This window comes from Stenotrophomonas sp. Steno-Z1 (assembly GCF_056393175.1).
Map to the genome: position 1 here is coordinate 168551 of NZ_JBWJPB010000006.1, position 49580 is coordinate 218130.

Below are 49580 nucleotides of genomic sequence, written 5' to 3' on the forward strand. Positions count from 1 at the left end.
ATTGCTTGCGACGTGGCCCGACCGGGCCACGCCTTGCCACGTTCCGCTTACCAGCCGAAGCCGGCACCCACGCCCACCGAGCTGTCATCGCTGCTGAAGGCACCGCCGATGGTCACCGTGGCGCGCTCGCTGAGCGCACGCTGGTAGCCCAGCGACAGCGCCGACTCGCCGCCCTGGTAGCCCACGCCCACGCCGACCCGGTTCTGGGTGCGGACGCCGGCGGCGCTGGTGGCCATGTTGAGCATGGCCGCGCTCATCGCCCCCTGGCGGTCGATGCGGCGATCCTGGTGGCGCAGGCGCTGGTCGATTTCGCCCTTGTAGATATCGAAGCTGTCGGCCATCGCGCCGAAGCGCTGGTCGGTGTAGCTGTTGGCCGTGGCGATACCGCCGTCCAGCTGGCCCTTGTTGACCGCATCGGTGGCCAAGGTACCGGCAGCCACGTTGGCCACCTGGCGTTCGGCACCGACACTGCCCACCGACACCGTATCGGCCCGATCAGCGACCGAGCCCTGGCCGAGCGCGACCGAGTTGGCGGCCGTCGCGGTGGCGCCCTGGCCGATCGCCGTGGCCGACGCGCCGGTGGCGACCGCGCCATCGCCCATCACCACCGCATTGACCGCGGTCGGTGCAGCGGCCGCTGGTGCGCTGACCACCTGTGCCGCACCGGCACTGGCGGCGGTCGGCGTACCCTGCACGCTGGCCGTTGCCACCGCCTCATCCACACGGGCCACCGAGGCGCTGGCCAGGCTGGCGGTGGACGGTGCGGCCGCGCGGGCGCGGGCGGTGCTGCTGCCGGCCACGCGCTGGTCGAGGTCGCTGACCTTGCGATCCAGCGCACCCAGCGCATCGCCGACGTTGTTGTACGTCGTGCCCTGGATCACGTAGTTGGGCGCCACGAACACGCCCTGCATGCCGACGCTGGCACCGCCGCCGAGGAAACTGGCGGCATCGGACAGCGACTGGAACAGCTGGCCACCGTTGATCGCCTGGCGACTGCCCGAGGCGATCGCGCCGCTGCCCACGTTGTCCAGCACCGTGCCCTGCACGCCGGACAAGGTGACCTTGTCGCGGCTGGCGTCGTCGTAGCCGAGCGCATTGGCGGTGACGTTCTCGACCGAGCCGATCCGCTCGTCGATGTCGCCCACGCGGGTTTCCACCGCGCCGACCCGCTGGTTGGTGGTGTTGAGCTGGCCACCGGTGACCGCGTCGGTGCTGCCGGCAGCAATGCGGCCTGCGCCCACGTTGACGATGCGGCGCGTGGCCGGACCATCGGTGCCGTTGCCGCCACCCACCGAGACCACGTTCGCTTCCACCGCACGCGAGCCTGCGCCGAGCGCCACCGCGCCGGCGCCGGACACGCCGGCGCCCGCACCGATGGCAATGCTGCCGGCACCATTGCTGGCGAAGGCGCCGTTGCCGATCGCCACGCCATTGACCGCGTTGGTCGAGGCCGAGCGGCCCAGCACCGTGCTGTTGTCACCGCGCGCCGACGCATCGGCACCCACTGCGGTGGCACCGGTCGCCGAGGCCACCGCCGCGGTGCCCAGCGCACTGCTGCGGGTGCCGCTGGCGGTCGCCGCCGAGCCGGCGGCGAGCGCATCGCTGCCGCTGGCCGTGGCCACGCCGCTGCCGCTGGCCTGGAAGTGCTTGCCGACCGCATCGGCAGTGGCCGCCACGCTATCCAGCTGCGCCTTGTTCACCGCATCGTTGGCGTTGACCGCCGCGCCGACGTTGGTGATGCGGCGCGTGGCCGGACCGGTGGTGCCATTGCCGCCACCCACCGAGACCACGTTGGCCTCGCTGGTGCGCGCACCGGCGCCCAGGGCGACGCTGCCGGCGCCGCTGGCCGAGGAGCTCTTGCCCACCGCGGTGGCGTTGATGCCGCTGTAGGCATAGCTGTCCTGGCCGATGGCGGTGGAGCCGGCCGAGGTCGCCCACGCCAACTGGCCGACCGCAGTGGTCTGCGCAGCGGTGGCCCAGGCGTTGGAGCCGGCGGCGACGCTGTTGGCGCCGCTGGCCTGGGAGGCATAACCGATCGCGTTGGCATAGGCACCGGAGGCGGTGCTGCCCCAGCCCAGTGCGGAGGCGTAGTCACCGCTGGCCTCGGCACCGTAACCGAGCGCGGTGGTGCGCACGCCGCTGGCGGCACTGAAGGTGCCGATAGCCGTGCTGTAGTCGCTGCCGGCTTCGGCGCTGTAGCCGAAGGCCGACGACTGCAGGCCGGCCGCGGTCGAACCGGCGCCGCTGGCCGTGCTGAACACCCCCACCGCCTGCGCACCCGCGCCGAGCGCGGTGGCGCCGATCCCGCTGGCGCTGGTGGCCTTGTCGAGCACCACGTTGCCGTTGGCATCTTCGTAGTACAGCGCACCACCGATGGCGGTGGCCGAGTCGGCGGTGGCCGATGCGTTGAAGCCGGACGCCGAGGCGTTGCGGCCGGAGGCCAGCGCGCCGCTGCCATAGGCCGATGCACCGGTGCCGAAGGCATTGGCCGCTTCACCGGCGGCGGTGGCATAGGCACCGTCGACGTAGCTGCCGACGTCATCGCCGTTGCCGCTGCCGGAGGCCTTGAAGTGGCGGTTGGTCTGCTCGGCCACCTCGGCGACGGCATCGAGCTGGTTGAGGTTGACCGCATCGGTGCCTTCGGTACCGGCAGCGACGTTGGTGATCTGCCGCTGTGCGGTGGCCGTGCCGACCGAGACGGTATTGTCGCGGTCGGCGCTGGAACCCGCGCCCAGGGCAACGCTGTTGACGCCCTCGGCCGAGGCATTTGCACCCAGCGCCGTGGCGCTGGCCGCATCGGCCCAGGAGTTCCAGCCGATCGCGGTGGCGTAGTCGTCGGTGGCCCAGGCACCGGCGCCGAACGCCGCTGCACCGGTGCCGCTGGCACGCGCCGGAATCAGGCCGAAGAAGGTCGACCCACCGATGGCGACGCTTTCATCGCCGGTGGCTTCGCTGGATTCGCCCAGCGCGACCGCGCTGGCACCGGAGGCCGTCGCCGAGGTGCCGACCGCAGTGGCCAGCGTGTTGGAGGCGATGGCGCCGTAACCCAAGGCATTGGACAGGCGGCCACTGGCCTCGCTGTAGCTGCCGAACGCGGAGGCGCCGGCATCGGAGGCGCTGCTGCGGAAGCCGGTGGCGGTGGCCTGCTGGCCGCTGGCCGCCGACTCAACGCCCGTTGCGGTGGCATAGGCGCCGCTGGCGATGGCACCGCCACCGACCGCGCTGGCCCCGATCTCGCTCGCGCTGGCATTGCTGCCCAGCGCCACGCTGTTCTCGCCACTGGCCTGCGCATTGCTGCCCAGCGCGGCGGCACCCTCGGCACTGGCCAGGGCATCGGTGCCCACGGCCGTGGCGCGGGTGGCCAGTGCATTGGCACCGGCACCCAACGCGGTGGCACCGTCGCCGATCGCGTTGGCCGCTTCGCCCGCGGCGAGTGCGTCATCGCCTTCCACGTATGCGCCGGCATCGCTGTTGTCGTTGCCGCTGGCCTGGAAATACTTGCTGGTCGCCTCGCCTGCGGCCGCCACGGCGTTGAGCTGGTCGAGGTTGACCGCATCGGTGCCTTCGGTGCCGGCGGCGACGTTGGTGATCTGGCGCTCCGCCCCGGCACTGCCCACCGACACGCTGTCGTCGCGGTCGGCGATGGCATCGGCACCGAGGGCAACGCTGTTCTCGCCACTGGAGGTGGCCGCGTTGCCGAGCGCAGTGCTGTTCAAGCCCGGCGACCACGCCCCGCCACCGACGGCGGTGGAGTAATTGCCCGAGGCTTCGGTGGCCAGCAGGCCGAACAGCGAGCCGCCGACGGCGACGCTGTTGGTGCCCGTGGCCAGGCTGCCCTGGCCGGTGGCGGTGCTGTACGCACCGGACGCCTCTGCATCGCCACCCACGGCTACGCTGTTGGAGCCGGTGGCCTGGGCGAAGCTGCCCAGCGCGGTGGCGTTGAAGGCGCTGGCGACGGCCAGTCCACCGATCGCGGTGGTGTAACCGGCAGTGGCTTCGGCACCGAAACCATAGCCGGCCGACAAGGTACCGCTGACCACGCTTTCAGCGCCCACGGCGGTGGCCCCCTGGCCGCTGGCGGTGCTGTAGTACCCCAGCGCGACCGACTCCTCGCCGGCCGCTTCGGACAACGCGCCGCCGGCCAGGCTGCCCGCGCCGGAGGCGATGCTGGCCGCACCGGTCGCGGTGCTCTGCTCGCCGGTAGCCTCGCTTTCGGCACCGGTCGCGGTGGCGTATTCGCCACTGGCCTGTGCGTTGGCGCCGACCGCGATCGCGTTGGCGCCGCTGGCCAGCGCGTTGAAGCCCAGCGCACTGGCGTTGTCGGCCAATGCGAACGCGCCGCTGCCCAGCGCGGTGGCACCGCTGCCGGCAGCGAAGCTGGCCGAGCCCACCGCCGTGGCGTAATCGCCGTCGGTGGCGGCGTTGGAGCCGGCGGCCACGCTTTCCTCACCACCGGCCACGGCCACGCCGTCGCCGCTGGCCTGGAACTGCGCGGTCGCGTCGCTGAGCTGGTCCAGGTTCACCGCGTCGGTGCCTTCGGTACCGGCGGCGACCTGGGTGATCTGGCGCTGGCGGGTGTCGCTGCCCACCGACACGGTGTAGGCACGGTCGGCAACCGATCCGGCGCCGAGGGCGACCGCGTTGGATGCACTGGCATTGCTGCCCGCACCGATGCCGATCGCGCTCTCGCCGCCGGCCACCACGTTGGTGCCGATGGCGATGGTGTTGATGCTGTTGCCCAGCGCCTGGAAGCCGACCGCGACGCTGTTGTCGCCGTAGCCGAACGCACCGCGACCGAGCGCGGTGGCGCTGCTGCCACGGGCCCAGCTGTTGTAGCCGATGGAGGTGGAGCCGGTCCCGCTGGCCCATGCCGACTGGCCGACCGCGGTGCCGTTGGCGGCGGTGGCCCATGCACTGCCGCCGTAGGCGGTGGCACCGTCTTCGGTGGCCCATGCGTAGGCACCGGTGGCGGTGGTTTCCTCACCGCTGGCGAAGGCATTGTCGCCCTGGGCGACGCTGTAGTCGCCGGTGGCGCGCGCCTTGTAGCCAGCGGCCAGGCTGTTGTTGCCGGTGGCCTGTGCGCCGCTGCCGAACGCGTTGCTGGTGGTGCCCGTGGCGAGTGCGCCGGCGCCCACGGCGACGGCATCCTGCGCGGCAGTAGTGCCTACGGTGACGGCGTTGCCGTCGGCATCCACCAGCGGCTGGTTGAATTCGTCATAGGCCTGGCCGAGACCGCCGATGGCGACGCTGCCATTGCCGTTGGCACTGACATTGCGCCCGACCGCCACGCTGTCATCGCCGAGCGCATTGGCCCCGTTGCCGAGCGCGGCCGCGCCGGCTCCCAGCGCGTTGCTCGCTTCACCGGCAGCCACCGCGCCATCGCCTTCGGCGAAGGCGCCCACGTCGCTGTCCTCGGAGGCATTGGCCTTGAAGCGGTTGGCGGTGACGTTGGCCACCTGGGCCACGCCGTCGAGCTGCGCCTTGTTGACCGCGTCGGTGGCCTCGGTACCGGCGGCCACATGGGTGATCTGGCGTTCGTTGCCGACATCGCCGACCGACACCGTGTTGGCGCGGGTGGCGGTGGAATTGGCGCCGAGTGCAACGCTGTTCGCGCCGCGTGCCGTGGCATAGAAGCCGACCGCGGTGCTGAGTTCGCCGCTGGCCCAGGTTTCCGCGCCCAGCGCGGTGGCCCCCTCACCCGGCGCGTAGGCGAAGTAGCCCACGGCGGTGGCTTCGGTGCCCGACGCCTCGGTCAGGGTGCCGTTGGCGGTGGCGTAGTCGCCACTGGCGATGGCGCCGGCGCCCACGGCGGTCGCCGCTTCACCACTGGCCTGGGTCTGCACGAAGAAGCCCAGGCCCGGCAGCAGGTCGGCCGGACCACCGATGGCGGTGCTGCTGTTGCCGGTGGCCACGCTCTGTGTGCCGACCGCGGTGGAATAGTCGCCAATGGCGTTGGACACCGCGCCGAAGGCGGACGCCTGCGCGCCGCCGGCGTACGCGCCGACACCGTAGGAGGACGAAGCGAAGCCCGCTGCTTCCGCGCTCGCCCCCACGGCGGTACCGCCGACGCCGGCACTGGTGGCACCGGTATCCACCGGCACGCCACCGTTGGTGATCAGCGGGTTGCCATCGGCATCCACCGCCGCGCCACCGACGGCCACGCTGCCCGGCCCGTTGGCCTGCGCGTTGTTGCCGAAGGCGGCGCTGTTCTGCCCACTGGCCACGGCGTTGAAGCCGACCGCGGTGGCGTTCTGTGCCACGGCCGTGGCGCCACTGCCCAGCGCGGTGGCCCCATTGCCAAGCGCGTTGGACGCTTCACCGATGGCAGTGGCGTTGTCGCCGTCGGCATAGGCGCCGACATCGCTCTCGCCAGTGCCGGTGGCCTGGAAATACTTACTGGTCGTGGCCGCCACCGCGCCCACGGCATCCAGCTGGGATTTGTTCACCGCGTCGTTGGCTTCGCTGCCATCGGCCACGTTGGTGATCTGGCGGCGCAGGCCGGTTTCGCCGTTGCCCACCGAGACCGTGTCGATGCGATCGGCGTAGGAGCCGGCGCCGAGCGCCACGCTGCCGACGGCCACGGCCGCGGAATTGGAACCGAGCGCGGCGCTGAAATCGGCCACGGCTACGCTGAACGCGCCGACCGCCACCGAGGCTTCGCCGCCGCTGCCTGCGCCGCGGCCCAGCGACGTGCTGCCCGCACCGATGGCCAGCGCACCGCCACCGATCGCGGTGGCACCGTCGGCGCTGGCTTCGGCCAGGCCGCCGATCGCGGTCGCTGCGCCGTTTTCGCTGGCGGCCACCGCCGACGCGCCAAGGGCCACATCGCCCAGCCCGAACGCCACCGCACTCTGCCCGACGGCCGTGCTGGCATCGCCGAGCGCCAGCGCGTTCTGGCCGAACGCACTAGCGCCCAGGCCCGCGGCCACCGCGCTGCTGCCCACCGCCGTGGTGGCATTGGCCAGCGCCTGGCTGCCCTGGCCGACGGCCGTGGCGGCATCGCCGTCGGCAGTGGCACCGGCGCCGGCGGCAAGGGCGCCGTCACCGTCGATCTTCGCCGCGTCGCTGTTGTTGCCCGCGCCATCGGCCTTGAAATAGCGGGTCGCGCCTTCGGCTGCGACCGCAACCTTGTCCAGCTGCGCCTTGTTCACCGCATCGGTGGCCGCGGTACCGGCCGCCACGTTGGTGACCTGGCGTTCCTTGCCGGCATCCCCCACCGACACCGAGTTGGCACGATTGGCCTTGGAGCCGGCACCGAGCGCCACGCTGTTGCTGGCCGAGGCGGTGCTGTTGCTGCCGATCGCCACCGCGTTGCTGCCCGAGGCCGTGGCGTTGCCGTCGACCACGCAGCTGTCGATCACGCCGCTGTTGAGCACCACGCAATTGGCATTGCCGCCCACTTCCACCGATTGCGCGTGCGCGGCCGGCGCGATCGCTGCCGTGCCCAGCCCCAGTGTCAACGCGATGGCGGCCGACAGCAGCGACGCGCCGCGTGTGTCGGTGGATCGTCGCTGGTCGATGACCACGCCGGCGGACTGGCTGCTGGCCAATTCCGAGGCGACGACCATCTGCCCCAGTGCTTTGTTCCAGACCTTGCGATAAATCCGATTCATCGATGCGACTCCTGAGTGGGCTGGTTTAGGCAAAGCGACGCCAACGCCGGACCACGTGGTCCAACGTCCCCTGGGGGCGTTTTCTCGCTTGATTTACTGCGTTGTGCCGAATGGCTTGTTACAGACGTACAGCGGACGCGCCATCCCTGCGGTTACTGTGGAACTGAACACTTTCCAAATGAGCAATCAGTGTTAACGCACCGTGCCAACAACGTCAAGACTTTGACTTCGAAAAACTCCTGACCGCCAAGCGCGTCACAAAACCGGCGGAAAACAGGCTTATTTCGTTAGCTTCATGTGAGCAATGGTCATAACGCTATTTCACATTGAAACGCGCTGTAACTCATTGCTGTCGATCACTTTCCACCGAACGCAAAAAAAAACCGCCGGCAGAACCGGCGGTTTCTTCACGCGATTTTCATCGCATCGACATCGGCAGCGTGCGCCGTATCAGCCGCACCATACTCTTGCGTTGCGGAACATCCGCAGCCACGGCGAATCGCCCTGCCAGTCACTCGGACGCCAGCTCAGGTTGAGCGCGCGCGGCGTGCGTTCGGGGTGCGGCATCATGATGGTGACCCGGCCGTCGGTGCTGGTCAGGCCGGTGATGCCGTCGGGCGAGCCGTTCGGATTGAGCGGGTACTGCGTCGCCACGTTGCCGTCGCCGTCAACGTAGCGCAGCGACACGCGTGCCGCGGCCTGGTCGACCGCCGTGGCAAACACGGCCTGGCCTTCGCCATGCGCCACCGCGACCGGCAGGCGCGAGCCGGCCATGCCGCGCAGCAGGATCGACGGCGACTCCACCACTTCCAGCAACGCCGTGCGCGCCTCGAACTGCTCGCTGCGGTTGCGGCGGAACTGCGGCCAGTGCTCGGCACCGGGGATGATGTCCTTGAGCTGGCTCATCATCTGGCAGCCGTTGCACACGCCCAGCGCGAAGCTGTCCCCGCGCGCGAAGAACGCCGCGAAGGCATCGCGCAGCGCGCTGCGCTCCAGCACCGAGGTCGCCCAGCCACGGCCGGCACCCAGCACGTCGCCGTAGCTGAAACCACCGCAGGCGGCCAGGCCGGTGAAATCGGACAGGGCCACGCGGCCGTCGATCAGGTCGCTCATGTGCACATCGAACGCATCGAAGCCGGCACGTTCGAAGATGTTGGCCATCTCGATCTGGCCGTTGACGCCCTGCTCGCGCAGCACCGCCACGCGCGGACGCGCGCCGGTGTTGATGAAGGGCATCGCCACGTCTTCGTTGAGATCGAAGGTCAGCTTGGGCTTCAGGCCCGGCGCGTTGAAGCTGCGTGCGACCGCACGCTCCTGGTCGGCGCTGTCCGGGTTGTCGCGCAGCTTCTGCATGGCGTGGGTGACCGACCACCAGGCATCGAACAGCGCTTCCCAGCGCCACTCGACCAGGCTCTCGCCCTGCAGCGACACCCGCACCACCGGCGCGGTGGTCGGGCGGGCGATGCGCTGGGCGCACTCGGTCAGCGCGTGGCGCTCGACCAGGTCGGCGAAGGCCGCGCGGTCTTCCTTGGCGATCTGCACCACCGCGCCCAGTTCTTCATTGAACAGACTGCGGAACGGATCATCGCCCCAGGCATCCAGCGTGATGTCCAGGCCCAGCCGCGAGGCGAAGGCCATTTCGCACAGCGCGGCGAACGCGCCGCCGTCGCTGCGGTCGTGGTACGCCAGCAGCAGGCCGGCCTGGCGCGCATCGCGGATCAGCTCGAAGAACGCGCGCAGCCGCTGCGCATCGTCCAGGTCCGGCACCGCGCCGGCGAATGCCGGCAGTGCGCTGTGGTCGGCATGCACCTGCGCCAGGATGGAGCCACCCAGGCGCTGCTTGCCGGCCCCCAGGCCGATCAACCACAGCTCGCTGTCGGTGTCGCGATCCAGCAGCGGGGTGAGCTGGCCGCTGGCATCGGCGACCGGAGCAAAGGCGGAGATCACCAGCGACACCGGTGACACCGACTTGTGCGCCTGGCCGTCGGCCTGCCACTGCGCCTGCATCGACAGCGAGTCCTTGCCCACCGGAATGCTCAGGTCCAGCTGCGGGCACAGTTCCATGCCCACCGCGCGCACCGCGTCGTACAGCAGCGCGTCTTCGCCGTCGTGGCCGGCTGCCGCCATCCAGTTGGCCGACAGCTTCACCGTCTCCAGCGCATCCACCGGGGCGGCGCACAGGTTGGTGATCGCTTCACCCACGGCCATGCGCGCCGAGGCGGCCGCGTCGAGCAGGGCCAGCGGCGTGCGCTCGCCGATCGCCATCGCTTCACCGGCCAGCGTATCGAACCCGGCCAGGGTGATGGCGACGTTGGCCAGCGGCAACTGCCACGGGCCGATCATCTGTTCGCGTGCGGTCAAGCCGCCGACGCTGCGATCGCCGATGGTGACCAGGAAGTTCTTGGAGGCCACCGACGGGTGTGCCAGCACGCGCAGGCCGGCTTCATGCAGGTCCAGCCCGGCGGTCTTCAACGCCGGCCAGCGCGGGGCGGCCGGGTGCGCGGTATCGCGATGCATCTTCGGCGCCTTGCCGAACAGCACGTCCATCGGCAGGTCGATCGGCGCATCGGCCGGGATGGTGTCCACGGTGGCGCCGTAGGCCACCACCAGCCGCTCTTCGGCGGTGGCGACACCGACCGCGGCGAACGGGCAGCGCTCGCGCGCGCACAGGGCGGCGAACTCGGCCAGGCGCGCCTGCGGCACGCCGAGCACGTAGCGCTCCTGCGATTCGTTGCACCACAACTGCATCGGCGACAGCGACGGGTCATCGCTGGGCACCTTGCCCAGGTCGATCACACCGCCCACGCCGGAGTCGTGCAGCAGCTCGGGAATCGCGTTGGACAGGCCACCGGCACCCACGTCGTGGAACCAGCGGATCGGGTTGTCCAGGCCGAGCGCGACGCAGCGGTCGATCACTTCCTGGCAGCGCCGCTCCATTTCCGGGTTGTCGCGCTGCACGCTGGCGAAATCGAGGTCTTCGGCGCTTTCACCGGAGGCCACCGAACTGGCGGCGCCGCCGCCCAGGCCGATCAGCATCGCCGGCCCACCCAGCACGATCACCGCATCGCCGGGCTGCAGGCGCAGCTTCTCGACCTGGTTCTGGTCGATGGCGCCGAGGCCACCGGCCAGCATGATCGGCTTGTCGTAGGCGCGGGTCAGGCCCTGCCCTTCCGGCAGTTCGAAGCTGCGGAAGTAGCCAAGCAGGTTCGGGCGGCCGAACTCGTTGTTGAACGCAGCGCCGCCGAGCGGGCCGTCCAGCATGATGTCCAGCGCCGGGGCCATGCGCGGGTTCAGCGCGCGCGGCGCCTCCCACGGCTGCGGCAGGGTCGGGATGCGCAGGTGCGAGACCGAGAAGCCGGTCAGGCCGGCCTTGGGCTTGCCGCCGCGGCCGGTCGCGCCTTCATCGCGGATCTCACCGCCCGCACCGGTGGCCGCGCCCGGGAACGGGGCGATCGCGGTCGGGTGGTTGTGCGTTTCCACCTTGATGCAGAACGCCGAATCGACCACCGCCTCGCTGCGGTACTGGCCGCTGGCCGGGTCCGGGCGATAGCGCGCGGCCGGGAAGCCGGCGACCACCGCCGCGTTGTCGCTGTACGCGCTCAACGTGTGCTGCGGGGTCTGTTGGTGGGTGTTCTTGATCATCCGGAACAGCGAATGCGACTGGTCGGCGCCGTCGATGGTCCAGCTGGCATTGAAGATCTTGTGCCGGCAGTGCTCGGAGTTGGCCTGCGCGAACATCATCAGTTCCACGTCCGACGGCTGCCGGCCCAGTTCGCCGAAGCGCTGGCGCAGGTAGTCGATCTCGTCCTGGGCCATGGCCAGGCCGAGGCGGCGGTTGGCCGCTTCCAGGTCGTCCAGGGCGATGCGTTCCAGCTCGCCGCGCGCCGGCGCGCTGAACAGCGCCTGGGCCTGGTCGGCCTGGGCCAGCACGGACTGGGTCATCGGGTCGTGCAGCGCGCGGCTGACCGCGTCCTGCGTGGCCGCATCGGCCGGCCAGCCGGCCAGGTCGATGCGCAGGCCACGTTCCACCCGGCGGATCGGCTGCCCGGCACCGCGGACCAGCTCGGTGGCCTTGCTCGACCAGGGCGACAGCGTGCCCAACCGCGGGACCACGAACCGGGACACGGCCCCGTCCTCACGCCCGGCCAGGTCCGGCTGGGCCTCCAGGATCCGGCTCAGGATCGCCGGGTCCGGGGCCGCATCGCCCTCGGTCTGGATGAAGTAGACATGCCAGGCACCGGTGATGCGCAGATCGGCGGCCAGGGACTGCAGGCGGGATTCAAGACGTTCGCGGCGGAACGGCGAAAGGGCGGATGCGCCCTCGAGGACCATCATGTCCGGGGAACCGTGGTTGGGAACGGGGCCCACCATTGTACCCAAGTCCGCTCCCGGGGCTGCTTCGGCGGGTAGGCGGCCGGCCCGGTCTTCACGGCCGAACCTTGCGCTGGCTCACGGATTGATCCGGGAATGCATGACAACGTTATCACCACCTGGCCCACGGCCAGGTCCTTGTCCGCCCCCTGCTGTTGCCGGCCTCTCCCCGGCGCCCGGACCTGCTGCACGCGGGCCGCCCCACCCGGCGGCCCGCGCCCATCACTAGATCGGAGTAAGACCATGCCTGACCCGATGATGCGCAGTGCGGTGACATCGATATCCCTCCATGCGGCGGGCCGCCGCAAACGCTGGTTGCTGGCCCTGGCCCTGGCCACGGCGGCCACCACGCCCACCCTCGCGCTGGCCGCCAACTGTACCGGCGCGCCGGAATGGAACCCGGCGGTGATCTACCTCTCCGGCACCACCCTGCAGAAGGGCGGCGTGCTGTACCGGGCCAACCAGGACATCTGGAACGCCCCGCCCGACCACCCGGCCGGTGCGCCGTACTACACCAACCTCGGCGCCTGCGATGGCAGCGGCAGCAACCAGCCGCCCAGCGTCAGCCTGACCTCGCCCAGTGCCGGGGCCAGCTTCAGCGCCGGCAGCAGCATCACCGTCAGTGCCAACGCCAGCGACAGCGATGGCACCGTGAGCAAGGTGGAGTTCTTCCGCGGCGGCACCTCGCTGGGCATCGACACCAGCGCGCCGTACAGCGTGACGTGGACCAACGCGAGCGCCGGCAGCCACACCTTCAAGGCGGTGGCCACCGACAACAACAACGCGGTGACCTCCTCGGCCACGGTCAGCGTGACCGTCGCCGCGGCCAGCAACGACACCACCCCACCCAGCGTCCCCGGCGGGCTGGCTGCGCCGTCGAAGACCGCCACCACGGTCAACCTGGCCTGGAGTGCGGCCACCGACAACAGCGGCGGCAGCGGCGTGGCCGGCTACGACGTGTACCGCAACGGCAGCCTGGTCGGCTCGCCCAGCGCCACCCAGTACACCGATGGCGGCCTCACCGCCAGCACCGCCTACACCTACACCGTGCGCGCGCGCGACAACGCCGGCAACGCCTCGGCACAGAGCGGCGCGATCAGCGTGACCACCTCGGCCGGCGGCGGCGGTGGCGGTGCCAAGCGGGTGATCGGCTACTTCACCCAGTGGGGCATCTACGGGCGCAACTACCGGGTCAAGAACATCGACACCAGTGGCTCGGCCGCACGCCTGACCCACATCAACTACGCCTTCGGCAACGTGCGCAACAACCGCTGCGAAGTGGGCGTCACCCAGGCCTCGGACCCGAACACGGGCGTGGGCGGGGATGCCTTCGCCGATTACACCAAGGCCTTCGGTGCCGGCGAGAGCGTGAGCGGTGGAGCCGATACCTGGGACCAGCCGCTGCGTGGCAACTGGAACCAGCTCAAGCAGCTCAAGGCCAAGCACCCGAACGTGAAGGTGCTGATCTCGCTGGGCGGCTGGACCTGGTCGCGCGGCTTCTCCAGCGCGGCACAGCCGGCCAACCGCCAGGCCTTCGTGGCCTCGTGCATCGATGCCTACATCAAGGGCAACCTGCCGGTCACCGACGGCGCCGGTGGCGTGGGCGCGGCGGCGGGCGTGTTCGACGGCATCGACATCGACTGGGAATACCCGGTGGCCTGCGGGCTGAGCTGCGGCACCCCGGCCGACAACGCCAACTACACCGCGCTGCTGGCCGAGTTCCGCCGCCAGCTCGATGCGGTGCGTCCGGGGTTGTTGCTGACGGTGGCGGTGGGCGCGGGCATCGACAAGGTGCGGGTGACCGACCCGGCCGCGTACCACCCGTACCTGGACTTCATCAACGTGATGACCTACGACTTCCACGGTGCGTGGGACCCGCAGACCAACCATCACTCGGCGCTGTTCGACTCCCCGGCCGATCCGTCCACCGGTGACCAGAAGCTCTACAACAGCAACGATGCGATGGAGGCCTTCCTCAGCCGCGGTGTGCCGGCGTCCAAGTTGAACCTCGGCATCGGCTACTACGGGCGTGGCTGGACGGGCGTGGCCAGTGGCAACAACGGCCTGTACAAGAGCGCCAGCGGCGCGGCGCCGGGCACTTACGAGGCCGGCATCGAAGACTGGAAGGTGCTCAAGAACCTGGCCTGGCCGGGCTATACCGACACCGTCGCCAAGGCCACGTGGATCTCCAACGGCACCACCTTCTGGAGCTTCGACACCCCGGCGATGGTCACCGAGAAGATGGGCTACGTGAAGGCCCAGGGGCTGGGCGGCGCGTTCTTCTGGGAGTTCAGCGGCGATGATGCGCAGGGCACGCTGACCAAGGCGGTCAGCGACGGCCTGAACTGACCGGGCGCCGGCCCCTGACCGGGCCTACCCCGTAACGACAACGCCCCGGCCATGCCGGGGCGTTGTTGATTTCAGCGGCTGCCGCCGGCGGAGATCCGCTCCAGCGCGGCCTTCATCTGCGCCGGCGGGACGTAGCCACCGAGCTGGGTGCCATCGGCGGCGAAGATCGCCGGGGTGCCGTTGACGCCGATCTGCTGGCCCAGCGTGTACTGCATGGCCACCGGGTTGGTGCAGTTCTTCGGCGCGACCGGCTTGCCGGTCTTGGCCGCGGTCAACGCCTGCTTGCGGTCGTCGGCACACCACACCGAGATCATGTCGGTGTAGTCCTGACTGCCCAGGCCCATGCGCGGGAAGGCGAGGTATTCCACGCTGATCCCGTTGCGGTTGAGCTCGGCGATGTCCTGGTGCAGCTTGCGGCAGTAGCCGCACTCGATATCGGTGAACACGCTGACCGTGTACTTGGCATTGGGCGCGGCGAATACGATGCGCTCGCTTCGCGGCACCTTTGCCAGCAGCTTCTGGCGGTAGGACAGCAGGCCCGCACTGCTCACCGGCGCCTTGTTCTGGATGTCGTAGGGCTGGGACTGCATCAGGTAGCGCCCGTCATCGGACACGTACAGCACCTGGCCGCCAACCAGCACTTCGCGGAAGCCGGGGAACGGCGCTGCACCGATGAAGTCCGGCTGGAACTTCGGGTCCAGGGTCAGCAGCGCGCTGCGCACGCGCTGGTCGGCAGTGCCGCCGGCCGAGGCGGCCGTGCTGGCCGGGGCCGCGGCGCCCTTGCTGGCGGCCGGAGCGGAGGGCTGCTGCGCACAGGCAGTCAGGCTGAGCGCGCCGAGGAGCGCGGCAAAGGCAACACGGAGCATCGAGCGATCCGGGGGAAAGAAGGTAGCGCTGATTCTCGCACAGCCACCCGGCGCCGCAGCTGGACCGCGACGGAACAGTGACGTGCAGCGGCTCCCGCCACCGCACTCAGCCCCGTGGGTGGTGCTTGGCGTGCAGCTTCTGCAGGTGTTCACGCGCCACCAGGGTGTAGATCTGGGTGGTGGACAGCGAACTGTGCCCCAGCAGCATCTGCAGCGCGCGCAGGTCCGCGCCGCGGTTGAGCAGATGGGTGGCGAAGCTGTGGCGCAGCCCATGCGGACTGATCCGCACCGGGTCGATCCCGGCCAGCACCGCGTACTTCTTGACCAGTCCCCAGAACTGCTGGCGGCTGAGCGGCTCCAGCGAGGGGGCCAGGAACATCGGCACCGCGCCATCGGCGGCCACCGGCACCGCCCGCTTGCCGGCCAGCAACGGCCGCGACTCGGCCAGGTAGCGTTCCAGCCAGTGCTGCGACTCCTCGCCCAGCGGCACCAGCCGCTCCTTGCTGCCCTTGCCGGTCACCCGCAGCACGCCCTGGCGCAGGTTGACCGCGTTGGCGGGCAACTGCACCAGTTCGCTGACCCGCAAGCCGGCCGCGTACATCAGCTCCAGCATCGCCCGGTCGCGCAGGCCCAGGGGCGTCTCCACGTCCGGTGCGCCCAGCAGCGCGTCGATCTGGCTCTCGGCCAGGGCCTTGGGCAGCAGGCGGGGCAACTGCGGCGGATCCAGCAGGGCGCTGGGGTCCTCGTTGCGCTGACCGCGGCGCACCGCATCGGCGAAGAACGCGCGCAGCGCCGACAACAGCCGTGCGTTGCTGCGCGGCGACCAGCCATGCTGCGCCCGCCAGGCCAGGTAGTCGAACAACCCCGCGCGGTCGATTGCCCCCAGCCCGCCGCCCGCCCCATCGCGCCAGCGCGCTACCCCTTCCAGATCGCGCCGATAGCTGTCCAGGCTGGCCCGCGCCAGGCCATGCTCGGCCCAGATCGCATCGAGGAAACGCTGGATCAGGATGTTGTCGTCATCGCGCAACGGCGGAAGCTGCTGGACCAACTGGCGGCGCAGCGCGGGAGTGGAGGCATCGGACATGCCGCCAGCATACGGAGCGACGCCGGCCGCGGCCATCGAAGCCGCGCCGATGCACAGGTATGCTCGGCCGATGGCCACCACCCCCGCTCCCGCCGCGCGCACCGACCGCCCCGCCAGCCAGCTGCTGTGGCGCCTGCTGGCCCTGCTCTACGACCTGTTCCCGGCACTGGCGCTGTGGATGCTGGTCGGCACCCTGTTCACCGTGGCCTATACGCTGTCCGGCCATGCCGAACGCGAGAACATCCCGGCCTTCAGCGCCCTGCAATGGCTGCTCTGGCTGTGCTGCTGGATCGTCACCGGCGTGTACGCCACGCTCAGCTGGCGCCGCGGCGGCCAGACCCTGGGCATGCGCCCGTGGCGGCTGCAGGTGGTCAACCCCGATGGCAGCGCCCCGACCCGCCGGCAGCTGTGGCTGCGGTATGCGGTGGGCACGCTCTCGGTCCTGCTCGGGGGCCTCGGCCTGTGGTGGGCACTAATCGACCGCCACCGGCTGGCGTGGCATGACCGTGCCAGCGGCACCCGGGTCCGGCGCCTGCCCAAGCGCTGATCGCGCCGCCGGGATCAGCCCGGCCTCATCCGGACTTGCGTCGGAACAGCATCCCCGACACCGCCAGCATCACGATCGGTGGCAGCGCGTAGGCAATGCGGTAATCGAACTTCAGCGCGCCGGCCATGCGCCCGAAGAACAACTGCAGCAGCCAGAAGCCCAGTGCGAACAGGATGCCCAGGAACAGGCGCTTGCCCATGCCGCCGCTGCGCAGCGAGCCGAAGGCGAACGGCACCGCCGCCAGGCACAGCGCCAGCACGTTGACCGGGTAGAACCAGCGGCTCCAGTAAATGTCCTCGTAATCGCGCGCATCCAGCCCGTTGCGCTTGCGGTACTCGATGCTGGTGCGCAGGTCCATCGCGGTCAGGTTGCGCGGCTTGGAAATGCCGCTGGCCAGCGCCGCCGCATCCAGCCGTGAATTCCACGGCTCGGACTCGACCGTTTCACGCGTGGCCGAACGCTCGCCAAAGGTATCCCGGCGCACTTTCTTCAGCACCCAGCCATCACTGCCATGCTCGGCCGACCCGGCATAGGTCAACGAGGCAAGCCGGCCATCGTCGCCGATCTTGTACAGGCGCACGTCGCGCAGCACCAGCTTGGTCCCGCCACCGGGCAACAGCTGCTCATCGCCCGCGCCCGCATTGAGGAACGTATCGCCCTCGCGCGCCCAGACGCCCGAGTAACGCGCCACGGCCATGCTGTTGCCCCACTTGGCGCTCATCTTGATGTCGTCGGCACGGCTCTGCGCCCATGGCGCCAGCGTCTCGCCGCTGAACACCATCACCGCCGTCAGCAACGACAGCGCGATCGCCACCGATGCGCTCAGACGCTTGCGCGACAGGCCCAGCGCGCGCAGCGCGGTCAACTCGGAGGTCGCCGCCAGCTGGCCCAGGCCCATCAGCGAGCCGATCACAGCCGCCGTCGGGAAGAAGGTGTAGGCCCGGCGCGGCACCGTGTACAGCACCCAGGCCGCCGCATGGCCCAGCGTATAGCTGCCCTTGCCCACGTCCTTGAACTCGCCGGAGAAGGCCATCACCACGTCCAGGCCCACCAGCACCGCCCAAGTCAGCAGCACGGTGCTGAACACCGCCCGGCCCAGGTAAAAGTCAAACCGCATCGGGCGAAGCTTCATGCGGTCCTCCGCGGGCGCGACAGCTTGCCATCACGCAGGTACATCCAGATCGCCAGCGCCAGCAGTGGCAGGCTCAGCCACCACAGTCCGACGCTGCCGGACAATTTGCCATCGGCGATCCAGCGCGTGCCGATGAACATCAGGTTCATGCCCACCATGTAGGCCAGGAAGGCCAGCATCATGCGGCCGTAGCGCTGTTGCCGCGGCGAGCTGCGCGCCAGCGGCAGGGTCATCAGCGCGAAGGCCAACGCGATCAGCGGCGGGGTGATCCGCGAATGCAGCTGCGCCTGCGCGGCCGGACGTTCATCGCCGAACAGCCGGCTGGTCGGCAGCAGCTCCGGGTCGTCCTTCTCGCGGGTATCGGCACCGTCGGGCATGGCCACGTCGTTGCGCGCGAAGGTCATCAGGCGGTAGTCCAGCGCGCCGGCGGCCGGCCCTTCCACCTGGTGGCCATCTTCCAGCTCCAGATAGCGTTGGCGGGCGCCCTCGAAGAACATCCGGCCGCGGTCGGCCGAGACCACCTCGATGCGGTCGTCCTTCTGTCGCTGCATGAACACCTTGCCCAGCTGTGTGCCATCGGGCGACACCGAGGACAGGTAGACCACCCCGCCGTTGGGCAGCGTGGTGAACTTGCCCGACTCCAGCCCGGCCATGACCACGCTGCGGTTGGCCTCCTCGATCATGGTCTCGCCGGTGCGGTCGGCCCACGGCCCCAGCCACAGCGAGCACAGCCCGATCAGGGCCACCACCGGCAGCACCAGCATCAGCACCGGGCGCAGCAGCCGCTTGGGCCCCACCCCGATGGCGGTCAGCACCGCCATTTCCGAGTCCCGGTACAGGCGGGCCGTGGCCAGCAGCAGGCCCAGCATCAGCGCCAGCGGCAGGATCAGCGGCATGTACACGATGAACTGCAGGCCCAGCTGGGAGAACAGCAGGCGGGCGGGCAGCCGGCCATCGGCGATGTTGCCGAGGATGTCCACCAGGACACCGCCGACGCTCACCACCAGCAATACGATGAGGGTGGCCAGGAAACTCTGGACGAAATCACGCAGGAGATAGCGATCGAGCTTCGACATGGGGCGGTGGTTTAAACTCTCGGATTCGTTCGCGGTGCTGCCCAGTCTACTGACGGGACGTAAACAGCTCGCGATTGTACGGATTTGCCAACGGAATCTGATCAATGGCCCTGGAATTCACCCTGAACCACGCAGCGCCGGCCTCGGCCGCGTTCGATTGCGTCATCGTCGGCGCCTTCGCCGACCAGACCCTGAGCCCGGCGGCGCAGGCCCTGGATACCGCCGCCGGGGGGCGCCTGTCGGCCCTGCTGGCCCGCGGCGACGTCGGCGGCAAGACCGGCAACACCACGCTGCTGCACGACCTGCCGGGCGTGACCGCTCCGCGCGTGCTGGTGGTCGGGCTGGGCGAGCCGGCCAAGTTCGGCGTGCCGCAGTACCTCAAGGCGGTGGGCGATGCCAGCCGCGCGCTCAAGGCCGGGGTCAACCACCACGCGCTGTTCACCCTGAGCGAGCTGGAGGTCAAGGGCCGTGATGCGGCCTGGAACATCCGCCAGGCGATCATCACCGCCGACCACGCCGCCTACCGCTACAGCGCCACGCTGGGCAAGAAGAAGGTCGACGAACCCGGCCTGACCACCCTGGCGGTCGCTGGCAGCGACACCGAGGCCCTGGCCCAGGGCCAGGCCATCGCCGCCGGCGTGCAGTACGCCCGCGAGCTGGGCAACCTGCCGCCGAACGTCTGCACCCCGGCCTACCTGGCCGAGTCGTCCGTCGCCTTCGCCCAGGCCCATGACGGTGCCGAGGCGGAGATCCTGGACGAGGCGCAGATGGAAGCGCTGGGCATGGGCTCGCTGCTGGCCGTGGCCCGCGGCTCGGCCAACCGCCCGCGCATGATCGTGCTGAAGTGGCGCAACGGCGGCGACGCCAAGCCCTACGTGCTGGTCGGCAAGGGCATCACCTTCGATACCGGTGGCGTCAACCTGAAGACCCAGGGCGGCATCGAAGAGATGAAGTACGACATGTGCGGTGGCGCCAACGTCATCGGCACCTTCGTCGCGGCGGTCACCGCCAGGCTGCCGCTGAACCTGGTGGTGGTGGTGCCGGCGGTCGAGAACGCCATCGACGGCAATGCCTACCGTCCCTCGGACGTGATCACCTCGATGTCGGGCAAGACCATCGAAGTGGGCAACACCGACGCCGAAGGCCGCCTGATCCTGTGCGACGCGCTCACCTACGCGCAGCGCTTCGAGCCGGCCGCGCTGGTCGACGTGGCCACCCTGACCGGCGCCTGCGTGGTCGCCCTGGGCCACCAGACCGCCGGCTTGATGACCAAGCACGACGACCTGGCCAACGAACTGCTGGCCGCCGGCGAGCACGTGTTCGACCGCGCCTGGCGCATGCCGCTGTGGGACGAATACCAGCCGATGCTGGATTCGACCTTCGCCGACGTCTACAACATCGGCGGCCGCTGGGCCGGCGCCATCACCGCCGGCTGCTTCCTGTCGCGCTTCACCGACGGCCAGCGCTGGGCCCACCTGGACATCGCCGGCGTCGCCAGCGACGAAGGCAAGCGGGGCATGGCCACCGGTCGCCCGGTCGGCCTGCTGAGCCAGTGGCTGCTGGACCAGGCCGCCCGCGCCTGATGCTGTCCCGATCGCGGCCGCCGCACGGCGGCCGCGGTCCTGCCCGGCCCGCGCCGGGCCTTTCCCTCCGTTCCTGGCCTGCCCATGTCCCGTGCTGATTTCTACCTGATCGCCAAGCCCCGCTTCCTCACCGAGCCCCTGCGCCTGGTCTGCGAGCTGGCCCGCAAGGCCAATGACGCCGGGCTGTTCACCCTGGTGCTGGCACGCGACCAGGCCCAGGCCGAGGAGCTGGACGAGCTGCTGTGGGCATTCGACAACGATGCCTACATCCCGCATCAGATCGCCGGCGAAGACATGGACGAGGAAGAGGCACTTGTGCTGATCGCCGTGCCCGGCACCCCGGCCCCGGCGCGTCCGCTGGTGATCAACCTGCGCGACGATCCCTACCTGGCCGAGTGTGACCGCGTGCTGGAAGTGGTGCCGGCCGACCCGGAAGCGCGTGAACCGCTGCGCGAGCGCTGGCGCCAGTACAAGGCCCTGGGCTTTGACCTGAACAAGTACGACATGTAACCGGCGCGGCGCCCGCCGCGGTGCCGCTGCCTACCGGAGCCCTTGATGCGCCTGCTGATCGCCCTGATCTTTCCCTGGTTCGCCTTCTTCACCATCGGGCGCCCGTTCGCAGGCATCCTCTGCCTGATCCTGCAGATCACCCTGATCGGCTGGCTGCCCGCGGCCATCTGGGCCGCGTATGCGGTCTCGCAGTTCCATACCGACCAGAAGATCCGGCGCGCCCTCGGCCGCTGATCTTCCGGAACCCCATCTCCCGTCTTCGATCCTGGTTCCCGCATGACCCAACTCGCCTCCAGCTACGACCCCACCTCCTTTGAAGCCGAGTTGTACGACTCGTGGGAGAAGGCCGGCCATTTCAAGCCGTCCGGCAAGGGCGAGCCGTACACCATCCTGCTGCCGCCGCCGAACGTGACCGGCACGCTGCACATGGGCCATGCCTTCCAGCAGACCCTGATGGACGCGCTGGTGCGTTACCACCGCATGCGCGGCTACGACACCTTGTGGCAGGTGGGCACCGACCACGCCGGCATCGCCACCGAGATGGTGGTCAGCCGCAACCTGGCGCTCGAAGGCAAGGGCGAGACCCGTGACTCGCTGGGCCGCGAAGGCTTCATCGGCAAGGTCTGGGAGTGGAAGCAGCAGTCCGGCGACACCATCGAACGCCAGATGCGCCGCCTCGGCACCTCGGCCGACTGGTCGCGCAGCACCTTCACCATGGACCCGCAACCGTCCGAAGCGGTGATCGAAGCCTTCGTGCGCTGGCACGAACAGGGCCTGATCTATCGTGGCCAGCGCCTGGTCAACTGGGACCCGGTGCTGAAGACCGCCATTTCCGACCTGGAAGTGGAGAGCGCCGAGGAAGACGGTTTCCTGTGGTCGATTGCCTACACGCTGGACGAAGGGCTGAGCTACGAGCACGTCGAGCGCGATGCCGATGGCGTGGAAACCCTGCGCGAAACCCGTGATTACCTGGTCGTTGCCACGACCCGCCCGGAGACCCTGCTGGGCGACACCGCGGTGATGGTGCACCCCGAAGACGAGCGCTACCTGCACCTGATCGGCAAGCACGTGGTGCTGCCGCTGACCGGTCGCCGCGTACCGGTGATCGCCGACGACTACGTCGACCGTGCGTTCGGCACCGGCGTGGTCAAGGTCACCCCCGCGCATGACTTCAACGACTACCAGGTGGGCGTGCGCCACGACCTGCCGATGATCAACCTGTTCACCCCGGTGGCGGCGATCAACGAGAACGCGCCGGAGCGCTTCCAGGGCCTGGACCGCTACGAGGCGCGCAAGGCCGTGCTGGGCGAACTGGAGGACCTGGGCATCCTGGTGGAGACCAGGGCGCACAAGCTGCAGGTGCCCCGCGGTGATCGTACCGGCCAGGTGATCGAGCCGTACCTCACCGACCAGTGGTTCGTGAAAATGGACGAACTGGCGCGGCGTGGCTTGGAGCTCGTCGAAGGCACCAATGGGCAGCCGGGCGCGATCGGCTTCGTGCCACCGAACTGGATCAACACCTATCGCCACTGGATGGCCAACATCCAGGATTGGTGCATCAGCCGCCAGCTGTGGTGGGGCCACCGCATTCCGGCGTGGTTCGATGCCGCGACGGGCACCTGCTACGTGGGCCGCAGCGAAGCGGAGGTGCGCGAGAAGAACGCACTCGGCACCGAGGTCGTGCTGCGCCAGGAAAGCGACGTGCTGGAGACCTGGTTCTCCTCGCAGCTGTGGCCGTTCTCCACCCTGGGCTGGCCCAACGCGCAGGCGATGGCCGAGCGCGGCTTCGACCGCTACCTGCCGTCGTCGGTGCTGGTCACCGGCTTCGACATCATCTTCTTCTGGGTGGCGCGCATGATCATGGCCACCGACAACCTGACCGGGAAGATCCCGTTCAAGGACGTCTATTTCACGGGCCTGATCCGCGATGGCCAGGGCCAGAAGATGTCCAAGAGCAAGGGCAACGTGCTCGACCCGCTGGACATCATCGACGGCATCAGCATCGACGACCTGGTGGCCAAGCGCACCGGCGGGCTGATGCAGCCGCGCATGGTGGAGAAGATCGAGAAGGCGACCCGCAAGGAATTCCCCGAGGGCATCATCGCCCACGGTGCCGATGCGCTGCGCTTCACCATCGCCGCGCTGGCCACCCACGGCCGCGACATCAAGTTCGACATGAACCGCGCCGAGGGCTACAAGAATTTCTGCAACAAGCTGTGGAACGCCAGCCGCTTCACCCTGATGAACACCGAGGGCAGCAGCTTCACCGGCGTGCCGAAGCCGCGTACCGATGCCGAACGCTGGATCCTGGCGCGCCTGGCCGCGGTCTCGGCCGAGGCGCAGGGCCACTACGCCACCTACCGCTTCGACCTGCTGGCGCAGTGCCTGTACGAGTTCGCCTGGAACGAGTTCTGCGACTGGTTCCTGGAGCTGAGCAAGCCGGCGCTCAACGCCGGCGACGCCGCCGATGCCGACAGCACCCGCCACACCCTGCTGTACGTGCTCGAAGCGCTGCTGCGCCTGCTGCACCCGCTGACCCCGTTCATCACCGAGCAGCTGTGGCAGCAGGTGGCCCCGCGCCTCGGCCTGGCCGAGGCCACCCTGTCGCTGCGCCCCTACCCCACGGCCGCCGAGTTCGCGGGCGATTTCGCCCAGGCCGAGGCCGACGTGGAGTGGCTGAAGGGGACGATCAGCGCCCTGCGCCGCGTCCGCAGCGAGCTCAACGTGGCGCCCTCCAGGCTGGTCCCGCTGCGCCTGCTCGGCGGGCTGGAACTGGACCGTGCGCGCGTGCAGCGCTACAGCGCGTCGCTGTCGTTCCTGCTGAAGCTGGAGAGCATCCAGTGGCTGGATGACGCGGCCAGCGCGCCGCCGGCCGCGGCGGCGATCGTCGGCGAGCTCAAGCTGCTGGTGCCGCTGGAAGGGCTGGTCGACCTGGGTGCCGAACGCGCCCGCCTGGACAAGGAAATCGCCCGGGTGGAGTCGGAGAAGGAAAAGAGCGAGACCAAGCTGGCCAAGTTCACCGACAAGGTGCCGGCGGCGGTGGTCGAGCAGGAGCGCGTGCGCCTGGTCGAGTGGACCGCACAGCTGGCCGGCCTGGTCGAGCAGCGCGCCAAGCTGTAAGCACGGGAGCAGCGCGCCACGCCATGCGTGGCGCCTTCCCGGGCCGGTCTACGTGCAGCCACCCATGGGGTGGCTCTACGCGGATACCTGATAGGCGGGCCTCGGCTGGAGGGTAGCGCCACGCCATGCGTGGCGGCCTCCCGGGCCGGTCTACGTGCAGCCACCCATGAGGTGGCTCTACCGGATACCTGATAGGCGGGCCTCGGCTGGAGGATAGCGCCACGCCATGTGTGGCGCCTCCCAGCACGGTCTACGTGCAGCCACCCATGGGGTGGCTCTGCGCGGATACCTGATAGGCGGGCCTCGGCTGGAGGGTAGCGCCACGCCATGCGTGGCGGCCTCCCGGGCCGGTCTACGTGCAGCCACCCATGGGGTGGCTCTACCCGGGCCGATGGCGGACAGGGTGCCGGCGCGCGCGGCAGACGATACGATGCCCGCGCATCTGCGGCATCATGCGGGTTCGTCCACGCAATGACTGTCCGCAGACACGATGTCGCTTTCCCTCTTCTGCATCGTGCTGTTCGCGGCACTGTTGCATGCCAGCTGGAACGCGATCGTCAAACGGGGTCGCGACACGCTGCTGACCACGATCCTGGTCACCGGCTCGGCGGCGATCCTCGCTGCGATCGGCCTGCCGTTCCTGTCCGCCCCCGCACCGCAGAGTTGGCCGTGGCTGGCGGCATCGACCACGCTACAGGTCATCTACTACGCGCTGGTCGCCCGCACCTACCAGCTGACCGACATGAGTGCGTCATACCCGCTGATGCGTGGCTGCGCGCCGCTCTTGGTCGCGCTGGTGGGCACATGGTTCATCGGCGAACGCCTGGCGTGGATCGCCTGGGCCGGCATCGCGCTGATCTGCGCCGGCATCCTCTGCATGACGCGTGGCATCTCGCGCCATCACCTGTGGTTGCCGCTGCTCAACGCCGGTGTCATTGCCACGTACACGCTGGTGGATGCCTGGGGCGCGCGTCACTCCGGAGCGGCGCTGAGCTACACGCTGTGGCTGTTCCTGTTGTCGGGCCTGCCCTTGCCGATCTGGGCGCTGTGCACGCGTGCCGCCGCGCTGCGCACGTATGCACGTGCCAACTGGCATTACGGGGTGGTCGGCGGCGTCGGCACCCTCACCTCCTACGCGCTGGCGCTATGGGCGATGACGGTCGCCCCGGTGGCGATGATATCCGCGCTGCGCGAGACCTCGATCCTGTTCGGCATCCTGATCTCCGCGTTCCTCCTGCATGAGCGGGTCACCCGGCAGCGCTGGATCGCGGCGGGGTTGATCGTGCTGGGGGCAGCGGTAATGAGGCTCGCATAGCGCACGCGACGCACAGCCCGCCCAGCGCTGGACGCAGATCCAGCGAAGCAAGTCGCCGATGGTAGAGCCGAGCCATGCTCGGCTGCCGCAGCGCAGCTGCGGCAATCCCCCGACGGGCGATGACGGTGGGCGCCACCGGGGGGGCATCGGCCTGGGATGCACGCGCCGTCAGAGCGGCGGCATTGTCTGGATGTCGTCCTCGACCAGCTCCATGGCCATCAGACGCAGATCCAGCGAAGCAAGACGCCGATGGTAGAGCCGAGCCATGCTCGGCTGCCGCAGCGCAGCTGCGGCAATCCCCCGACGGTCGATGACGGTGGCGCCACCGGGTGCGTGTCGGACCGGGATGCACGCGCCGTCACAGCGGCGGCATTGTCTGGATGTCGTCCTCGACCAGCTCCATGGCCATCAGACGCAGATCCAGCGAAGCAAGACGCCGATGGTAGAGCCGAGCCATGCTCGGCTGCCGCAGCACAGCTGCGGCAATCCCCCGACGGTCGATGACGGCGGCGCCACCGGGTGCGTGTCGGTCTGGGAGGCACGCGCCGTCAGAGCGGCGGCATTGTCTGGATGTCGTCCTCGACCAGCTCCATGGCCATCACCAGCGCATCCTCGCGCCCATCGCGGGCCGGGTAGTAGCGCGGGCGTCGACCGATCTCGTTGAAGCCTTCGCTGTGGTACAGCGCCACCGCCGGGGTGTTGGACGGGCGCACTTCCAGGAACACGCGGTGCGCACCGTGGTCACGCGCCAGCTTGACCAGCGCGCGGAACAGGTACCGCCCCAGGCCGCGCGATTGGGTATGGGTGTCCACGCAGACGTTGAGCACGTGCGCCTCGTCGGCGGCGATGCTCAGCACGCCGTACCCCACCAGCACGCCGTCCTCTTCCAGTGCCAGCGCCGGGTAGCCGGCGCGCAGGCAGTCCACGAAGATGCCGCGCGTCCACGGGAACGGATACCCGCGCAGCTCGATCGGCATCAGCGCATCCAGGTCGGCCTCGCGCAAGGCGCGCAGGGCGACCGGACGCGGCGAGCTCACCGCGCTCACGCACGGCCCCGCTTGCGCAGCGCGCGCAATTGCGGCCACAGCGCGCGCTTGGCCGCGGCATTGCCGCGCAGCTCGTCCAGGTTCCAGCCAGCCATCAGCGCCTGGGTATCGGGCTCGGCCGGATTGCAGCCGGAGGCACGCAGCAGCGCGATCTGCAGGCGATCGGGCATGCGTACCGCGGTCCGGCGCCCGGGGGCGGCGCTGCGCGCAGGGGGCGCAGCGGCGGGGGCCACCGGCTCGCTGGGCGGTGCGGCGCTGCGCCGCGGCGGGGCCGCCGCCGCCGCGTCAGGCGCGGCCGCCACGGCCACTGGCGCGGGCGGCGCAACAGCCACGCTCAGCTCGATTGGTGCACTGGCAGCCACCTCGTCGACCTGGCCATCCACGAACACCGTATAGCCCATCGCCTGGAGCCACGACTGCTGCGCGGGCGACCACAGCGGCGGCAGGCCGGTCTCGCTCACGCGCTTGGCTCGGCCGTCTTGCGGGTCCGCTGCCACAGCCAGAAGCCCGGCCCGGACAGGGCGTAGACCACGCCCACCGCGAACAACACGCGCGGCAGATCGATGACCATGATCGCGATCGCGATCGGGACCAGGGCCAACGCCAGGAACGGCACGCGGTCGGCGCGCGGGCCCTTCTGGCCGCTGCCCTTGAAGCTCCAGAAGCGGATCCGGCTGACCATCAGCAAGGCCGCCACCAGGGTGACGCCCAGCGCCACGTAGCGCAACTGGTTGCCGTCCCAGCCCAGGTTGCCATCGGCGAAGGCCCAGACGAAGGACATCATCAGCCCGGCGGCGGCCGGGCTGGCCAGGCCGATGAACCAGCGCTTGTCGACCACGCTGACCTGGGTATTGAAACGGGCCAGGCGCAGGGCGGCGCAGGCCGCGTACAGGAACGCCACTGCCCAGCCGACCCGGCCCATCACCGGATCGTCGAACTTCAGCCACGACAGCGACCAGTGGTACATCACCAGCGCCGGGGCCATGCCGAAGCTGACCAGGTCGGCCAGCGAGTCGTACTGCACGCCGAATTCGCTACTGGTGCCGGTCAGCCGCGCCACGCGGCCGTCCAGGCCGTCCATGACCGCGGCCACGAACACGGCGATGGCGGCATTGACGAAGTCGCCGTTGGCCGCGGCGATGATCGCGTAGAAGCCGGCGAACAGGCCCGCGGTGGTGAACAGGTTGGGCAGCAGGTAGATGCTGCGGTTGCGCGGCGGGGGTTTCATCTCATCCATGCGGCCAGTTTAGTGGGTGCGGTGGCCTTTGGGGCAGCCCGGGCACCCGCCCGTCGCCGCCGGCTTGCCAGCGCCCGGCCGGGATGCTGCAATCGCCCCCCTGACCTTGATGCCCGGAGTTGCCATGCGTGCCCTGCCCTCGCTGTGCTGCCTGCTGCTGCTCGCCAGCGCCTCGGCCACTGCCGGAACCGTCTACAAGTGGAAGGACGCCAAAGGCGTGACCCAGTATTCGGAGAAGGCCCCGACCGGCCAGAAGTACGAATCGCGCGAGGTGGACACCCGCGCCCCGGTGGCCCGCGCGGCGCCTGTCGCCGAGGCGCCGGCCGAATCGGCCGATTGCACCACCGCACGCAACAACCTGACCCTGCTCAACGGACAGGGGGCAGTGATGCAGGACACCAACGGCGACGGCAAGGCCGACAGCCCCCTCAGCCCGGAACAGCGCAGTGCGCAGAAGGACCTGGCCAACGCGGCGATCAAGGTCCACTGCAAGCCGGCCGGCTGAGCCGGCCCCGGTCGGCGCCGCGGCGCCGGGGGCGCTTCCGGACCGCCCGGCCGGCGTGATGGGCAGGGCGGCGGCTGGGCTGGCAGAATATCGGCTTCTGCCGTTCAGCGAAGCCGACGATGCGCCTCTCCCAGTTCCACCTGCACACCACCAAGGAAACCCCCAGTGACGCGGAGCTCACCAGCCACCGCTTGATGCTGCGCGCGGGTATGATCCGCAAGCTGGCCTCGGGGTTGTACACCTGGTCGCCGCTGGGCCTGCGCGTGCTGCGCAAGGTCGAGCGCATCGTGCGCGAGGAAATGGAGCGCGCCGGCGCGGTCGAATTCCAGATCCCGACCATCCAGCCCAAGGAACTGTGGGAAAGCACCGGGCGCTGGGAAAAGTTCGGTCCGCAGCTGCTCAAGATCAAGGATCGCAAGGAGCAGGTGTTCTGCTACAGCCCCACCGCCGAAGAGGCCGCGGCCGACTTCGCGCGCCAGGAGCTGTCCAGCTACAAGCAGCTGCCGGTCAATTTCTTCCAGATCCAGACCAAGTTCCGCGATGAGATCCGCCCGCGTTTCGGGGTGATGCGCGCCCGCGAGTTCCTGATGAAGGACGCCTACTCCTTCCACCTGCACGACGACTGCCTGGTGCGCGAATACGAAAACATGAAGGCGGCCTACAGCCGCATCTTCACCCGCCTGGGCCTGGATTTCCGCATGGTGCAGGCCGACTCGGGCGCGATCGGCGGCGACGCCTCGCAGGAATTCCACGTGATCGCCGAGTCCGGCGAAGACGCGCTGGTGTTCTCCACCGGCTCGGACTACGCCGCCAACATGGAAGCGGCGATCGCCGCTGCCCCGGGTGAGCGCCCGGCCGCCAGCGAGGCGCAGCGCAAGGTGGAGACGCCGACCCAGAAGACCTGCGAAGCGGTGGCCGCGCTGCTGGGCCTGGGCCTGGAGCGCACGGTCAAGTCGATCGCGATCATGAGCACCGATGGCTTCGTGCTGGCGCTGGTGCGCGGCGACCACGAGGTCAACGAGATCAAGCTGGGCAAGGTGGCCGGGTTGCAGGGCTACCGCATGGCCAGCGAGGCGGAGATCGCCACGCACCTGGGCAGCGAGCCCGGCTTCCTGGGCCCGCTCAACCCGGCCCAGCCGATCCGCATCGTCGCCGACCGCGACGTGGCGGCGCTGGCCGACTTCGTGGTGGGCGCCAACGAGGCGGGTTTCCACATCGCCGGGGTCAACTGGGGCCGCGACCTGCCCGAGCCGGAAGTGGCCGACATCCGCAACGCGAAGGAAGGCGACCGCGCCGCCGATGGCGGCGAGCTGAAGATCGCGCGCGGCATCGAAGTCGGCCACGTGTTCCAGCTGGGCCGGCAGTATGCGCAGGCGCTCAAGGCCACCGTGCTGGATGAGAACGGCAAGGCGGCGGTGATGGCGATGGGCTGCTATGGCATCGGCATTTCGCGCATCGTCGCCGCAGCCATCGAACAGAACCACGACGAGGCGGGCATCATCTGGCCGGCCGCGATGGCGCCGTGGCAGGTGGTGGTGTGCGTGATCAACCCGAAGCAGGACGAGGCCGTGGCCACCGCCGCCGCCGAGCTGCTGGCGCAGTTGCAGGCCGCCGGCCTGGATGCGGCGCTGGACGACCGCGGCCTGCGTCCGGGCCAGATGTTCGCCGACATGGAACTGATCGGCGTGCCGCACCGGGTGGTGGTGTCCGAGCGCGGCCTGGCCGCCGGCACTTACGAATACCGGTCGCGCAGCGCGAGCGAGGCCGAGAGCCTGGACCGCGACGCCCTGCTGGGCCGACTGGCGGGTTGATCAGGAAAAGCCGGGTGGAATATCCCGGCTTTTCTTTTGCTTGCGGCGATTGAATATGCCGGTTAACTCTGTGCAGCATCCGGCTGGATATGTATGCTGTCGCGCAAGCCAAGGACTGGCCCACCCCGTCCTTAATTAGATTCCGGAGCAGTTGATGAGTATTGACCTGAGTGGCCTGTCCGCCAAAGAGCTGGGCGCCCTGATCAAGAACGCCAAAAAGCAGCAGACCATCGTGGCCAAGCGCCCGGCGGTGACCAAGGTGCGCGCGCAGCTGACCAAGCTGGCCAAGGCCCACGGTTATTCGATCGAGGAAGTGTTCGGTGGCGCCGCCCCGACCCGCGGCCGCGCCGCGAAGGCAACCAAGGCCCCGGCCAAGAAGGCCGTGCGCAAGCTTGGCAAGGTGGCCCCGAAGTACCGCAACCCGGCCAACCCGAAGGAAACCTGGACCGGCCGTGGCAAGCAGCCGCGCTGGCTGGCCGCGCTGACCACCAAGGGCAAGAAGGTCGAAGAGTTCCTGATCAAGAAGTAATCGTCTCCGGTTTCATCGGAAACTGAAAACGGAAAACGCCGGCGCGATGCCGGCGTTTTTTTTGGTCTGCGCGTTTTTCAGCTGCGCGAAGGGCCGTTGCTGGAGCACTGCAGGATCAACGACTGGCGAGTGCGTGCCCTGCTGGCTTGGGCGGGTACGGGTGGGTTGGCGGGACACGCCGTAAATACGTCCGTGTAGGCTCGCATGCGCCATCCATGGCGCATGACGGTCCCGCCAACCCACCCGCACCCACCCTTTGACAGTGTGCTGGTGCGCAACGGAAAGCGGGCCACCAAGCGCTTTTTCGCCGCTGTCTTTTCGATGGCCACATCCCCGCCCAGCCACGGGACAAGCGGCCCTGCGCTCTGACACGCCTACAAGAAACCCCAACACCCCAACACCCGTCAGAGATTCTTCCGCGCCGGAATCAGCAGATTGCCAAACAGCAAGCCGGCCACCAGCGCCATCACCACGTTGAGCACGGTCATCAGCACGGTCTGGCCGGCGCTCATGTCCTGCTGCTGCACCAGCGTCAGCACGCCGCGCAGGCTGGTACTGCCGGGCACCAGCATGATGATGCCGGGCAGGCGGATGATCGCGCCCGGGCGCTGCACCAGCCGCCCGAACAGATTGCCGGCCGCGGTCATCAGCATCGCCGACATGAAAATACCCGCCGGCAGTCCCCAGGCCTGCCCGGCGAATTTGGAAATCGCGTAGCCGGCCACCGAGGCCGCCATCACCCACGGATAATCGCGGCGGTTGGCCTTGAAGAGCATTGCGAACGCGAACGCCGCCAGCAGCAGCGCGCACCACTCCACCCAGTCGGCCTGCGGGCGCGACGCGCGTACGTGCGGCTCCAGCCCGATGATCCCCGACAATGTCACCGCGATCACCGCGCCCACCGTCAATTTGAGGATCGTGGTGATCGCCCCGGCAAACCGCGCCGTGCCCGACACCCAATGCTGGCTGGCCAGCTCGTTGACCGCATTGGTCAGCGACATCCCGGGCAGCATCACCACCAGCGAGGCGATGATGACGGTATTGAGATTGAGCGGCCCCAGGAACGAGGCCACCAGCGCCGCCACCGTGCCCGCCAGCAACGCTGCCAATGCCTCGCTCGCCTCGCGGCTGGCCGGGCGCCGATCGGTATACAGCGTCATCACCCCGATCAGCAGTCCGATCACCCCGGCGGTGGCGATATCCAGCCACGGCAGCTTCCACAGCCCGGCCACGCCGGCCGCGCCCAGGCTGTAGGACAGGATCATCCGGATCTTGCCGCGCCGGCCCGGGTCCTTGTCCAGTTGCCGCAGGGCGGTATGGCCCTGGGCGATGCTCATGCTGCCGGTGGCCACCGCATCGGTGATCTGGTCGGCGATGCTGAGTTTATGCAGGTCATTTTCGCCCGGTGCCAGCCGGATCACGCGGGTGATGTCCGACGAACCGATCGCCTTGGTCGGGTCGCTGAAACTCAGGATCAGCCCGGTCGGGTTCGACCAGGGCTCGCAGTCCAGGTCCAGCCGCTGCGCCAGCGCCACCACCGCCGCCTCCAGCCGCTGCGCGGTGGTGCCGTAACTGTGCAGGCGCCCGGCGATTTCCGACACGAACGCCACGCGCTGCGCATAGGTGGCCTGGGGGGTGGCAATGGTGGCGGTATCGACGGACATGCTTCGTAGTATTACCCGAAGCCCGCCCCGGCTGAACAATCATGTCGCAACGCACACACTTGATGTCGACACGGACAAGGTATGCTGCGCGCAGGACGCCCCATGACGCCAACCCAAGCCCCCCATCTCGAACTGGATGCGCAGGATTCCGGCCTGGTCCGGTTGTCCGGCCACTGGACCCTGCATACCGCGCTGGACGCGGCCGAAGTGCTGCGCGGCATTCCCGATGCGCTGACCGGCATCGACGCCAGCGGCATCACCCAGCTCGATTCGGCCGGCGTGCTGCAGGTCCTGCGCGTGGCCCGCCGCGCCGACCTGGCCGACGAGGCGTTGCAGTTCCGCGAGGAACACCGCGCACTGGTCTGCACCATCGAGGAGGTCGCCGACGACCGCCCGCGTTCCAAGCGCGACTTCGGCGTGCTGGCCGCGCTGGAGCGCCTGGGCGTCAGCGTGCACGGCATGGGCCACAACATCGTCGCCCTGGCCAGCTTCCTCGGCGAGAACCTGGTCAAGGGCGCACGCCTGATCAAGGAGCCACGTCGGTTCCGGCTGACCGCCACCGTGGCGCAGATGGAACAGGTGGGGCTGGATGCGGTGCCGCTGGTGGCCCTGCTCTCCTACCTGGTCGGTGCGGTGATCGCCTTCCTCGGCTCGACCATCCTGCGCGATTTCGGCGCGGAGATTTACGTCGTCGAGCTGGTCAACATCGCCTTCCTGCGCGAGTTCGCCGTCCTGCTCACCGCGATCGTGCTGGCCGGCCGCACCGCCAGCGCCTTCACCGCGCAGATCGGTGCGATGAAGGCGCGCGAGGAAATCGATGCGATGCGCACCCTTGGCCTGGATCCGATCGACCTCCTGGTGCTGCCGCGCCTGGTCGCCCTGCTGATCACCCTGCCCCTGCTGACCTTCATCGCGATGGTCGCCGGCCTGGCCGGTGGCATCACCGTGGGCGCGTTCGACCTGGACATCCCGCCGCAGATGTACATCGCGCGGATGCACGAGACCATGGAAGTGCGCAACATGCTGGTGGGCCTGTCCAAGGCGCCGGTGTTCGCGCTGGTGATCGGCCTGATCGGCTGCCTGGAAGGCCTGAAGGTCGAAGGCACCGCACAGTCGGTCGGCGAGCGCACCACCTCCAGCGTGGTGCAGGCCATTTCGCTGGTGATCATCCTCGATGCGTTCGCCGCGTTGTGGTTCATGAAGATGGGCTGGTAAGCGATGACCACCGAGACCGCCGCGCTGGCCGCACCCGAGGACACCACCGGCGATGACGCCGGCCTGGCCATCCGCGTACGCGGGCTGACCAACCGCTTCGGCGCGCAGACCGTGCACGATGGCCTGGACCTGGACGTGCGCCGTGGCGAAATCCTTGGCGTGGTCGGCGGCTCGGGCACGGGCAAGTCGGTGCTGATGCGCAGCATCCTCGGCCTGCGGGTGCCCGATGCCGGCCAGATCGAGGTGCTCGGCGTGGACGCGCGCTCGGACGATCCGGCCAGCCGCCTGCACATCGAACGCAATACCGGGGTGTTGTTCCAGGACGGCGCGCTGTTCTCCTCGCTGACGGTCGGCGAGAACGTGCAGGTACCGCTGAAGGAACACCACCGCGAGCTGCCCGAGCGCTGGCATTACGAGCTGGCGTTGCTGAAGGTGAAGTTGGCCGGGCTGCCGGCCGACGCGATCAACAAGCTGCCCTCGCAGCTGTCCGGCGGCATGCGCAAGCGCGCTGGCCTGGCCCGGGCGCTGGCGCTGGACCCGCCGCTGCTGTTCCTGGACGAGCCCACCGCCGGCCTGGACCCGATCGGCGCGGCCGCCTTCGACCGGCTGATCAAGACCCTGCAGGAAGCGCTGGGGCTGACCGTCCTGCTGATCACACACGATCTGGACACCCTGTATGCGATCTGTGACCGGGTGGCGGTACTGGCCGACCAGAAGGTGATCGCCAATGCCCCGCTGCACGAGATCGAACAACTGGACCACCCGTGGATCCAGGAATACTTCCACGGACCGCGCGCGCGTGCTGCGCGCGATGCAAAGCACGAGAGCGAGTAAGCCATGGAAACCAAAGCCAATTACGTCCTGATCGGCGCGTTCACCCTGGTGGTGGGGCTGGCGCTGCTGGCCTTCGGCCTGTGGGCGGCCAAGTACTCCTCCGACCGCACCTGGACCGAGTACCGGGTGGTGTTCCGCGAGGCGGTCACCGGCCTGTCGGTCGGCAGCCCGGTGCAGTACAACGGCATCGCGGTGGGCTCGATCACCGAGCTGAACCTGGTCCCGGACGACCCGCGCCAGGTGGTCGCGCGCATCCGCCTGAACTCCAATACCCCGGTCAAGACCGACACCCGCGCCAAGCTGGCGATCACCAGCCTGACCGGCCCGTCGATCATCCAGCTCAGCGGCGGCACCCCGCAGGCCGCGGCGCTGACCGCGGTCAACAAGGACCCGGCGCCGATCATCCCGACCACGCCCTCGGCCCTGCAGAACATCACCGACGTGGCCAACCGCATCGTCGAGCGCATGGACCAGGTGTTGAGCGACCGCAACGTGGCCAGCATCAACGCCACCCTGGCCAACCTGGAAACGATCAGCGGCGGCCTCGCCGACCGTGACCAGGGCACCCAGGCGCTGCTGCTCAGCGCGCGCGATGCCGCGCGCAGCCTGGATGTGACCCTGAAGAGCACCAACGGCACCATCCAGCGGCTGGACCAGAATCTGGTGCAGCAGTTGCCGCCAATCCTGGACAAGCTGGAAACCACCCTGTCCAAGCTGGATTCGGCCGCCGGCAGCGCCGATTCGATCCTCGGCGAGAACCGCGCGGCGATCAACAGCTTCGCCAACGACGGCCTGGCCCAGCTCGGCCCGACCCTGACCGAGCTGCGCGGACTGATCCGCGACCTGCGCCGGGTCAGCGACAAGCTGGACAACAACCCGGCACGCTATCTGCTGGGCCGCGACGCGCCCAAGGAGTTCGAACCCAAATGAGCCGCCCGACCCTCACCCGAATCCTCCTGCCGGTGGCGATGATCGCCACCCTCGGCGGCTGCTCGCTGCTGGGCAGCAATGAACGCAGCGCAGTGACCATCTATTCGCCGATCGTGCGCATCCAGGCCGATCCCGGCTGGCCAAAGGTCGACTGGCAGCTCGTCGTGGTCAAGCCCAGCGCCGCGCGCGTGGTCGACAGCCCGCGCATCAACGTGCGCCCGTCGCCGTCCGAGCTGGAGGTATACAAGGGCGTGAGCTGGGCGCAGCCGGCCACCGACATGCTGGACGACGCGCTGGTGCGCGGCTTCGAGGATTCCGGCCGCGTCGCCGGCGTCGCCCGTGCCACCACCGGCATCCGCGCCGACTACAAGCTGGCCCTGGACGTGCGCCGCTTCGAGGCCGACTACCGCGGCCAGGCCACCCCGGCGGCGCTGATCGAGGTCAACGCCAAGCTGATCCACGTGATCGACCAGCGCGTGGTCGCCGACCGCACCTTCCGCCAGGAACAGCCGGTGCCGACCACCGCTACCGCCGATGTGGCGCGTGCCTTCGAGCAGGGCCTGCAGGCCATGACCACCGAGCTGGTGGGCTGGACGCTGGTGACCGGCCAGGCCGACTACCAGCAGGCGCAGGTCATGCCGAGCCGGCTGCGTCAATCCAGCGGAAGGTGAGGTTGATGCGCTCGGCCAGCGGCCGCGCGCTTTTCGGCAGGGCATGCTGGTAATGGCGCTGGGTCTGCCCGCCCATCAGCAGCAGGTCGCCATGCCCCAGCGTCACCTCGGCCTTGCGCGCGTGGTCCTCGCGTCGGCGCAGCAGGAAACGACGTTCGGCGCCCAGGCTCAGTGACACGATCATCGGCGTCGGCCCGAGCTCGGGCTCGTTGTCGCTGTGCCAGCCCATGCCGTCATCGCCATCGCGGTAGCGGTTGAGCAGCACGCTGTTGAACGGCGTGGCGCAGAACGCAGCCAACCGCTCGCGCAGCGGCAGCAGCGCCGGGTGCCACGCCGTCGGCACGAAGTCGGTGCCCGAATAGCGATAGCGCGCGGCCGGGTCGCCCATCCAGCAACTCAGCCGCGGCGAGTCGACCTGGCGCCCGAACATGCGGATGCGGTGCACCTCCCACGGTACGTCCTCGCGCAGGGTGCGCTGCAGGGCATCGGCATCGGCGGCGGCAAGCCAGTGACGGTGCCAGTGCACCTGCGCATCGGGAAGGTGGAGATCCATGGATGAACGCTAGCACGCGGCGATTTGCCGGTGCGCGGGCAAAGCCCGAGAATGCCCCCACCCGTTGGAGCGCTGGAGCCCGCATGCCTGCTGTCGTTTTCCCCTGGATCGAGGTCGGTCGCGCGTGACCACGCTCAAGGCCCGGCTGCGCCAGGCGGTCTTCGTGGCGCTGCGCGCCGGTTTCCGGGCGCTGCCACTGTCCGATGGCCAGCGTGATCGACTGCGCGCACGCTTCCTGCGCGATCACGGCGACTGGGTGCCGCCGCCGCCGCGCGGCCGCATCGATGCCAGCCCGGCGCAGGCGAATCGTCCCCTCCCTCGCCCGCTGCTGCGTGCCGATGAAGCCGCGATCGGCTACGTGGCGCATCGCAGCGAGGCCCTGCCTGCACCGCTGCCCGCCACGTTGGTGGCGTTCTATTTGCCGCAGTTCCACCCGTTCGCCGAGAACGATGCGTGGTGGGGCAAGGGCTTCACCGAGTGGCGCAACGTCACCCGCGCCCTGCCCCAGTTCGAGGGCCACATCCAGCCGCGCCTGCCCGCCGACCTGGGCTTCTACGACCTGCGCACCCCGCAGGTGATGCGCGACCAGGCGCAGTTGGCCCGCGAATACGGCATCGGCGCGTTCTGCTTCTATTACTACTGGTTCAGCGGCACCACGCTGATGGAGACGCCGCTGCGCCAGTGGCTGGCCAACGACAGCATCGACCTGCCATTCTGCCTGTGCTGGGCCAACGAGAACTGGGCGCGGCGCTGGGACGGTCGCGACGAGGACATCCTGATCGGCCAGCAGCACAGCGCCGAGGACGACCTGGCCTTCATCGCCCACGTCGCGGACTACCTGCGCGACCGCCGTGCCCTGACCGTGGACGGCAAGCCCATGCTGCTGGTGTACCGCCCGCACCTGCTGCCCGATGCGCGCGCGACCGCCCGGCGCTGGCGGCAGTGGTGCCTGGACAACGGCATTGGCGAGATCCACCTGGCCTACGTGCAGGGCTTCGAGCGCCCCGATCCGCGCGACATCGGCTTCGATGCCGCGGTCGAGTTCCCCCCGAACATGAGCAACCCGCGCTCGCTCACCGCCGACCAGTACCTGATCAATCCGGATTTCCAGGGCGACGTACGCGACTGGCGCGAACTGGCCGCGGAGATCGCCGCGCGTCCGCTGCCGCCGTACACGCTCTATCCCGGGGTCAACCCGGGCTGGGACAACGAGGCACGCCGCTCCGGCAAGGGCCGCGTCTACCTGCACGCCTCACCGCGTGGGTATGGCGACTGGCTGTCGACCACCGTGCACACGCGCCTGGCCGCCGCGCCGGCCAACCAGCGCCTGGTCTTCATCAACGCATGGAACGAGTGGGCCGAAGGCGCAGTGCTGGAGCCGGATGCACGGCTGGGGCATGCCTACCTGGAGGCGACGCGGAAGGCGCTGCGCCCCCCCGGTGTGCAGGCCGCCGCGATCCGGCCCTGCGCGGTAATCCATGCGTGGTACATCGACGTGCTTGCCGAACTGCTCGCTGACCTGCGCGCCAGCGCCCTGCCGTGGCGGATCGTCATTACCACCACCGATGAGAAGCGCAGCGACGTTCAGCGGGCGGTGAATGATGCCCGGCTCGAGGCGGAGATCGTGGTGTTCGCCAACCATGGCCGCGACATCCTGCCCTTCCTCCAGATCGCCGAGCGCCTCTACCAGGAGGGTGAGCAGGTTGTGCTGAAGCTGCATACCAAGCGCTCCACGCATCGTACCGATGGTGAACACTGGCGCCGCGAACTGACCGGCCGCCTGCTCGACGCGGACCGCGCGGCACGGATCTTCCAGGGCTTCGTCGAGGATGACCGGTTGGGCCTGGTGGCGCCGGAGGGTCACGTCCAACCACTGCACTTCTACTGGGGCGCCAACCAGCGCAATGTCGAGGCGCTGCTGGTGCAGCTTGGCCTGAAGGCCGCGGACATCGAGGTCGACACGTTCGTCGCCGGCAGCATGTTCTGGGTGCGCCTGTCGGCACTGCGGCCGTTGCTGGATGCGCATCTCTACCGTTCGGCGTTCGACACCGAAGCCGCCCAGCTTGATGGCACGCTGGCCCACGCCGTCGAGCGCATCGTCTCGCTGGTGGTGCGCAGCAGCGGCCAGCGCGAGGTGACTGCGGCGGGCCTGCTGGGCGAACCGTTCGATGCAGATCACCCCTACCGTTACGCGCGGAAGGGGTGAGCGAACGCTGGCACCGCCCCGGCTGGCCGGGGCGGCGCCATCACCTCAGGCGGCGGCGAATGCCACGCCGGTCTTTTCCTTCAGTTCCTCCACGCCGACGCCCGGCGCTGCCTCCACCAGCACCAGGCCGGCGTCGGTCACGTCGAACACGGCCAGATCGGTGATGATGCGGTCGACCACGCCCACGCCGGTCAGCGGCAGCGTGCAGTCGGGCAGGATCTTGTGCTCGCCGTTCTTGGCGGTGTGCTCCATCAGCACCACCACGCGCTGCACGCCAGCCACCAGGTCCATCGCCCCACCCATGCCCTTGACCATCTTGCCGGGCACCATCCAGTTGGCCAGGTCGCCCTTGTCGGTCACCTGCATCGCGCCGAGGATGGCCAGGTTGACGTGGCCGCCGCGGATCATGGCGAAGCTGTCGTGGCTGCCGAAGTAACTGGCGCCCGGGCGTGCGGTGACGGTCTGCTTGCCGGCATTGATCAGGTCGGCATCGACCTCGGCCTCGGTCGGGAACGGGCCGATGCCGAGCAGGCCGTTCTCGGACTGCAGCCACACATCCACGCCATCGGGGATGTGGTTGGCGACCAGGGTCGGCAGGCCGATGCCCAGGTTCACGTAAGCACCGTCGGTCAGTTCGCGCGCGGCGCGCGCGGCCATTTCATCGCGGGTCCACGCCATGTCAGTTGCCCTCCGCACGCACGGTGCGCTGTTCGATTCGCTTCTCGGGATGCGGGTTGTGCACGATCCGGTGCACGTAGATGCCCGGCAGGTGCACCTGGTCCGGATCGATGCTGCCCACCGGCACCACCTCTTCCACCTCGACGATGCACAGCTTGCCGGCCATCGCGCAGGCCGGGTTGAAGTTGCGCGCGGTCTTGCGGAACACCAGGTTACCCGACGCGTCGGCCTTCCACGCCTTGACCAGCGCCACGTCGGCGCGCAGCGCGGTTTCCATCACGTAGTGCTTGCCGTCGAACGCGCGGGTTTCCCTGCCCTCAGCCACCACCGTGCCGTAGCCGGTGGCGGTGAAGAAGGCCGGGATCCCGGCACCGCCGGCGCGCAGGCGCTCGGCCAGGGTGCCCTGCGGGTTGAACTCCAGTTCCAGTTCACCGGCCAGGAACTGCCGTTCGAACTCCTTGTTCTCGCCCACGTAGGACGAGATCATCTTGCGGATCTGGCGGGTCGCCAGCAGCTGACCCAGGCCGAAGCCATCCACGCCGGCGTTGTTGGAGATCACCGTCAGGCCCTTCACCCCCGTGTCGCGCAGTGCGCCGATCAGCGCCTCGGGAATGCCACACAGGCCGAACCCGCCCACGGCCAGGGTCTGGCCATCGGCGACCACGCCGTCCAGCGCGTCGGCCGCGCTGGCGTACTGCTTGCCACGCCGCTTGGCGGCACTGGTGTTTTCCATGGTTACGCCCTGCTGATGAACAAACGCCTATTCTAGCGGGAGGCCTTCCCCGGCCTCGACTGCAGCGCAGCAAAGACGGCCACGACAGGGCCGCTGGCGACCGCGTGGCCGTCAGCACAGCGGGTCGGCCGGGCGGGACGGCTACAATTGATCCCATGTACGTTCTTCTGCCCTGCTGATGTCCATGACCCCCTCCTCCGCCGTTGGCGACGCGCAGGCCCACGCCCTGTGCGTGGACCTGGACGGCACCCTGCTGAACTCGGACATCCTGTATGAGTCGCTGCTGGCCCTGCTGGCGCGACATCCGCTGTACCTGTTCCTGCTCCCGTTCTGGCTGCTGCAGGGCAAGGCCGCGCTCAAGCGCCAGATCGCCGCCCGGGTCGCCTTGGCGCCGGAGCACCTGCCCTACAACCTGCGGGTGCTGGACTTGCTGCGTACCACCGCGCAACGACCGCGCGTGCTGTGCACCGCCTCCGATGCGCTCCTGGTCGCCCCCATCGCCGCGCACCTGGGCCTGTTCGAACGTGTCATCGCCAGCGACGGCGAGCGCAATCTCTCCGGTGCACACAAGGCGCAGGCGCTGGTCGGGGCATTCGGCGAACGCGGTTTCGATTACGTTGGCAACGGCAGGGTGGATCTGGCCGTGTGGCAGCACGCCGCCGGTGCCTGGGTGGTCAACAACGACGACGGCCTGGCGCGCGCCGCCGCGCAGCGCACCACCGTGCACGCACACTGGCCGGCGCCGCCACGCGCCGCGGCCTGGTTCAAGGCGCTGCGCCTACACCAGTGGTTGAAGAACCTGTTGGTGTTCGTGCCGTTGCTGACCGCACACCGTTTCCTAGAGCCGGAGGCTGTCGTGCAGTCGCTGCTGGCCTTCGCCGCGTTCAGCCTGTGCGCCTCCGGGGTCTACCTGCTCAATGACCTGCTCGACCTGAGCGCGGACCGCCAGCACCTGCGCAAACGCCATCGGCCGTTCGCCGCCGGCCGCCTGCCACTGTTGCACGGGCTGTGGGTCGCCCCGCTGCTCACTGTATGCGGGTTGCTGGTGGCGCTGGCGTGCAGCCCGGCCTTCGCCGGCGTGTTGTTGATCTACTACGCGGCCACCCTGGCCTACTCGTTTCGGCTCAAACGCATCGTCATGCTCGACGTGGTGCTGCTGGCCGGCCTGTACACGGTGCGGATCATCGGCGGCACGATCGCCATTGATGCCGAGCTGTCGTTCTGGCTGCTCGCCTTCAGCATGTTTATTTTTCTGTCGCTGGCCCTGCTCAAGCGCTATATCGAGCTGCACACGATGCTGGCGCGGGGTGGGACCGCGGCCAGCGGACGTGGCTATGGCGTAGATGACCTGCCGTTGCTGCAATCGCTCGGTGCGGCCGCCGGCTACATTGCGGTGATGGTGATGGCGCTCTACATCAACAGCCCCGAGAGCATCGAGCTGTACCGCAGCCCCAAGCTGCTATGGTTCATCTGCCCGGTGCTGCTCTACTGGGTTAGTCGGGCGTGGGTGATCGCGCATCGTGGCGGCATGCACGACGATCCAATCGTGTTCGCCGCTACCGACCGCCCCAGCCAAGTGGTGGCCGCGCTGTGCGCGCTGTTTGCCCTGGTGGCGATCTGATGCGCTGTGACGGCGATTCCTGGGGGCGCTACCCACGCGCGGAACACACCCGTGTTTCGCTGCATGACCGTCTGAGCGGATTGCCCGACTTCGCCGGCAGCGCGTTGCCCCATGGGAATGGCCGCAGCTACGGGGACAGTTGCCAGAACCCGGGCGGAACCCTGTTGGGTACGCGTGGGCTGGACCGCTTCATCAGCTTCGATCCGGTGTCCGGCCGCCTGCAGTGCGAAGCCGGCACCACGCTGGAGGAAATCGTGTCCCTGGTGCTGCCCCAGGGGTGGTTCCTGCCGGTAACCCCAGGCACCTCACAGGTTACGGTGGGGGGCGCAATCGCCAACGATGTGCACGGCAAAAATCACCACCGGTGCGGAAGCTTCGGCCACCACGTGATCGCGTTCGAGCTGTTGCGCAGCGATGGCAGCCGCCGTCTGTGCCATGCCGAGGAAGACGCCGAAGGCTGGTTCGCCGCGACCGTTGGCGGGCTGGGCCTGACCGGCCTGGTGACCTGGGCCGAGCTGCAGTTGCGTCGCGTTCCCGGCACCAGCCTGGAGGTGGAGAACATCAGGTTCGGGTCACTGGGGGAGTTTTTCTCGCTGTCGCGCGCGTCGGCATCCACCCATGAATACAGCGTGGCGTGGATCGACTGCCTCGCGCGCGGGCGTACCCTGGGGCGAGGCCATTTCACCCGCGCCGACCATGCCGCACAGCGTGCGGACGAGCGGCCGCCGGCACCGCGCCGGCGGCTGACGATGCCATTGACGCCGCCGCTGTCACTGGTCAACCGGCTCACCCTGCGCCCGTTCAATGCGCTGTACTACTGGCGTCAGCCGGCGCGGCGCACGCGTTCGGTCGCGCACCTGCTGCCGTTTTTCCATCCGCTGGACAGTATCGGCCATTGGAACCGGATGTACGGCCCGGCCGGTTTCCTGCAGTACCAGTGCGTATTGCCGCCGGCGGCCGCCGCCGATGGGGTCGCCACCCTGTTGCAGGAGATCGCGCGCAGCGGCCAGGGATCATTCCTGGCCGTGCTGAAACAGTTCGGCGACATGCCCTCGCGCGGCATGCTGTCCTTTCCACGCCCAGGCACTACCCTGGCGCTGGACTTTCCCAACACCGGTCCGGGGGTCTTCGCCCTGCTGCAGCGCCTGGACCAGATCGTCGAGGCCGCGGGCGGCGCGCTGTATCCGGCCAAAGATGCACGGATGTCGAGCCACGCCTTCCAGCAGGCGTATCCGCGCTGGCAGGCATTCTCACGTTTCCTCGATCCGCGTTTTTCATCCGGCTTCTGGCGCCGGGTCACGGAGTAAGCATGCAGAAGATCCTCATCATCGGGGCGACGTCCGCCATCGCCGAAGCGGTCGCCCGGCGCTACGCCGCGCGCGGTGCGGCGCTCTTCTTGGTGGCACGCAACACGGCGCGGATGTCGGTGATCGGCGCCGACCTGGCCGTGCGCGGTGCCGGACAGGTGAGCCAGTACGCGCTGGACGTCAATGATCTGGCCGGACACGCCGAGATGATTGAACAGGCCTGGGCGACGCTGGGCCGCCCGAATGTGGTGCTGGTCGCGCATGGCACCCTGCCCGACCAGGCTGCGTGCGAAGCCTCGGTTGAGGTATTCCTGTCCGAGTTTTCTACCAATGGCAGCGCCACCATGGCCCTGCTCGGGCCGATCGCCAACCGCCTGGCCGAGGCCGGCACCGGTACGCTGGCAGTGGTCACCTCGGTGGCCGGCGATCGCGGGCGGCAGAGCAACTATGCCTACGGCGCGGCCAAGGCGGCGACCAGCGCCTTCCTCAGTGGCCTGCGCCAACGCCTGCACAAGCGCGGCGTCGCCGTGGTCGATATCCGCCCGGGCTTCGTCGATACCCCGATGACCGCGCATCTACGAAAAGGCCCGCTGTGGGCCACCCCCGACCAGGTCGCCAAGCGTATCGTCGGCGGCATCGGGCGAGGAACACCGGTGTTGTACGCCCCCGGCTTCTGGCGCCTGATCATGCTGGTCATCCGCCTGCTGCCGCAGGCGGTGTTCAACCGGGCCGCGCTGTGAGCACCGTCATGCCGGGCGCCTTTGAGCAGAAGATCGTCATTCCCGGTGGCGCCGGTCTGGTCGGTCAGAACCTGGTGGCCATCCTCACGCGCCAGGGCTACCGCAACCTGGTGGTGATCGACAAGCACGAGGCCAACCTCGCCATCCTGCGCCGGATGCACCCGACCCTGATCACCGCACTGGCCGACCTGGCCGATCCCGGTGATTGGGAGCAGCACTTCGCCGGTGCCAACGCCGTGGTGATGCTGCAGGCACAGATCGGCGGTACCGATCCGCTACCGTTCGTGCGCAACAACATCACTGCAACGGACAACATCCTCGACGCGATCCGACGCCATGCCGTGCCCTACACCGTGCATGTCAGCTCGTCGGTGGTGTGCTCGGTGGCGGAGGACGACTACACCCGCACCAAGCGCGAACAGGAGCAGCGGGTTGCCGACAGCGGCATCGCCGCGGTGATCCTGCGGCCGACGCTGATGTTCGGCTGGTTCGACCGCAAGCACCTGGGCTGGCTGTCGCGCTTCATGCGCAAGGTGCCAGTCTTCCCGATACCCGGTGATGGCCGCTTCATGCGCCAACCGCTGTACGCAGCCGATTTCGCCAGCATCATCGCCAGCTGCCTGCGTTCGCGTATCGCCGGCCAGCGCTACAACATCACCGGCTTGGAGAAGGTCGACTACGTGGACATCATCGCCCAGATCAAACGGAGCACCGGTGCGCGGGCGCTCCTACTGCATATTCCGTACGGCCTGTTCCATGCGCTGTTGAAGACCTGGGCGCTGTTCGACCGCGACCCACCGTTCACCGCGGCCCAGCTCAAAGCATTGGTTGCGCACGACGAGTTCGAGGTGATCGACTGGCCGGGCATCTTCGGCGTGCGGCCGACGCCGTTCGCCGAGGCGATCGAGGCGACCTTCAACGATCCCGATTACGGCGACATCACCCTGGAGTTCTGATCGTGAGCGAACGCATCGCCGTCCTCGGCGCCGGCCCGATGGGCCTGGCCGTGGCCTACCAACTGGCCCGCGATGGCCATCAACCGGTGATCTTTGAAGCCGACGACCGCGTCGGTGGGATGACCGCCAGCTTCGATTTCGGGGGCATCCAGATCGAACGCTACTATCATTTCCACTGCAGCTCGGATACGGAATTTTTGGCCGTACTGGACGAGCTCGGACTGTCCTCGATGATGCGATGGACCGAGACGCGTATGGGCTATTGGTTTGGCAAGCGGCTGCAGGCATGGGGAAACCCGATCGCACTGCTGCAATTCAAGGGACTTGGACTCGTTGCCAAGTTCCGCTATGGGCTGCATGCGTACCTGTGCACCCGGCGCAATGACTGGCGACCGCTCGACCATGTCGAAGCATCGGGTTGGATCCGCCGATGGGTGGGCGCCGAAGCCTATGAAGTGCTGTGGCGCAGGTTGTTCGATTACAAGTTCTATGACTTCGCCGACAACCTCTCAGCTGCCTGGATCTGGAGTCGAATCCGCCGCATCGGACGCTCGCGCTATAGCCTGATGCGGGAGAAGCTGGGCTATCTGGAAGGGGGTTCGTCGACACTACTGTATGGGATGCACGGAGACATTCTGCGGCATGGTGGAGAAGTGCGACTTCGTGCGCCCGTAGAGAAGATCGTCATCGAAGACGGTCGCGTACGCGGCGTGGAGGTCGGAGGTGAATGCCTGGCCTTCGACAAGGTTGTCTCCACCGTACCGCTGCCGCTCGTGCCTCGTCTGGCTCCGGACCTGCCCGAAACGATACTGGCCCGATTCCGGGCATTGAAGAATATCGCGGTCGTGTGCGTGATCGCCAAGCTTCGCTGCCGCGTATCGGAGAATTTCTGGGTCAATACCAATGATCCAGACATGGATATTCCCGGTGTCGTGGAGTACACCAACCTCCGGCCGATGGACGCCCACATCGTCTACGTGCCTTTCTACATGCCCGGGGAACACCCCAAGTACGCCGATCCGGATACGGTGTTCATCGATAAGGTGCGGCGCTACCTCATGCAGATCAATCCGACGCTGCTGGAGGGCGACTTCATCGACGTCCGCGCCAGCCGCTATCGTCACGCGCAGCCCATCTGCGAACCGGGGTTTCTTGATCGCCTGCCGCCCCGCAAGCTACCGGTCGTAGGCCTGTGGGTGGCCGATACCTCGCATTACTACCCTGAAGACCGCGGCATCTCCGAGAGCATCGGCTTCGGCAGGATGCTGGCCAGGGAAGTGGTGGCATGATCCAGGCGCTGGCCTCTCGGCAGTTCCTGCTGTTCCTGCTGGTGGGCGGTGTGGCTGCGCTGGTCAATTTCCTGTCCCGGATCGGCTACAGCCACTGGCTGCCGTTCACTCCGGCCATCGTGCTGGCCTACCTGACCGGCATGGTGACCGCCTTCGTGCTGTCGCGCCTGTTCGTGTTCAAGCAGAGCACCCGTCCACTGCACCATTCGGCGTTCTACTTCGTCCTGGTGAACCTGCTGGCGGTGCTACAGACCTGGGTCGTATCAATGCTGCTGGCCTTCCATCTGCTGCCGTGGCTGGGCGTGGATGTGCTGCAGCTGGAGATCGCCCATGCCGTGGGCGTGGCGGTACCGGTGTTTTCGAGCTATTTCGGGCACAAGTACCTCTCGTTCCGGTAGCCATCCGACGCGGCCGATGGTGCAGATGACCCGCCCGCAACACCCGTGACGGTCGCCCCCGGTGAAAACGATTCCCATACATGGCTGCCGCTACACTAATCCTCTGACTGGCAGAAGGACTGAATAGATGACCCTCCCCGCATTCAAGGCATACGACATCCGCGGCCGCGTGCCGGACGAACTGAACGAAGACCTGGCCCGCCGCATCGGCGTGGCGCTGGACGCGCAGCTCGCCCCCGGTACGGTGGTGGTCGGTCATGACATCCGCCTGACCAGCCCCGCCCTGCAGGACGCCCTGGCCGCCGGCCTGCGCGGCGCCGGGCGCGACGTGCTGGACATCGGCCTGTGCGGCACCGAAGAGGTCTATTTCCAGGTGGACCACCTCAAGGCGGCCGGCGGGGTGATGGTCACCGCCAGCCATAACCCGATGGACTACAACGGCATGAAGCTGGTCAAGGAGCAGGCCCGCCCGATCAGTTCGGACACCGGCCTGCTCGCCATTTCCGACGCGGTCGAAGCCGACAGCGCAGCACCGGTCGAGCCCAAGGCCGGGCTGCAGTCGCACCCGGACAAGAGCGCCTACATCGCGCACCTGCTCAGTTATATCGACCGCGCCGCACTGAAGCCGCTGAAGCTGGTGGTCAACGCAGGCAATGGCGGCGCAGGCACCATCGTCGACCTGCTCGCCCCGCACCTGCCCTTCGAGTTCATCCGGATCTGCCACGAACCCGATGGCAGCTTCCCCAACGGCATCCCCAACCCGCTGCTGCCGGAGAACCGCGCGATGACCGCGCAGGCCGTCCGCGAGCATGGCGCCGACTTCGGCATCGCCTGGGACGGCGACTTCGACCGCTGCTTCTTCTTCGACCACAACGGCCGCTTCATCGAGGGCTATTACCTGGTCGGCCTGCTCGCCCAGGCGATCCTGGCGCGCCAGCCGGGCGGCAAGATCGTGCACGACCCACGCCTGACCTGGAACACCGTGGAGATGGTCGAGGCGGCCGGCGGCCAGCCGGTGCTGTGCAAGAGCGGCCATGCCTTCATCAAGGAAAAGATGCGCAGCGAGAACGCCGTGTACGGCGGCGAGATGAGCGCGCACCATTACTTCCGCGAGTTCGCCTACGCCGACTCCGGCATGATCCCGTGGCTGCTGATCGCCGCCCTGGTGTCCGAGTCCGGCCGTTCGCTGGCCGACCTGGTCGAGGCGCGCATGGCCAAGTTCCCCTGCAGCGGCGAGATCAACTTCAAGGTGAGCGATGCCAAGGCCGCAGTCGCCCGGGTGATGGACCACTACGCCGCGCAGGCGCCGGCGCTGGACCACACCGATGGCATCAGTGCGGATTTCGGCCAGTGGCGCTTCAACCTGCGCAGCTCCAATACCGAGCCGCTGCTGCGCCTGAATGTCGAAACCCGTGGCGATGCGGCGCTGCTGCAGCAGCGTACCGATGAACTCTCCCAGTTGATCACGGCATCCTGAGGCCCCCACCCCGATGAACGACCTGCTTCCCGTCATCCTGTCCGGCGGCTCCGGCACCCGGCTGTGGCCGCTGTCGCGCGAGGCCTATCCCAAGCAGTTCCTTGCGCTGGCCGGTGAGCAGACCATGCTGCAGGCCACCTGGCAGCGCATCGCGCCCATCGCCGGGCGCGCGCCGCTGGTAGTGGCCAACGAGGAACACCGCTTTGTTGCGGCCGAGCAACTGCAGCAACTGGGCGTGCAGCCGCTGGCCATCCTGCTCGAGCCGGTCGGTCGCAACACCGCGCCGGCGATCGCAGTCGCCGCGCTCGAGGCGACCCGCGACGGCGACGATGCGCTGCTGCTGGTGCTGCCGTCGGACCATGTGATCGCCGATGAAGACGCGTTCCGTGCGACCGTGCTGCGCGCCCTGCCCGCCGCGCGGGAGGGCAAGCTGGTGACCTTCGGGATCGTGCCGACCGGCCCGGAAACCGGGTATGGCTACATCAAGGCGGTGTCGGGCGGGGACGTGCGCGCGGTCGATCGTTTCGTCGAGAAGCCTGACGCGGACACGGCCCGGCAGTACGTGCAGTCCGGCGAGTATTTCTGGAACAGCGGCATGTTCCTGTTCAAGGCATCGCGCTACCTGGCCGAGCTGGAGAAATTCAATCCGGCCATGCTCGCCGCCAGCCGCACGGCGTGGCAGCAGGCACGTCGCGATGCGGATTTCACCCGCCTGGACAAGGAGGCCTTCGCCGCAGTCCCGTCCGATTCCATTGACTACGCGGTGATGGAGAAGACCGCCGACGCGGTGGTGGTGCCGCTCGACGCGGGCTGGAACGACGTCGGCTCGTGGACCGCGCTGCGCGATGTGTCCGCGCAGGACAGCGACGGCAACGCCCACCACGGCGATGTCATCGCCATCGACTGCCGCAATACCTATGCCTACGGCGAGCGCCTGATCGCATTGGTCGGGCTGGACGATGTGATCGTGGTCGAAACCGATGACGCGGTGATGGTCGGCCGCAGCGACCGCATGCAGGAGATCAAGCAGGTGGTGGCGCAGTTGAAGGCCGCCGCGCGGCCCGAGGCCACCTGGCATCGCAAGGTGTACCGCCCGTGGGGCGCCTACGACTCGATCGACCATGGCGAGCGTTTCCAGGTCAAGCGCATCACCGTCAAGCCCGGTGCCACGCTCAGCCTGCAGATGCATCACCACCGCGCCGAACACTGGATCGTGGTCAGTGGCACCGCCGAAGTGACCCGCGGCAAGGAAGTGCTGCTGCTCACCGAGAACCAGAGCACCTATATCCCGCTGGGCGTGACCCACCGGTTGAAGAACCCGGGCAAGCTGCCGCTGGAACTGATCGAAGTGCAGTCCGGCAGTTATCTGGGCGAGGATGACATCGTGCGCTTCGAGGATACTTACGGCCGCACGTGATCGAGATCGAAGCGCCGCACAGACAAAAAAACCCGGCCGAGGCCGGGTTCCTGTTTGCTGTGGATGGGGGTTACTCCACCGTTACGCTCTTGGCCAGGTTGCGCGGCTTGTCCACGTCGGTGCCGCGTGCCAGCGCGGTGTGGTAGGCCAGCAGCTGCACCGGGATGGTGTGCACCACAGCGCTGAGAGCGCCAACG

Annotated in this window: 35 protein-coding genes and 1 pseudogene; 23 read left to right on the plus strand and 13 right to left on the minus strand. The window is 68.7% G+C overall.

All coding sequences use genetic code 11. The annotated features are described in order from the left end of the window. Positions 1-47: 47 nt before the first annotated feature. The gene (locus AC06FD_RS15845; RefSeq protein ID WP_478078316.1) at positions 48-7613 is read right to left on the minus strand and encodes an ESPR-type extended signal peptide-containing protein; all 7566 of its coding nucleotides are present in this window, start codon (positions 7611-7613) and stop codon (positions 48-50) included. Between the two features lie 450 nt (positions 7614-8063). Continuing rightward, the gene (gene purL / locus AC06FD_RS15850; protein WP_478078317.1) at positions 8064-11948 is read right to left on the minus strand and encodes a phosphoribosylformylglycinamidine synthase; all 3885 of its coding nucleotides are present in this window, start codon (positions 11946-11948) and stop codon (positions 8064-8066) included. A gap of 279 nt (positions 11949-12227) precedes the next feature. Here purL and AC06FD_RS15855 point away from each other — a divergent pair, with 279 nt between their 5' ends. Further along, a complete protein-coding gene (locus tag AC06FD_RS15855) occupies positions 12228-14333 on the plus strand; it encodes a glycosyl hydrolase family 18 protein (RefSeq protein WP_478078318.1) in 2106 nt (701 codons plus the stop codon). A gap of 71 nt (positions 14334-14404) precedes the next feature. Here AC06FD_RS15855 and AC06FD_RS15860 read toward each other — a convergent pair whose 3' ends face one another. Both AC06FD_RS15860 and xerD read right to left on the minus strand, forming a co-directional pair. Then, complete coding sequence (locus AC06FD_RS15860; RefSeq protein ID WP_259207028.1) at positions 14405-15199, minus strand: thioredoxin fold domain-containing protein; 795 nt, start codon at positions 15197-15199, stop codon at positions 14405-14407. Between the two features lie 106 nt (positions 15200-15305). Further along, positions 15306-16283 carry a site-specific tyrosine recombinase XerD gene (gene xerD, locus AC06FD_RS15865; RefSeq protein WP_478078319.1) on the minus strand — a complete coding sequence of 326 codons (978 nt, stop codon included), beginning with the start codon at positions 16281-16283 and terminating at the stop codon, positions 15306-15308. 70 nt (positions 16284-16353) lie between these two features. Between xerD and AC06FD_RS15870 the strand changes: the two genes are divergently transcribed. Continuing rightward, positions 16354-16830, plus strand: coding sequence for an RDD family protein (locus AC06FD_RS15870; protein WP_478078320.1), 477 nt, complete (start codon positions 16354-16356; stop codon positions 16828-16830). Between the two features lie 25 nt (positions 16831-16855). Here the strand turns inward: AC06FD_RS15870 and lptG are convergent, their stop codons facing one another. Further along, entirely contained in the window at positions 16856-17962 is a 1107-nt protein-coding gene (gene lptG / locus AC06FD_RS15875; protein ID WP_478078321.1) for an LPS export ABC transporter permease LptG, read from the minus strand. Continuing rightward, entirely contained in the window at positions 17959-19038 is a 1080-nt protein-coding gene (gene lptF, locus AC06FD_RS15880) for an LPS export ABC transporter permease LptF (protein WP_259207035.1), read from the minus strand. Before lptF ends, lptG begins: the two co-directional genes overlap by 4 nt. Before the next feature lie 104 nt (positions 19039-19142). On the opposite strand from lptF, the gene AC06FD_RS15885 reads away from it, so the two are divergent. The 5 genes from AC06FD_RS15885 to AC06FD_RS15905 all read left to right on the plus strand — a co-directional run bounded on the left by AC06FD_RS15885 (position 19143) and on the right by AC06FD_RS15905 (position 25566). Further along, positions 19143-20621 carry a leucyl aminopeptidase gene (locus AC06FD_RS15885; protein ID WP_394163817.1) on the plus strand — a complete coding sequence of 493 codons (1479 nt, stop codon included), beginning with the start codon at positions 19143-19145 and terminating at the stop codon, positions 20619-20621. A gap of 84 nt (positions 20622-20705) precedes the next feature. Next, on the plus strand, positions 20706-21131 hold the full coding sequence (locus AC06FD_RS15890) for a DNA polymerase III subunit chi (RefSeq protein ID WP_259207039.1): 426 nt from the start codon (positions 20706-20708) through the stop codon (positions 21129-21131). A gap of 45 nt (positions 21132-21176) precedes the next feature. Then, entirely contained in the window at positions 21177-21365 is a 189-nt protein-coding gene (locus tag AC06FD_RS15895; RefSeq protein ID WP_259207041.1) for a YqaE/Pmp3 family membrane protein, read from the plus strand. Between the two features lie 42 nt (positions 21366-21407). Beyond that, a complete protein-coding gene (locus AC06FD_RS15900; protein ID WP_478078322.1) occupies positions 21408-24251 on the plus strand; it encodes a valine--tRNA ligase in 2844 nt (947 codons plus the stop codon). Positions 24252-24741: 490 nt separating this feature from the next. After that, on the plus strand, positions 24742-25566 hold the full coding sequence (locus AC06FD_RS15905; protein ID WP_478078323.1) for an EamA family transporter: 825 nt from the start codon (positions 24742-24744) through the stop codon (positions 25564-25566). Between the two features lie 548 nt (positions 25567-26114). Here the strand turns inward: AC06FD_RS15905 and rimI are convergent. From rimI to pssA, 3 genes are read right to left on the minus strand one after another with little or no spacing between them, the layout of a single operon-like run. After that, the gene (gene rimI, locus AC06FD_RS15910; protein ID WP_259207046.1) at positions 26115-26612 is read right to left on the minus strand and encodes a ribosomal protein S18-alanine N-acetyltransferase; all 498 of its coding nucleotides are present in this window, start codon (positions 26610-26612) and stop codon (positions 26115-26117) included. Continuing rightward, complete coding sequence (locus AC06FD_RS15915; RefSeq protein ID WP_449335682.1) at positions 26609-27013, minus strand: hypothetical protein; 405 nt, start codon at positions 27011-27013, stop codon at positions 26609-26611. The genes rimI and AC06FD_RS15915 overlap by 4 nt, the downstream gene beginning before the upstream one ends. A 56-nt stretch (positions 27014-27069) precedes the next feature. Further along, positions 27070-27849 (minus strand): CDP-diacylglycerol--serine O-phosphatidyltransferase, encoded by a 780-nt coding sequence (gene pssA, locus AC06FD_RS15920; protein WP_259207048.1) that lies wholly within the window; start codon positions 27847-27849, stop codon positions 27070-27072. A gap of 124 nt (positions 27850-27973) precedes the next feature. Here pssA and AC06FD_RS15925 point away from each other — a divergent pair, with 124 nt between their 5' ends. The 3 genes and pseudogenes from AC06FD_RS15925 to AC06FD_RS15935 all read left to right on the plus strand — a co-directional run. After that, a complete protein-coding gene (locus tag AC06FD_RS15925) occupies positions 27974-28354 on the plus strand; it encodes a DUF4124 domain-containing protein (protein ID WP_259207052.1) in 381 nt (126 codons plus the stop codon). A gap of 119 nt (positions 28355-28473) precedes the next feature. Next, positions 28474-30165 (plus strand): proline--tRNA ligase, encoded by a 1692-nt coding sequence (locus AC06FD_RS15930; RefSeq protein ID WP_259207053.1) that lies wholly within the window; start codon positions 28474-28476, stop codon positions 30163-30165. A 154-nt stretch (positions 30166-30319) separates the two neighbouring features. Next, positions 30320-30691, plus strand: a pseudogene (locus AC06FD_RS15935) (H-NS histone family protein); the annotation flags it as partial. A 407-nt stretch (positions 30692-31098) separates the two neighbouring features. Here AC06FD_RS15935 and AC06FD_RS15940 read toward each other — a convergent pair. Beyond that, entirely contained in the window at positions 31099-32358 is a 1260-nt protein-coding gene (locus tag AC06FD_RS15940) for a threonine/serine exporter family protein (RefSeq protein WP_259207057.1), read from the minus strand. Positions 32359-32460: 102 nt separating this feature from the next. Here AC06FD_RS15940 and AC06FD_RS15945 point away from each other — a divergent pair, with 102 nt between their 5' ends. From AC06FD_RS15945 to AC06FD_RS15960, 4 genes are read left to right on the plus strand one after another with little or no spacing between them, the layout of a single operon-like run. Then, on the plus strand, positions 32461-33573 hold the full coding sequence (locus AC06FD_RS15945) for an ABC transporter permease (RefSeq protein ID WP_259207059.1): 1113 nt from the start codon (positions 32461-32463) through the stop codon (positions 33571-33573). A gap of 3 nt (positions 33574-33576) precedes the next feature. Beyond that, positions 33577-34407, plus strand: coding sequence for an ABC transporter ATP-binding protein (locus tag AC06FD_RS15950; protein WP_259207061.1), 831 nt, complete (start codon positions 33577-33579; stop codon positions 34405-34407). 3 nt (positions 34408-34410) lie between these two features. Then, on the plus strand, positions 34411-35337 hold the full coding sequence (locus tag AC06FD_RS15955; protein ID WP_259207063.1) for an MlaD family protein: 927 nt from the start codon (positions 34411-34413) through the stop codon (positions 35335-35337). Then, complete coding sequence (locus AC06FD_RS15960; RefSeq protein WP_394163814.1) at positions 35334-36008, plus strand: ABC-type transport auxiliary lipoprotein family protein; 675 nt, start codon at positions 35334-35336, stop codon at positions 36006-36008. The genes AC06FD_RS15955 and AC06FD_RS15960 overlap by 4 nt, the downstream gene beginning before the upstream one ends. On the opposite strand, the gene AC06FD_RS15965 is transcribed toward AC06FD_RS15960, so the two are convergent. Beyond that, positions 35971-36561, minus strand: coding sequence for an alpha-ketoglutarate-dependent dioxygenase AlkB family protein (locus AC06FD_RS15965; RefSeq protein WP_478078324.1), 591 nt, complete (start codon positions 36559-36561; stop codon positions 35971-35973). The two genes, AC06FD_RS15960 and AC06FD_RS15965, sit on opposite strands and share 38 nt — an antisense overlap. A gap of 124 nt (positions 36562-36685) precedes the next feature. Between AC06FD_RS15965 and AC06FD_RS15970 the strand changes: the two genes are divergently transcribed. Further along, the gene (locus AC06FD_RS15970; RefSeq protein WP_478078325.1) at positions 36686-38767 is read left to right on the plus strand and encodes a glycoside hydrolase family 99-like domain-containing protein; all 2082 of its coding nucleotides are present in this window, start codon (positions 36686-36688) and stop codon (positions 38765-38767) included. A 45-nt stretch (positions 38768-38812) separates the two neighbouring features. Here AC06FD_RS15970 and AC06FD_RS15975 read toward each other — a convergent pair whose 3' ends face one another. Beyond that, complete coding sequence (locus AC06FD_RS15975) at positions 38813-39445, minus strand: CoA transferase subunit B (protein WP_259207070.1); 633 nt, start codon at positions 39443-39445, stop codon at positions 38813-38815. Between the two features lies 1 nt (position 39446). Next, positions 39447-40178, minus strand: coding sequence for a CoA transferase subunit A (locus tag AC06FD_RS15980; RefSeq protein WP_478078326.1), 732 nt, complete (start codon positions 40176-40178; stop codon positions 39447-39449). Between the two features lie 232 nt (positions 40179-40410). Between AC06FD_RS15980 and AC06FD_RS15985 the strand changes: the two genes are divergently transcribed. The 8 genes from AC06FD_RS15985 to AC06FD_RS16020 all read left to right on the plus strand — a co-directional run bounded on the left by AC06FD_RS15985 (position 40411) and on the right by AC06FD_RS16020 (position 49383). Beyond that, on the plus strand, positions 40411-41799 hold the full coding sequence (locus tag AC06FD_RS15985) for a UbiA family prenyltransferase (protein ID WP_478078334.1): 1389 nt from the start codon (positions 40411-40413) through the stop codon (positions 41797-41799). Further along, positions 41799-43106: an FAD-binding oxidoreductase gene (locus AC06FD_RS15990; RefSeq protein ID WP_478078327.1), complete on the plus strand. Its 1308-nt coding sequence runs from the start codon at positions 41799-41801 to the stop codon at positions 43104-43106. Before AC06FD_RS15985 ends, AC06FD_RS15990 begins: the two co-directional genes overlap by 1 nt. A 2-nt stretch (positions 43107-43108) precedes the next feature. Beyond that, on the plus strand, positions 43109-43846 hold the full coding sequence (locus AC06FD_RS15995; RefSeq protein WP_478078328.1) for an SDR family oxidoreductase: 738 nt from the start codon (positions 43109-43111) through the stop codon (positions 43844-43846). Between the two features lie 8 nt (positions 43847-43854). After that, on the plus strand, positions 43855-44802 hold the full coding sequence (locus AC06FD_RS16000) for an NAD-dependent epimerase/dehydratase family protein (RefSeq protein ID WP_478078329.1): 948 nt from the start codon (positions 43855-43857) through the stop codon (positions 44800-44802). Between the two features lie 2 nt (positions 44803-44804). Next, the gene (locus AC06FD_RS16005; RefSeq protein WP_478078330.1) at positions 44805-46091 is read left to right on the plus strand and encodes an NAD(P)/FAD-dependent oxidoreductase; all 1287 of its coding nucleotides are present in this window, start codon (positions 44805-44807) and stop codon (positions 46089-46091) included. Further along, the gene (locus AC06FD_RS16010; RefSeq protein WP_478078331.1) at positions 46088-46489 is read left to right on the plus strand and encodes a GtrA family protein; all 402 of its coding nucleotides are present in this window, start codon (positions 46088-46090) and stop codon (positions 46487-46489) included. The genes AC06FD_RS16005 and AC06FD_RS16010 overlap by 4 nt, the downstream gene beginning before the upstream one ends. A 127-nt stretch (positions 46490-46616) precedes the next feature. Continuing rightward, positions 46617-47966: a phosphohexomutase domain-containing protein gene (locus AC06FD_RS16015; RefSeq protein WP_394163810.1), complete on the plus strand. Its 1350-nt coding sequence runs from the start codon at positions 46617-46619 to the stop codon at positions 47964-47966. A gap of 13 nt (positions 47967-47979) precedes the next feature. Continuing rightward, positions 47980-49383 carry a mannose-1-phosphate guanylyltransferase/mannose-6-phosphate isomerase gene (locus tag AC06FD_RS16020; protein WP_478078332.1) on the plus strand — a complete coding sequence of 468 codons (1404 nt, stop codon included), beginning with the start codon at positions 47980-47982 and terminating at the stop codon, positions 49381-49383. Positions 49384-49580: the final 197 nt, after the last annotated feature.

Coding starts and splice junctions, on each gene's coding strand:
- AC06FD_RS16000 (WP_478078329.1), top strand. CDS start 43,855: ATGCCGGGCGCCTTTGAGCAGAAGATCGTCATTCCCGGTGGCGCCGGT.
- AC06FD_RS15945 (WP_259207059.1), top strand. CDS start 32,461: ATGACGCCAACCCAAGCCCCCCATCTCGAACTGGATGCGCAGGATTCC.
- AC06FD_RS15915 (WP_449335682.1), bottom strand. CDS start 27,013: ATGGGCTATACGGTGTTCGTGGATGGCCAGGTCGACGAGGTGGCTGCC.
- AC06FD_RS15870 (WP_478078320.1), top strand. CDS start 16,354: ATGGCCACCACCCCCGCTCCCGCCGCGCGCACCGACCGCCCCGCCAGC.
- AC06FD_RS15845 (WP_478078316.1), bottom strand. CDS start 7,613: ATGAATCGGATTTATCGCAAGGTCTGGAACAAAGCACTGGGGCAGATG.
- AC06FD_RS15890 (WP_259207039.1), top strand. CDS start 20,706: ATGTCCCGTGCTGATTTCTACCTGATCGCCAAGCCCCGCTTCCTCACC.
- purL (WP_478078317.1), bottom strand. CDS start 11,948: ATGATGGTCCTCGAGGGCGCATCCGCCCTTTCGCCGTTCCGCCGCGAA.
- AC06FD_RS15900 (WP_478078322.1), top strand. CDS start 21,408: ATGACCCAACTCGCCTCCAGCTACGACCCCACCTCCTTTGAAGCCGAG.
- AC06FD_RS16015 (WP_394163810.1), top strand. CDS start 46,617: ATGACCCTCCCCGCATTCAAGGCATACGACATCCGCGGCCGCGTGCCG.
- AC06FD_RS15955 (WP_259207063.1), top strand. CDS start 34,411: ATGGAAACCAAAGCCAATTACGTCCTGATCGGCGCGTTCACCCTGGTG.
- AC06FD_RS15940 (WP_259207057.1), bottom strand. CDS start 32,358: ATGTCCGTCGATACCGCCACCATTGCCACCCCCCAGGCCACCTATGCG.
- AC06FD_RS15860 (WP_259207028.1), bottom strand. CDS start 15,199: ATGCTCCGTGTTGCCTTTGCCGCGCTCCTCGGCGCGCTCAGCCTGACT.
- AC06FD_RS15855 (WP_478078318.1), top strand. CDS start 12,228: ATGCCTGACCCGATGATGCGCAGTGCGGTGACATCGATATCCCTCCAT.
- AC06FD_RS16020 (WP_478078332.1), top strand. CDS start 47,980: ATGAACGACCTGCTTCCCGTCATCCTGTCCGGCGGCTCCGGCACCCGG.
- AC06FD_RS15980 (WP_478078326.1), bottom strand. CDS start 40,178: ATGGAAAACACCAGTGCCGCCAAGCGGCGTGGCAAGCAGTACGCCAGC.
- lptG (WP_478078321.1), bottom strand. CDS start 17,962: ATGAAGCTTCGCCCGATGCGGTTTGACTTTTACCTGGGCCGGGCGGTG.
- AC06FD_RS15995 (WP_478078328.1), top strand. CDS start 43,109: ATGCAGAAGATCCTCATCATCGGGGCGACGTCCGCCATCGCCGAAGCG.
- AC06FD_RS15905 (WP_478078323.1), top strand. CDS start 24,742: ATGTCGCTTTCCCTCTTCTGCATCGTGCTGTTCGCGGCACTGTTGCAT.
- AC06FD_RS16010 (WP_478078331.1), top strand. CDS start 46,088: ATGATCCAGGCGCTGGCCTCTCGGCAGTTCCTGCTGTTCCTGCTGGTG.
- xerD (WP_478078319.1), bottom strand. CDS start 16,283: ATGTCCGATGCCTCCACTCCCGCGCTGCGCCGCCAGTTGGTCCAGCAG.
- AC06FD_RS15925 (WP_259207052.1), top strand. CDS start 27,974: ATGCGTGCCCTGCCCTCGCTGTGCTGCCTGCTGCTGCTCGCCAGCGCC.
- AC06FD_RS15895 (WP_259207041.1), top strand. CDS start 21,177: ATGCGCCTGCTGATCGCCCTGATCTTTCCCTGGTTCGCCTTCTTCACC.
- AC06FD_RS15960 (WP_394163814.1), top strand. CDS start 35,334: ATGAGCCGCCCGACCCTCACCCGAATCCTCCTGCCGGTGGCGATGATC.
- lptF (WP_259207035.1), bottom strand. CDS start 19,038: ATGTCGAAGCTCGATCGCTATCTCCTGCGTGATTTCGTCCAGAGTTTC.
- AC06FD_RS15975 (WP_259207070.1), bottom strand. CDS start 39,445: ATGGCGTGGACCCGCGATGAAATGGCCGCGCGCGCCGCGCGCGAACTG.
- AC06FD_RS15930 (WP_259207053.1), top strand. CDS start 28,474: ATGCGCCTCTCCCAGTTCCACCTGCACACCACCAAGGAAACCCCCAGT.
- AC06FD_RS15950 (WP_259207061.1), top strand. CDS start 33,577: ATGACCACCGAGACCGCCGCGCTGGCCGCACCCGAGGACACCACCGGC.
- pssA (WP_259207048.1), bottom strand. CDS start 27,849: ATGGATGAGATGAAACCCCCGCCGCGCAACCGCAGCATCTACCTGCTG.
- AC06FD_RS15885 (WP_394163817.1), top strand. CDS start 19,143: ATGGCCCTGGAATTCACCCTGAACCACGCAGCGCCGGCCTCGGCCGCG.
- AC06FD_RS15990 (WP_478078327.1), top strand. CDS start 41,799: ATGCGCTGTGACGGCGATTCCTGGGGGCGCTACCCACGCGCGGAACAC.
- AC06FD_RS15965 (WP_478078324.1), bottom strand. CDS start 36,561: ATGGATCTCCACCTTCCCGATGCGCAGGTGCACTGGCACCGTCACTGG.